Source organism: Nocardiopsis sp. JB363 (assembly GCF_900143625.1).
In the GTDB taxonomy this organism is placed as follows: Bacteria; Actinomycetota; Actinomycetes; order Streptosporangiales; family Streptosporangiaceae; genus Nocardiopsis.
This window is the reverse complement of record NZ_FRFF01000065.1, coordinates 1-57,333: the sequence shown is the minus strand read 5'-3', so window position 1 is coordinate 57,333 and position 57,333 is coordinate 1. Positions and strand designations below refer to the sequence as shown.

Sequence of the window (57,333 nt, the reverse complement as noted above, 5' to 3'; positions counted from 1 at the left end):
GCACCGACGCCGAACGGGTCCGTCGAACCCTCGAAGAGGTGCGGGGGATGCTCGAACACCGGGAGGAGGTGTTCCGGGAGCGCGGCATCGACTCGATGGAGCAGCTGCGCGCCATGCACGCCCGCGGTGAGGTGCCCGAGTTGGCCACCGCCGACATCGTCCTGTGCGTGGACGGCTTCGGTACCCTGCGCCGCGACTTCGAGGAGGTCGAGGGCATCGTCACCGAACTGCTGCAGCGCGGTGGCGGGTACGGCGTCCACATCGTCTCGGCGATGCTCCGCTGGAACGACGTACGGATGAACGCTCAGTCGAACTTCGGTCAGAAGGTGGAGCTTCGGCTCAACAACCCGACCGACTCGGCCATCGCCCGCAAACTCGCCGAAACCATCGGCGAGGGCGACAACGGCCGTGCCCTGACCCCCATGAAACTGTTCGCACAGACCGCTCTGCCCCGGTTCGACGGCGCTCCCTCCACCGAGAACCTGGGCGACGTGGTGGAGCGTGCCGTGCGCGCGATCGACCGTGCGTGGATGGGCACCCGCGCCCCCGAGGTCCGCGTACTACCGCACCGGCTTTCGGTGCTGTCCCTGCCGGACAAGGAGGCCGAGCCCAAGACCCTGCCGATCGGCCTGGACGAGCGCGCCATGGCTCCCGTGCGACTGGACCTGTTCGAACGGGACCAGAACCTGCTGGTCATCGGCGACAGCGAGTGCGGTAAGACCAACCTGCTGCGGATGATCGCCGAAGGGCTCGTGGAACGGTACACGCCCAAGGAGGTCGTGTTCGCGATCATGGACCCCCGGCGCAACCTGCGCGACGTCGTCCCTCCGGAGTACGTCGGCGGGTACGCGACCAACCCCCGTGTGTGCGGCGGCCTGGCGACCGGTGTGGCCAAGGAGATGGAGAACCGGATCCCCCAGGACGGGGAGGGCCAGGAGGTCGAACCGGGCGCCTTCGAAGGACCGCGCGTCGTCGTGCTCGCCGACGACTACGACGTGCTGACCACCGCGGGCCAGAAACCGCTGAGCCCGTTCGTGCCGTACGTGTCGAACGGGCGCGACATCGGTCTGCACTTCGTGATCGCCCGCCGCGCCGCGGGCGCGAGCCGTGGCATGTACGACTCGCTGCTCCAGGCCGTCCGGGAGGTGGGCAGCAGCACGCTGCTGATGTCGGGCGACCGCGGCGAGGGGCAGATCTTCCCACGCGTGTACGCCTCACCCCTGCCCACGGGCCGGGGCAAGTGGATGCCCCGCGGCGGTGCCACCCGCCTCATCCAGACCGCCCTCCTCGACCAGGACCGACCCGCCGATCACGCATGATCCCGAACCGATCACCGTCCGCGAGCATCCTCCTGAACCGGATGCGGTAGGCCATTTCGCACCAGGGCGAGTATTCGCCGAACACGCCCTAAGGAGGAAACGTGTCCGAGTGGAGTATCCAGACCGACACCGTCAGATCCGTTCTCACCACCGTGATGGGACACCTCGGTGACGGTGAGGCCACGGAAGGCCTGTCGGGGAACATCCTCGACATGGACACGGCTGTCCAGGGCGCCGCGAGCGAATGCGCCGACAGCATGCCGGTGAGCTCGGCCATCGGCATGTTCATGGAGCACTTCTCCCCCATCTGTGGACAGATGGTGCGGCGTACGTCGAGCGCTCTCTCGGGCTGCGCCGAGGCCACCGAGCACTACGTGACCGGGGACTACGAAATGGCCGCGGAGGCCCAATCCGCGCACCTGGACGCCCCCATCACCGAGGACGACCTTCCCCCCAACATCTGACCTCCGGGAATCCCCCTTGCCCCTCAACGACCCCTTCTTCGACGACCTGGAAGCGAGCGCCTGCTACGGCGACGGCGCCATCGAGCCCTCCCAGATCCTGATCCCGCAGATCGACGCCGACGCCTTGGACGAGTTCGCCAGGGACCTTCGCCGTGCCGGAAAGAACATCGGTACGGACGGAAACGACATCGTCGCCGACTGGGGCGGACTCGCTGACGCGTACGTCGCACCCGAGTCCGAGACCATGCTCTCCGCGGTCGACAGGGTCGCCACCGACGGCGACACCGTGGAGACCGGCACCGGCGGCCTGGGCTCCGCCCTGATCGATTTCGCCAACGAGGTCCGCACGTTCAAGAGCAAATTCCACGGTCTGCGCGGCGATGCCACGGCCATGCGCGCCCGGATCAACGAGGACGAGGACTGGAAAGACGACGAGGACCTCGTCCAGGAGCACGACGACCTTCTCGGCGAGGTCGCCAAAGCCCGTCAGGAGTGGGAAGAGGCGGAGATCGCGTGCGCCAACGAGATCACCGCCCTCTTCGACGGTCCCACCTTCACCCGGTACGACGAGATGGAAGGGGACGGCTACAGCGGCAACGAGATCCCCTACGGCTTCAGTGAGATCCCCGAAGGCATGGAGATGCCCTGGGGGACCGCCCAGAACGTCTCCAAGGGCTTCTCCTTGGACTCCTGGGACGGCGTGGCCGACATCGCCGTCGGCGCGGCTCAGGACGTCGGTGGCGCCACCGGGCTCTGGCACGACGGCAAGTGGGGCATGCCGGTCTTCGGGGAGCAGGGGCGTTCGAACTTCACCGGCTACATGGACGAGAACCTCGAAGGTCTCTCGCTCCTGACCGGCTTCTACGACCCCACCAAACCCGAGGGCGAGCGATGGGGAGTGGACAGCTTCGGCGAGTGGACGGACAACTTCCTTCCCGTCATCCGCGAGGTCGGACAGGGCATCGTCCCCACCGACGAGTGGGATGATCGCAAGGGATACGTGATCTCCCAGGCCGCCGTCAACATCGGGCTCATCGTCGCCGGCATCGCTATCTCCGCGACCGGTGTCGGTGCCCCCGTGGGTGTCCCCCTGCTCTTGGCGGGCCTGCGGACCGGCCTGCGAGCCACCAACAACGCCGGCACGATGGACATCCCCCGGTTCCACGACGACGTCGACTTCCACCTCCCAGGGGTCCCCCACCTGAACCTGTCCAGCGGCGGAGGCTCTGGAGGAGGCGGAGGTGGTGGTTTCTGGAGCAGTCTCCCCGGTGGAGCGTGGTTGGCAGATCTCATCAGGACACGCGACGCCTTGGACGGCATCGGTGACGGCGGTTCCTCCTCGCCGAGCGCCCCCGTCGATCGGTCACCCACCCCCGCGAGGCCGCAGGACGGCACCGACGGTGCGTCGTCGGACCGGTCCCGGTCCGACGACGAGGAGATCGACTCAGGGGTGTCGGCCTCCGAGGTCGAAACCGGCCTGCGTGATCTGGAGGACTACGTCCGCCGCCACGCGGAGGATCCCGACATGTTGTTGGAGGAGATCAACCGCCGCCAGGGCAACGAGATCGTCGACGCGCATCGGACGCCCGAGCTGGTGGGAGCCGGCAATGGTCCGTCCGCGTCGAGCAACTCCACCTTCACCAACAGCGCCGGTGGAAGCAGTGGTGGAAGCGGTGGTGGCATCGACACCCCTACTGCCGGTAGAGGCAACACCACGGAAAGCTCCTCGGGCGGCGGTAACGGCGGAGGCGGTTCCCACAGCGGCGGGGGCAACGGTCGAGGTGGCGGCAACGGGGGAGCAGGCTCCAACCAGGCGAGTGGCGATCTAGGCCCCCGAGGAAACTCCCCGAATACTCCGGTGAAACCCACCGAGATCAACCCGGGAGAAACAGGGTTCCCTGGCCCCACGGAACGCTTCGGCGATGCGTTCGATCCGAAGCCGAATAAAACGTACGTTCTACTCGATTCCGCTGGAAAGCCAGGAGACACCTACACCACCGACGCGAACGGAAAGATCATCGAGATCAAAACCGACGCGCAATCGAACTCAAAGCACCCGGAATTCCTCAATCCAAGGCCGGACGCCACCTACCGCGTCAAGGTCGGCAACGGCGAGTACATCTTCAAAACCGATTCCAACGGCAGGACCGTCTACGCGGAGGGGAACCTGGAACCTGGGAGACAGGCAAGAAATGGAGATGAACAAACCAAAGTAAACCAAATGGGAAAACGATACTTCGAAGTACTGAACGATCAACTAAGAGAAAAGTTCAAGGTAGACAACGGACGCCTTCCAGAAGCGCACGAGATTGAGCTTTGGGACATTGGAAAATGGAATGGCGGTCACATTTTTGGATCAAGCGAGTTCCTCGGCCCCGGGGAACGCTTGAACCAGGCCCCAATGCTGGATATTGTAAACCAAGAACGAAAGGTTCTCCCTGGAATCCAAGGAAGCTTCCGGAGAGCCGAGTGGACATGGCACGGGCTTCTCACCAATGACCAGGGAGCCCTAAAGAGAGGACTCGGCAAGAACTACGAGGCGCAAATGAAGGCCTGGGAGTCCCTTCTGGCATCAGGGCCCAACCCGCCCGATGTTAAGATCAAAGTTCATCTCACACAAGACCCGACCCTGAAATCAGTCAGGGATCCCAAAACAAATAAGGAAATCCCCCCTCCACCTTCCGAAGTCGTAGTAGAATGGTGGGTCAACGGAGCAAAACAAGAGCGTCTTGCGTACGAAAACCTTCCAGGCGGACCACCTTAGAAAGAGGATAAAAATGGCCCGGTACCCTATCGGCGGCATCAACCCCATCGAACAACAGGAATTCCTCAAAGAGATCGGAGGGGAAATCCTCGACTTCCAGCCAGACAAAGGAGAACAACTCATATATGAAAACAAGGCGGTAGCCGGATATGTAAGCGACAATCTTTCGGCAATGCATGCCGAAGGATATTCTGAGATGATCGACTGCCCTGTTTCTGTCCTTGCACTCTGCAAAAAACTACGCCATGGCATGTACCAGGAAGGCAAGGGCACCTGGTTCACGATGACGTACACCATCACCCGACCGAGCAGCTTCACCGTTGATTTCAACTACGACGAACAACCGAAGTTCCAGTTCGCCCCGGACCCCGAGCTCTACGTCGAAGATCTCAAGCGATTCCCCAGAGACCCCGAACACATCCCCGACTGGCTCCAGGAAAAGCTCCGCGAAGCCGAGCAGGAGTAACCCGACCGCCCCGGCACTCGGAGAACATCAGTGACGTACAACGTGGTCGCCCTGACCGAGGAACTTCCCCACGCGCGCTCGGTGATCCGCGGCCTCAAAAATGCTCACCCGGACTTCACCATCCGAGGTGCGAGCAAGGCTTCGGTGATACGCCTGCGAGACGAGGAGGGTCGTCCCTTCGTGTCCGTGGAGATGCCACAGGCGGTAGAGGCCACCACGGACGTGCGTCGACTACTCGGTGACGAGGCCGCCGACCACCTCACCCACAATGCCTGGTGGGTGGAGGTTCGCGCGCCTGCGAACAACCCCCGGGCAGCGGAGGCGGCCCACCGGTTCGCGGCGACCCTGGTCGAACATCACGGCGGGCAGGTGTGGCCCACCGAACCGCGGTGGAACTGGGCGATGGATCTGCCCACAGGCGAAGCCGACCATCCGTCCGCGTTGGTCGAGACCGAAAAGTCCCGAGTCGTTGCGGTCGACTCGCCGGTGGTCGGTCTCTCCGCGGCGATCGCGGACGCACTCGCCGCTGGGGCCCGGGACTCTCGTGGCCTCCAGGTACTCACCCCGGCCTCCGCTCACATCACGCACTCACTCCGCAAGGTACTGGCTGCTTCCGGCTGCCGTTGGGTGGTCGAAGGTCCCGGAAACGGCCACTACGACGGGCTCACCGGGATGCCACTGACCTGGGAAGACGACCTCGGTTTCCAGGCACGTCGGGATGGCGCCCCGCCCGCACTGGCCGAACAGCGAGGCGACCCCGGACTCGCCTTGGACCTGCACTTCATCCACCCTGCCGAAGCCGACCTGCGTCTGGGCGAGATGGTGGAGCATACGACCAAGCTCATGTGCGGAGAACCGCCTACCGCTTGGGGCACCAACGAACCCGCCCTGATGGCCTGGGACCCCGGCCGGCTTACCGACCTGTGCCGTGGCCGGGCACCGAACCCCACCCGTGTGGTCTTCTCGGGGCCCGGGTTCGCCGGCACGTTGAACGTGTCCCGCGTGGTCGAAGGGGTGAAGGAGAGCCTGAGCCTGGTCGCCGGCAACGCCGACCACACGGCATTGCCCGAGCTTCTGGCCGAGCTCCCGGACTCCTTCCAGAGCCTGACCACCCACAGAGTCCCCGGGGCCGCCGACACCCACTATCGACCGGTGCTCGGTGGCGCCTCCGCTCCGTTGGGATTGGCTCTAGGGCCGGAGGTGGTCGCTCAGGTGGGCCGGGCCAAGGCGATGGCGGCGCCCGTCGCCGCCGAAACGATCGGACCGCTGTGGTCCTCGGTCCTCTGGTACCCCCTTGGGGAAAGGGAACCACGGGAGCTATGGCGGCGTTTCCAGGGACTCATGGACCATTTGGGCCAGGGACCGACCTGAGGATGAAGCCCAACCGACACGCATCCGCCCCGGGAGGGCCTACCAGTGGCCCGGGTGGCGCGGGTTCGGTGGGAACGGGAAACGTGGTGCGGCGTACGGGTGGGGTCTGCCGTTGAGGAAGGCGTCCGCGTAGGGATCCGCTGGGAAGGGACCCCGGATCGGCATCCGCGCCACAGGGTGGGCCCGCCGGGGCCAGAGCGGTTCGGTCGGGCTTCCCGGCGCGTGGTTCGGCGCGGTGGGCTGTCGGGGTCCGGGGCGGGTGACCGCGTACGGGGCCGCCGGGATGCCGAAGGCCATCCCCGGAGCGAATCCTCCGTGCACGTGGTCGTTCATCGCATGCCTCCCCGTTCGGTCCGGCCTCGTGCGCGAGCACCCGTCAAGGAAAGCACGCGCCCTACCGCCTTCACCAGACTCGGAGACGAAGTCAGTCGGGCAGGTCGCCCAGACCGAAGTACGGGAGCGCGGCTTCCAGACCTTCGATCTCGACCGGAACCGTTCGGTGCTCCTCCCAGTCCTCCCTGGTCAGCCGGTAGCGAAGTTCCCGAACCCGTTCGCCCCGCACCTGGACGTAGTCGATGCCGTCCGGCCGGTACCCCAGCTTTCGCGATACCCCTTTGGACGCCGACGACGTCTCGAACATGCCCGTGATCGCGTCCAGCGCACCGAGCCCCTCGAACGCCAAGTGCAGGACGGCGGCGCGCATCTCGGTGCCGATCCCGCGGCCCTGAGCGCTCCGGGTCAGCCACGAACCGGTGCCCACCTGGCGCCGGATGGCGAAGTCCCTGCCCCGCATGTCCTGGATGCCGACCACGCGGCCCTCGAATTCGACGATCCCTTTGAAGGCCCACGCCTCGGGCGTCCAGGACCCCAGGGACCGCCAGTTGTGCTGGACCACGCCCTGGGCCAGCCGTTTCGGGGGCTGGTCGGTCCAGGGGAACATGAACGGCATGGTGGCCGGGTCGTGGACACCGGCGACGGCGGCCTCGGCCAGCTCCGCGAGGTCGGAGTCGGTCGGCATCCGCAACGTGAGTCGAGGCGTGGTCAGGCGTACCCCCATCGGGGGAAAGTGGTCGGCGATCATGCTCTGAGATTCTGCTGCCGCCGACCCTCGCTGTCACCTGGTTTTACTCGCTCAGCGCACGAGTTCGGCGACGAGTTCCGCCAGCGTCTCGCCTGCGGTGTCCGGGGCGGCCGTCACGTCACGGACCTCCCACCCGCGCATGCCGGCCAGGTGCGCCGGGTGGGCGTAGGCGGGGTCGGTGAGCAGGTATCCGCAGGGCGCGTCCGGCCAGTCCGGGACGGTGGGGAGGAGTTCGCTCCGATAGGCGTCGGGTTCTCCGGTCCGGGCGGGAAGGTCGGCCAACCCTTGAGTGCGGGCGATCTCGGCGCGGGTGGGGCTGCCGGGACGTGGCAGCGGGGCGTCCAGCAGCACGTAACTCCGGACGGGACGATGGGCGGCGCGTTGGGCGGCCCCCACCGCGCCGAGCAGCGGGCCGGTGTCGCCCTGGGCCACCAGGACCGTGGGCGCGTCCGTGGCGACCAGACGGTTGATCTCCAGGCTGGCGAGGGCCACGTAGCGGGCGGCGTGCGGTGGGGTGTCGTCGCCGGTCACCTCCGGCAGGACCGGTTGGTGTCCGATGTCGGTCAGGGCCTTCTCCGCACCGGTGAGGACGAACGGGGTACCGAGGGTCGGGGGTAGGAGGACGGCGATCAAGCGACGCCGCTCCCCCGGGTCTCTTCACGGACCCAGTCGAGGTACGAGGGGTTCCCACCGGTGACCGGCACGGCGACGATCTCGGGTACGTCGTAGGGGTGCGCCTCCACCAGGTGGGCGACCAGGTCGTCCAAGCGGTCGGCGGCGGTCTTGATCACGACCATCCACTCCTCGTCGGACCGCACCGCGCTCTCCCAGCGGTAGAAGCTGCGGACGGGCCCGCTCACCTGCGCGCAGGCGGCGAGACGATGTTCGACGACCGAGCCCGCCAGCCGCTCGGCCCCCTCTCGTCCGTCGACGGTGGTCTCCACCCTCACGACGTCTGTGTGCTCCGCCAAGGTCGCCTCCTTCGAGGTGGGATGCCGGATCCGCGGGCATCCACCGGGTGTTCTAGCGCCGCGTCAGCCGAGGTTCGCCCCGTCGCGACGCGGCACTAGGCTCACTGATCATGAGCGAACGTGATGAACTCCTGCGTCAGATCAACGATAAGGCGGTCGTGCGCGGGAAGGTGACCCTCTCCTCCGGCAAGGAGGCCGACTACTACGTCGACCTGCGCCGGATCACCCTGGACGGGGAGGCCGCGCCGCTGGTCGGTTCGGTCCTGCTGGACACCGTCGCGGACCTGGAGTTCGACGCGGTGGGCGGTCTGACCCTGGGCGCGGACCCGGTGGCCACCGCCATGGTGCACGCCGCGCACGCGCGGGGTCGCAGGTTGGACGCCTTCGTGGTGCGCAAGGCGGGCAAGGCCCACGGGTTGCAGCGTCGGATCGAGGGCCCCGACGTCACGGGGCGGCGGGTGCTGGCACTGGAGGACACCTCCACGACCGGCGGTTCGGTGATGACCGCGGTGGAGGCCCTGAGGGAAGCGGGCGCCGAGGTGGTGGCTGTCGCGCTGATCGTGGACCGTGGCGCGCGTGTCCGTCTGGAGGAGGAGGGCCTGGAGTACCGGCCCGTCTTCGAGGTGTCCGACCTGGACGTGTGATCTCGGGGGCGGGGCCGCGCGTGGCCCCGCCCGGAGCCCTTTGGAGGCCGAAGCCCTGAGAAGATCGAATACTCGGGGGATCAGGGGTTCAGGGTGAAGCCGTGGTCGGGGTCACGGTCGGAGACGTCCTGTTCGACGCCGTTGACGTAGACCTCGACGGCGCTCGGGTCACCGATGGTGACTTCGAGGCCCTGCGCGTTGTCCGGATAATGCACGGAGTTGCCCTGCTGAAGTTCCTGGTCCAGGAGCACGTCCCCGCCTGGGACCCGAACGAACACGTCGCTGGATTCGCCCACCACACGGATGTAGAGGGCGCCCATGTCGTCGGAGGCCACCGGCTCTGCGGCGGCTTCGGACGCGTTGGCGCTGACGCCCGTGCCTGTCCCTGGTAGCGAGCGGTACAAAAAGTACCCGCCGAGGGCCACCAGCGTGACCAATAGCAGGACGGCCCCGACGATGGCCATCACCTGGCCAACGCCTCGCGGATCGTTCCTATGCCTTCCCACGGCGACGAATGTAGCGCGTATCACGGCAAAAAGCGACAGCAGTCGCCTCGAAGCTCCTGCTTGCTCACATGAAACCCCAAAGCGGGATGTAACCCACCTCCTCGCGCACCCCTCCCACCGGGCATCCTTCGCTCCCCGTAAGCTGCGGGTACGTCGTCGACCCGGAGCATTTTGGTCTAGACCTTTCCAACGGCTCCGGGGATTCGGGATACTCGGACGACACCTGGTGGACGCTCGGACGCACGGCCCGACCTATGGGTCTCCCCGACGGACGGTCTTCCACCGGGCACCGCACGTGGGGTCCCGCCGGCACGCGCAGTCCAGCACCGGCGGACGCTCGCTCCAGGCCGAACCAGGGAGAGTCAAGCCATGCCCATCGCCAGCCCCGAGGTCTACACCGAGATGCTGAGCCGCGCGAAGTCCGAGGGCTTCGCCTACCCGGCGATCAACGTGACCTCCAGCCAGACGCTGCACGCTGCCCTGCGCGGCTTCGCCGAGGCGGAAAGCGACGGCATCGTCCAGATTTCCACCGGTGGTGCCGAGTTCCTCTCCGGTGCCTCGGTCAAAGACATGGTCACCGGCTCGGTCGCCTTCGCCGAGTTCGCGCGCGTCGTCGCCGAGAAGTACTCGGTGAACGTCGCCCTGCACACCGACCACTGCCCCAAGAACAAGCTCGACGGCTTCGTCCGTCCGCTGCTGGAGATCTCCAAGGAGCGTGTGGCCAAGGGCCAGGAGCCGCTGTTCCAGTCGCACATGTGGGACGGTTCCGCCGTGGAGCTGGAGGAGAACCTCCAGATCGCCGAGGAACTGCTCGCCGCTTCCAAGCAGGCCCGCACCATCCTGGAGATCGAGGTGGGTGTCGTCGGTGGTGAGGAGGACGGCATCGTCGGCGAGATCAACGAGAAGCTGTACAGCACCCCGGAGGACGCCCTGCGCACCGCCGAGGTCCTGGGCCTGGGCGAGAAGGGCTACTACATGACGGCCCTGACCTTCGGTAACGTGCACGGCTCCTACAAGCCCGGCTTCGTGAAGCTGCGCCCCGAGGTGCTGAAGAACGCCCAGGAGGCCATCGCCGCCAAGCACGGCAAGACCAACGCCTTCGACTTCGTGTTCCATGGTGGTTCCGGCTCCACCATGGAGGAGATCCACGAGGCCATCGGCTACGGCGTGGTGAAGATGAACGTCGACACCGACACCCAGTACGCCTACACCCGCCCGGTCGCCGACCACATCCTGAAGAACTACGACGGTGTGCTCAAGATCGACGGCGAGATCGGCGACAAGAAGGCGTACGACCCCCGCGCCTACGGCAAGGTCGCCGAGGCCGGCATGGCCGCGCGCGTCGTCGAGGCGGCCCAGCACCTGAAGTCCGCCGGCAACAAGATGAAGTAGGACCCCACGGCACCGCCCCTGATGGCGGTCCGCACCGGTGCCCGGTGACCGATGTCGGTCGCCGGGCACCGCTTTTCTGTGCCCTCTCGCCACCTGAACCTGGAATTCCCGGCGCGGAGAATTCGACGTCTCCTTTCACCACGCATCGACACAAAAGGAACAACGAACCACCACGAATCCCGGCCGGATGGTTACGCCCGATAGGATTTCGGGGATTCCACCGTCACACCTCCCCTGCGTGGAATGAGAAAACGTGAAAGATAGTGACCGTGGGCTCCGCATCGCCGCCATCGGCGCACTCGTGGCCGGCACCGTACTCGTCGGGTCATCGGTGGCCGGAACCGCCTGGGCCTCCTCTCCCGCCGAGAGCGTGGCCGAACGAGCGTCGGCGGCTTGCGGGCTGGGCGCCGACAACCCCAGCGCTTCGGGTGGCACCATCTCTGGAAGCGGGTCCCGGGCCGGCTGTGGCGGCACCGTGACCCTGACCGTCCAGGTACGCAAGCACCGTCCCGCCTGGCCCGACAAGGTCGTGGCCGAGACGAGCCAAACTGGTTTCTCCAACGGCTCCCTCACCGCCTCGGGCGGCTGCGATGGCAACGGCACCTACTTCACCGAGGCCAGGAGTTCGAGCGGGAACAAACTGTCATCCGGAAGGGTCAACAGGTGCTGACCGGAATTCGTTTCCCATTTCCTCTCCTTGCGAATGGGAACGGACGGGCCCATGCGGGTCACCCTTGAGGGCCTGGACTTCGGTTACCGAGGTCGCAAGAAGGTCCTGAACGACCTGAACTGGACCCTGGAACCAGGTGTCACCGGGCTCCTCGGACCAAACGGCGCGGGCAAGACCACCCTGCTGTCGCTCATCGTGACGTTGCTCCCCGTCCGCGGGGGACACCTCTTCATCGGGGAGCACGACCTGTCCACCACGGTCGGCCGGTCCCGGGCCCGACGAACGCTGGGGTTCGTACCCCAGCGTTTCTCCCTGGCCGGTGAGCTGACCGTGGCGGACACGGTCGCGTACGCGGCATGGGTGCACGGACTGGATCGGCGCGAGTGCGGGCCGGCGGCGCTACGGGCTCTGGAGTCCGTCGACCTGTCCGCGCTCGCCGACCGTCGCACACGCACCCTGTCCGGTGGTCAGCGTCAGCGCGTCGGCATCGCCGCGGCCCTGGCCCACGACCCTCGGGTCCTGGTCCTGGACGAGCCCACGGCCGGGCTCGACCCCGGGCAACGGCTCCGCGTGCGCGAGGTCGTGGCCGGGCTGGGCGAGGACCGGACCGTGCTGGTCTCCACGCATCTCATCGAGGACGTCGCACACCTGTGCTCCCGCGTCGGGGTCCTGGCGGGTGGACGGATCGAGTTCCACGGCACCTTCCCGGAACTGGAAGCCCTGATCGAGGACAGCACCGAGGGAAGCCCCTACGGCTCCGAGTTCGAACGGGCCTACGACCGGCTGATCGAACGAGTCGGGGAGAGCCCGTGACCACGCTCCGAAGCCGCGTGAAGACGTCCCCGCTCTTCTGGCCGCTCCCACCGCTCCTGCTCCTGGTCCCGGCCGGACTGATCCTCGCCCTGACCCTGGCGGGGACCTGGAGCGCGCTCTCCTGGAGAGCCCTGGACTGGGTCTACCTCTCCGGCCAGGTGGGGGCCCAGGCCCGCCTACCAGTCGTGGTGGCAGCCGGGGCCGCGGCGCTGGTGGCGGCCCGGTTCACCCGGGCGAGTCTGGTCTTCGCCCAACCCTGGCAGCCCCGCCTGGAACGGGACGTTCCACTGCGGCACGCGCTGGTGGTCACCGGCTGGTGTCTGGGCGCCTATCTGGTGGGCCTGATCCCACTGACCGTCGCGGTCGCCGCGCACGACGCGGGGGTGGTGGACCCCATGCCCGTTCTGGGCGCCCTGGCGGGTTTCGTGGCGCTCACCCTGCTCGGCTACCTGTGCGGGATCCTCGCGCGCGGGCTGTTCGGCGTTCCCGTGGCGATCGCCACCGTCTTCGTGCTCACCGCCCTACCGATGGTCGCCGACTCCTGGACGGCGACGTCCCTCCAGCTTCCGCTCGTGCCCTTCGTGGGCATGCGGGAGAGTGTCCTGCTCGGTTCCTACCGGCTGGGGTTCTTCCTTCTGCTGACGACCATCGCGGCATGGACGATCGCCCGGTTCCTCCGTGTCCCCCGGCGGTTCTCGGCCTCGCACGCGATGGGGGCCGTGGCCCTGGCCTCGGTCGCGTTCCTGCCCCACCTGTACACCTTCCCGCTCGTGGCCTACGCCCAGGGCGGAGACGAGATCTGCTCGGAGCGTGACGGGATCCGCTACTGCGTCCACGAAGGGCACGCGGAAGAACTCGACCCGATCATCGATCTGGCCGCCCCCGTCTTCGCCGCCTACGGGCGAGGCGACGCGGTCCCCGACCAGGTCCGCGACCACGCTCTGGCCACCGAGGACCGCGAAGTACTCGACGGTCCCGAGCACGGGGTGTTCTGGATGCGCGTCCATCCGGGGTGGGATCCGTACCAGCAGGTACCCGAGGACGCGGCCGCGTGGCTGGTGCCGGACCTGTTCGTGTGCGGCTCCGAGGGCGTGGCCCGTATGGACCGGGACGCGCAAGCGCGGGAACGGAGAGCGGCCGTGATAACGGGGTTTCAGGCCTGGCTCGCTTCGCGGGCGTTCGGGGGTGACACCTCCGAGGACGGTCCGTTCGCCGGCGCCGATCCCGACGAGGTCCGTGCGTGGATCGCCCGGGACGGGGAGCGTCTGGCCGCATGTGAGGTGGAACCGGAGGAACTGCCGTGGTGGCCGTGACGCTGCGCCCTTCCCTGCTTCCGATGCTCGGCGCGTCGCTCTCGGCCATCGTGGCGGCGGCGCTCGGTCTGGCCCTGTCCGGGGCCGTGGTTCCGGTCGCGGTGTTCGACTGGCCCAACGAGGAACAACGGGTCCCCATCGCCGAACTGTTGTGCGTGTGCGCGGCCACGGCGGGTGCCTGGGCGAACCGCCCACGCCTGTGGGAGTGGGAGCGGCTGGGCGGGACCCGGACACGGATCAGGGCGGCCGTGGTGGCCGCGCTCGGCGTACTGCTGTCCGCGACCGTGGCACCGGCCCTGTTGTCGACCACGGCGGAGGCCGAGAATCCGTGGCTCCTGGTGACGAACGTCCTGCTGGCGGTTTCGGCCGTGTACCTGCTGTCGCCCTTCCTGAGCGCGGTGCCGTCCGGGCTCTTCGTCCTCGTCGGGATCCTTCTGGGGGCGGCGGCCTGCAACATGGTTCCGGGGCTGTACCGGGTGGTCCCGTACGCATACGTGGGATCCGACGGTTGGCGGGCCCCGGATCTACTGTCCGGGGCGACCGTGCCGGCACTGGCGATCGGCCTGGCCTTGGCGGCGGTGGGGGCGCACGCGCTGACCCACGGTTCCACTCCCGGGGTTCGGCGGCGTGGAGGGGACTCCGCCTGACCCCGATGGCAGGATGGGACGTATGAACCTGCACCAGAACCTGTTGAACGAGCCGCCCGAGACCCGTCTGACCGACGACCCCGAGGCGCGCGACGCGTTGGCCGCCGCCGACGACCCCACCCCGGTCGCCGGGCGCTTCCCGTCCTACTCCGCCGCCTGGGCACGCCTGGCCGAGCTGGCCCTGGCCGACGGAAAGCCGGTGGCCGCCTACGCGTACGCCCGTACCGGCTACCACCGGGGCCTGGACCAGCTGCGCCGTTCCGGTTGGAAGGGGCACGGCCCGGTCCCGTGGGAGCACGAGCCCAACCGCGGTTTCCTGCGCGCGCTGCACTCTCTGGGCAAGGCGTCCGAGGAGATCGGCGACGCCGAGGAGGCCGAGCGCTGCGCGACCTTCCTGCGCGAGTCCAGCGCCGAGGCGGACAAGGCCCTCAACGGCTGAGAAGACCGGGGGAGAAGGGATCCGGTCCCTTCTCCCCCGACCCCTCCGACACCGCCGAACAGTGCGTCCCAGGCACCACGAGGCGCGCCTGACCAGGATCCACTGGTCGTGTACCCTCAATACGCAACGGCCCCTGTCGCTGCCTTGCGCCAGGGGTTGATCCATGTCCGGGGTGTGAAAAGCCCTGTTCAGGTGTCGAGCGAAGAGGTAGAGACCAATGCCGGCGATCACGCTCGTGGGTGCCCAATGGGGCGACGAGGGCAAGGGCAAGGCGACCGACCTGGTCGGTGAGCAGGTGGACTATGTGGTCCGCTACCAGGGTGGAAACAACGCCGGGCACACGGTGGTCATCGGGGATCAGAAGTACGCCCTGCACCTGTTGCCCTCCGGCATCCTCTCCCCCAACGTCGTACCCGTCATCGCCAACGGCGTCGTCATCGACCCGGGGGTGCTGTTCGAGGAGCTGCGCGGCCTACAGGAGCGGGACGTGGACACGTCCCGGCTGCTCATCTCGGCCAACGCGCACCTGATCATGCCCTACCACCGGGCCCTCGACAAGGTCAGCGAGCGCTTCCTCGGCAAGGGCAAGATCGGTACCACCGGCCGCGGCATTGGACCGGCCTACGCCGACAAGGTCTCCCGCCAGGGCGTGCGCGTCCAGGACATGTTCGACGCCAAGATCCTCCGCAAGAAGATCGAGCTCGCCCTCCACGACAAGAACCAGCTCCTCACCAAGGTGTACAACCGGCGCGCGTTGGAGGCCGAGCCGATCATCGAGGAGTACCTGGGTTACGCCGAGCAGCTGCGCCCCTACGTCGCCGACACCTCCCTGATCCTCAACAAGGCGCTGGACGAGGGCAAGACCGTCTACCTCGAAGGGTCCCAGGGCACCCTCCTGGACATCGACCACGGCACCTACCCGTTCGTCACGTCCTCCTCCCCCACCTCCGGTGGCGCCGCCGCGGGCGCGGGCATCGGCCCCAACCGCATCTCCAAGGTCGTCGGCATCCTGAAGGCCTACACCACCCGTGTCGGCTCCGGTCCGTTCCCGACCGAGCTCCACGACGAGCAGGGCGAGTGGCTGCGCACCCAGGGCGGCGAGTACGGCGTGACCACCGGCCGTAACCGTCGGTGCGGCTGGTTCGACGCCCCGATCGCCCGCTACGCCACCCGGGTCAACGGCGTCACGGACTTCTTCCTGACCAAGCTCGACGTCCTCACCGGCCTGGAGCGCATCCCCGTGTGCGTGGCCTACGACGTCGACGGGGTCCGTCACGACGAGATCCCGATGACGCAGACCGACTTCCACCACGCCACTCCGATCTACGAGTACTTCGACGGATGGACCGAGGACATCACGGCCGTCCGGGAATTCGACGAACTCCCCAAGAACGCGCAGTCGTACGTGCGTACTCTGGAGGCGATGGCGGGAGCTCCGATCTCCGCCATCGGTGTCGGCCCCGGGCGTGACGAGACCCTCGCGTTGCGCTCACTGGTCTGATCCGGCGACCACCGTCCTTCCTCCAGACAGAAGAAGAGGCCCCCTTCAGTGAAAGCCCTCGTTCTCGGCGGCGGAGGCCGCGAGCACGCACTCGTCCGTGCCCTGTCCCTTGACCCGGGTGTCACCAGCATCCACAGTGCCCCTGGCAACCCGGGCACCTCCGACCTTGCCGAGAACCACGTCATCAACGTGACCGACGCACTGGCCGTGACCGAACTCGCCGCGCGTATCCGCACGGAACTGGTCGTGATCGGTCCGGAGGCCCCGCTCGTGGCGGGTGTGGCCGACGCGCTGCGCGACCGTGGCATCCCGGTGTTCGGCCCCGATAAGGAGGCCGCCCGGCTGGAGGGTTCCAAGGCATTCGCCAAGGAGGTCATGGAAGCGGCCGGGGTGCCCACGGCCAAGGCCCGCGCGTGCCGCACCGCCGGTCAGGTCTCCGAGGCCCTCGACGAGTTCGGGGCGCCCTACGTGGTCAAGAACGACGGGTTGGCCGCCGGCAAGGGCGTCGTGGTGACCGAGGACCGGGCCCTGGCCGAACAACACGCCCGGGAGTGCGGTCGGGTCGTCATCGAGGAATACCTGGACGGTCCCGAGGTGTCGCTGTTCGTGCTCACCGACGGCGCGCACGCGCTGCCGTTGCTGCCCGCCCAGGACTTCAAGCGCGCCTACGACGGGGATCAGGGCCCCAACACCGGGGGGATGGGCTCCTACGCTCCGGTGCCCTGGGCCCCCGCCGGGCTGGTGGACGAGGTCATGGAGTCGGTCGTGCGGCCGACCGTGTCCGAGATGAACCGGCGTGGCCACCGCTACCAGGGTCTGCTCTATGTCGGCCTGGCCCTGACCGCGCGCGGCCCGCGCGTGGTGGAGTTCAACGCGCGCTTCGGCGACCCGGAGACCCAGGTCGTGCTGGACCGACTGGCGACCCCGATCGGCGCGGTCCTCCAGGCCACCGACACCGGTGGTCTGGGTTCGATCGGTTCGCTGCAGTGGAAGGCCGGCGCGGCGGTCTCCGTCGTGGTCGCGGCCGAGAGCTACCCGGGCGACCCTGTCAAGGGCGACCTCATCGGTGGTCTGGACGCCGCCAACGCCCTTGAGGGTGCCTACGTGCTGCACGCGGGCACCGCTTGGGAGGGGGTGCGCGACATCAAGTCCAACGGTGGTCGGGTGCTGAACGTGGTGGGCACCGGAACGGACCTGCGTCAGGCCCGCGAGCGCGCCTACCAGGCGGCGGGCCTGATCGAGTTGCGCGGATCCTTCTACCGCACCGACATCGCCGAGCGCGCCGCCGCCGAGCTCTAGGTCGTGTTCTCAGGGCCTCCGCCGGCGCTTCGGCCCGTGTCCACCGAACAGGATCCCGACCCCATGCGACGGGCCCTCGACGATCGTCGAGGGCCCGCGTTCGCCCGGTCGACCTCCCCGGGAGATCGCGCCACGACCCACCGAGGTCGGAACTTCCGGACGACGTGGTGGAACGCACTCTGTCCCGTCACCTGGAGATCTACGAACGCTTGACCGGCACGGAATCGCTCGGGTGACCCGAAACGCGAGGGTGATTCGTCCCACGCGGGCGCCGATCGGGACCGGAGAGCACGTATGGTGGGTCGAGTCGTGCGCGACGCCGGGGTAAACGGTGGGCCATGCGCACGAACCCTTGTCTCTCCCTCAGGCGTAACGCCTCTTTGGTCGTTTGGCGGGACTCTATCCGTGATCTGCGGGTATACCACGTTCTGGGCCGGCGTTCGCCGGTGCTTGCTATAGAGTCGTCGCGAACCCACCGGTTCACTGGCCGCGCAGGTCACACGCAAGTCGGTCGCAACGTTTCAGGGGAAACCCGCGTCTAAACCCACATAGGCGAACCCGCCAAGGGTGACCTTTTTTCACATCTGCCTCACGAAGGAGCACAGAGCATGGGCCAGGAGGTTCGTTACCGCGTCCGCGGCGGACGCCCCCTCAGTGGAACGGCGTTCATCCAAGGCGCGAAGAACGCCGTCCTGCCGATGATCGGGGCCGCCCTGTTGGCGTCCAAAGGACGTACCGTTCTGAGGAACGTCCCCGTCATCGAGGATGTGTACCGCGCGCTCGAACTCGCCGAACACGTGGGCGCCAAGGTCGCGTTCCACGAGGCCGAGCGCACCGTCGTGATCGACGCGTCCGGACTCAATGACCCCGAGAAGGCGGTCCTGCCCGCCGAGATCGCGGCCCGCTTCCGTGGCTCCGTGCTCTTCGTTCCCGCCCTGATGCACCGCACCGGCAGTGCGCGCATCGAGGGCGTCGGCGGCTGCAACCTCGGCAGTCGCAACCTCGACTTCCACTACCGCGGCTTCGCACGCCTGGGCGCGGAGGTCACCGAGGACCTTGAGCGCAACCACATCAACGTGGAGGCGAGCAAGCTCCGCGGCGGCCGGCTGTACCTGGACACTCCGTCCCACACCGGCACCGAGAACCTCATCATGGCGGCCGTGTTGGCCCCTGGCACCACCGTGATCGAGCACGCGGCCCTGGAGCCCGAGGTTCTGGACGTCATCGACTTCCTCAGCGCCATGGGCGCGAAGATCACCGGTGGCGGCACCGGCCTGATCACGGTCGAGGGCGTCAAGGAGCTCACCGCCGTCGAGCACACCATCATGGCCGACCGCATCGACGCCGGTGTGTTCGCGATGACCGTCGCCGCCACCGGTGGCGACGTCAGCCTGGTGGGCGCCAACCTGGACCACCTGGGTGTGGCCCGTTGGAAGCTGGAGCAGATGGGCGTGGGCTTCTCTCAGGAGGGCGCCGTCCTGCACGTCCAGAGGGACCCGGCCGTGCCGCTGCGTCCGATCAACGCGGTGACCTCGCCGTTCCCGGGCTTCGCGACGGACCTGCAGTCGCCGCTGATGGCCCTGGCCACCCTGGCCGAGGGTGAGAGCTACATCCACGAGGCCATCTACGACGGTCGCTTCGCGCTGGCGGACGAGCTCAACAAGATGGGCGCCAAGATCGAGGTCGAGGGCACTCGCGCCATCGTGCACGGTTCCACGAACCTGCGCGGTGCCGAGGTGATCGCCCACGACCTGCGGACCGGTGCCGCTCTGGTTCTCGCCGGACTGGTCGCCGAAGGTGAGACAATCGTTGCGTCCGGCTATCTGGTGGACCGCGGTCACTCTCAGTTCGCGCAGCGACTCGCCGCGCTAGGCGGAGACGTGGAGCGCGTTACCGGCTCGTAAAGAGTCGTTCGCACAGTTCAAGCCGGGGTGGGGGGCTTCCCTCCACCCGGGCTTTCGGCGTTGATATGGAAAACGATCTTCTTTGGCCCCGCACAATGGGTACGATCTCGGCAAGCATGCCGTGACAGAGATCGGGTCGGGAAACCAGTGGGCGCACATAGTGAAGAGCGTGGAATGGTAGCGGGGAGCAACCCGAGGTGAGTGCCCAGCGTACTGGCGATTTGACGATCGGCGTCATAGGGCCCCATGAGGTGGTCGAACGGGTCATGCTCATGGGACCTGGGTCAACAGGACCTCTCAACGCCAGACTCATCGCCGCCGCGTATCGAGATGAGCAAGAGGCGACGGACAAGGTCGTCAGGCTGGGGTCGGCGATCGATGCCTATCTGTTCGCCAGCCCGGTCCCCTACGAGTTCGCGAGGAAGGCAGGCGTGTTGACCATGCCCGCGACCTTCGTGCCACTCGGTGGGGCGAGCCTGCACGAAGCCTTGCTCCGAGCGACCTTGGACGACCGCTACGACCCGACCAGAGCGAGTCTGGACGTGCTCAGCCGGGCCGACGTGGTGGAGGCCTACTCCGAGGTCGACCTGCCCGTGGACGGGATCCACGTGCACGAAGAACTGACCAACACCGCCCAACTCACCTCGTTCCACGAGGGGCTTTGGCGGCGCAAGGCCACCCGGATGGCGATCACCTGCGTACGCGGGGTCGCCGAACGGCTGGAGGCCATCGGGGTGCCGGTGATCCGGCTGCGGCCGACCAACGCCGGGGTGCGCAGCGCGCTGCAGACCGCCGGCCTGTTGGGCGCCCACCACCGTCTGGAGGAAGCCCAGCTGGGCGTCGTCGTGGTCGACGTGCCCACCCTTCGCGACTCCTCCCGACGGTCCACACCCCGTTACTGGCGTGAGGAACTGCGACTCTCCCTGCACCGACTGCTGTTGCAGGAGGCGCACCGCATCAACGCGACGGCCCACCGTCTGGACGACCACTCGTTCATGATCACGGCCACCCGCGGCTCCCTGGTCACCGCGACCGAGGGGTTCCGGCAGCCGCCGTTCGTCGAACGGATCAAGGCCGAGTTGGGCATCGCGATCGAGGTGGGCATCGGCATGGGCCGCACCACCCAGGACGCGGAATCGCACGCACGCGCGGCCCTCAACCGTGCCCAGGCCTCCCGACAGAGCTTCGCGGTGGACCGAGAGGGACGATCCCTGGTCCCGGCCCAGCGCGCGCCCGCACGGCACTCCTCCGAGCCGCTGCGCACCAAGGGTCGCGAGACCCTCATGCGCCTGTCGGAGAAGATCGCCGAGGAGGACGGGCCACTGGTCGTCGACGCGGAGAACGCCGGGCGCATGCTCGGGGTCACCTCCCGCACCGCGCGTCGGTTGCTGCGCACCCTGGTGGAGGAGGGCCTGGCCTGGCCCTTGCCGCCCAACCGCACCCTCCAGCCCGGCCGCCCGCGTCAGCTCTACCGTCTGATCGTGGAGAAGCTGGACAAGGACGCCGCCGGCAAGTAGTCGCGTGCGTTCGCACGTACCGCCCACGGGGGCGGGTTCCCGTTCGGGAGCCCGCCCCCGTTCGCTTGTGCCCTGGTGTGGAGGGTTCAGCGACGTTCGGCGTAGGTGGTGGCGACCGCCAGGAACGCGTCGTTCTCCTCCGGCGTGCCGATACTGACGCGAACACCTTCACCCTCGAAGGGGCGCACCGAGACACCGACCTCGGCGCAGGCCGCGGCGAATTCCAGGGTGTCCTCACCCGCACGCAGCCACACGAAGTTGGCCTCGGTCGGGGGCACGGTCCATCCGGAGGCCAACAAGGCCTCACGGACGCGCTCACGCTCCTTGACGGTGGTCGCCACGCGCTCCAAGAGCTCGTCCTCCGCGTCCAGGGAGGCGATACCCGCGGCCTGGGCCAGGTGGTTGACCGCGAAGGGCACGACGGTCTTGCGCACGGCGGCGATCACGTGCGGGTGGCCGACGAGGAACCCGAGACGGACGGCCGCCAGACCGTAGGCCTTGGAGAAGGTCCGCAGCACGGCGACGTTCGGTCGGTCGGCGTACAGGGTGACGCCGTCGGGGACCTCGGGGTCGCGCACGTACTCCCGGTAGGCCTCGTCCAGAACCACCAGGACGTGGTCGGGCACTCGGTCGAGGAAGTCGATGAGCTCCCGTTCCCGGACCGTGGTGCCGGTCGGGTTGTTCGGGTTGCACACCAGCACCATGCGGGTGTCCTCGGTGATCGCGTCCAACAGGGCTTCGAGGTCGTGGGTCTCGTCCCTGAGGGGCACTCGGACCGACGTGACGCCGGACAGCTCCGCCAGCAGCGGGTAGGCCTCGAAGGAACGCCAGGCGTAGACGACCTCCGCTCCCGGCTCGCCGACGGCTTCCAGGAGCTGCTGGAGCAGTCCGACGGATCCGGCGCCGAGGGCGACGTGCTCCTCGGGTACGTCCAGGTGGGCCGCGAGACGGGTGACGAGCTCGGTCGCGCCCGGGTCCGGATAGCGGTTCAGGTCCGCGGCGGCCCGCGTGATGGCCTCACGCACGGACGGGAGCGGGCCGTAGGGGCTCTCGTTGGAGGACAGCTTGATGGAGCGCCCGTCGGGACCGACGACCTTGCGGCCGGGCTTGTAGGCGGGAATGGACTCCAGTACCGCCCGCAGATATGGCGATTTCGACTCCGACACCATTGTCCTTCCTCAATACTTTGTGCTAGCCCCGAGACACTCTCAGCAATGAATGTCCGGGTTGGCCACCGCTCCAAGCGGAAATATCGCACAAACCAGGAGAAATCACCATGCGTTTGCGTCAATTCACCGGCACGACCGTGGCCTTTTCGGCGGTGGTCCTCCTGGCCGCCTGTGGCGGTCAGGAGCAGGAACAGGGCGACGTCCCCGGCACGGAGGCCTCGGCGGCACTGCACGAGGCCCAGCCGATGAGCGTCCGGGACGCGACCCTGATCTCCGAGAGCAGCGAGAGCGGCACCTACTCCGAGCTTGTCACAGTGCAGTACTCCGAGGAGGTACGGGCCTCTACCGAGCTGGACAAACCCGAGTGCCTGGACGCCGCCAACCGATGGGCCGACCTGGACGCGGTACGCGACGCGCCCGCGTCCGTGGCCGCCTACGAGTGGGAACAGGGCTCCGTCTCGCACATCCTCGTCGAACTCGACGAGGAGTCCGCCACCGAGGCCCTGGAGACCCGACCGCCGGAGAGCTGCTCGGAGTACACCGCCACCTACGAGGACGGCAGTAGCTCCGACTACGGGGTCAGCGACCTGGAACTCCCACAGTTCGGTGACGAATCCCGTTCCTTCGCCATCCAGGTCACCGACGACGGCGGAGAGAACAACATGTACACCGTGATGTACCGCAACGGCGCGCTGCTCGGCACCACTTCGATCATGGGACCGGGCGACCCCGAGGAGTACGAGCAGATGCTCGTGGACTTCACCGAGGCCGCCGTCGACCGTCAGGGACAGATGCTGGGCTGACCGGGAACCGGGCGCGAGACCCGATCAGACCTGGATCCGCTCCGCCTCGGGGTCGCCGGGCTGCCCCCGCCCGGCCGCGCCCGAAGACTCCTTGGCCGGAGTGACCGGTCCGGTGCCACCACGCCCCTCGGCCTCGTCCCTCTTGGCCGCCTGCCGCGGCCGGGGCAGCCTGCGCGGCGGCCCCTGGAGGTCGAGGGTGGTGACCGCACCGAAGGTGGCGATCACCGCACCGCTCTCACGTTCCACGAGCGCCGCGCGCACCCTGGTCCGGCGCGGCCCACCGACGCGCACCGCGTAGACCACGTCCACCCGGCGACCGTGGCGCATCCCGTCGTAGCGCAGGAAGCGCCAGCAGCCGTGCCGCCAGGTGTCCTCGGGTTCGGTGGAGAGCATCACCTTGGTGTTGGTCCGCCAGACGTCGCTGCGGCGCAACCGGCGCAGACTTCGTCGAGGGGAGTCCTCCCGCAGCGCGCACGGCTCCCTACCGAGCGTCCGGGTGAGGGCTTCACGCAGCTCGGGGCTGAGGACCGCCAACAGGAGCAGTTCCACCCCGAGCACGGCGCCGTGGAGCAGGGTGGGCGTGGCCGCCACCTCCCAGCCGCTCGGGGTCAGACCGATGGTGGCGACCGCCGCCACCGCGAGCAGGGAGGCGCGGGTGAGCGTGCGCCACCCGATCGGTTCGCGGCTCAGACCGCCGAAGCAGCCACAGCCCGCCTCCGGATCGCGCCGCCGCACCACCAACAGCACACCGACGGACACGGCGAAGAGCAGCACCGTGAGCACCCGCGCCGCCTCGCCGAGCGGTCCGGTGAGGGTCAACAACGCCACCGCCAGGACCACCTCCACCAGACAGGTGAGGAGCGTGACGGGACGGCGCCACCGTTGCGGCACCAACACCGCGACGCCCGTGCCCTCCGAACGCGGGGCGGCCTTGCCCACCGCTCCCATCAGCAGCAGCGCCGCCAGCAGTGGCAGCTGGACCTCGCGGACCGCTGCGAGGATCTCCGGGAACATCGATTCACCCCTCCTGTTTCGCGACGGTCATGGTCGCGTTGAAGCAGCCGGCCTCCAGCCGCCCGCCCAGGGCGACGAAGGAGATCATGGTGAGGGAGGCGATCCGCCCCGCCGCGTGCGTCCCGCAGGAAGGGCACAGGTCACAGAACCAGCTGTCGGCGGCGGCGCAGTCGAGCACGGGCACGACCGCCGTATCCCGGGTGCAGTCGTTGCGCATCCGGAGGGTGGCGCCGGTCGACAGCAACGGCAGCGGGAGGCAGGGGGTGCGCCGGTCGCACCGCCCCTCGTCGTCGTCTCGGTCCAGGGACGGATAGGCGGCACCGTGCGCGTGGGCTCGTGGATCCAGGTGGGCGGAGCGCCCCCAGGCCGGGTCGTACCAGGTGGCGATGCCCTCGACAGTGGTGGAGTGGTCGCGGGTGAGCGGCCTGCGCGGGGTCGAGTCCAGCGGGTAGGGCGGCTGTGTGGTGGTCGGGCGCGCGGCCCACACCGCACCGCCGTGCCAGACACCGACGGCGTCGAACAGGTAGCCGGGCTCCAACCGCGGATGGCGGACGGAGATGCGTCCGGACGTGCGGTAGGGCAGGACCACCGTGAGCCGCGGCCGACCGTGACCTGGATCGATCGTGAGTGTGTCGTCCTCGCGGTCGACGATGACCCCGGTGGCGCGAGCCGCCTGCGCCCAGACCCGGTCGGCGATCAGTCTCCCGTCGTGCGAACACAGCACCACGGCGTCGTCACCGGGCCGCAGTTCGGCGGGTCGGACCTCACCGCCACGCCAGAAGGTGGTGGACCCTTCGAAGAGGAAGCGCTCCTCACCGTTCGGGGTGGCCAGGCAGAGCATGTACGAAGTGGCGTCCACGACCACGCCGCGGACGACGCGATGGTGGACGGGGGTGGGTTCGGGTGCGGCCTCGGAGCCGAGCAGCGCCGACGTGAACCGCCGACGCTCCCGATCCCTGTCCATGATCACTGACATGTCCTTCACGCCCCCTGCCGCCCGACTCGTCCATTCGTGACCCATTGTGACCCCCGGACGCGCGATCGTCCGTTCACACGCCGGAACGCACTCGATCGTGTCGGCGACATGTCATGCGAAGACACGTCGATCCGTGTCGCTTTCGCGCGGTTTGTCGGCACGTGGCGCCGACCTGCCTGGGTGTTTGCGTTCACTATGTGACAGTTGTGAACCAAGGGCGGCCACTGTGAATCAAGGGCGGCCGCACGTCGCCGTGTACACAGCGTTGCCGCACGACGAGAGTCGGCGCTACCCGTAAAGGTCGGTGGTCCACGTGACGGGAACGACCCGGACCCCGAGGTCCGACGAGTTCAGTCGCTACGTGTCCGAACGCGGTCCCGCGCTGTTGCGCATGGCCCGCTCCCTCACCAACAGCCACGCCGACGCCGAGGACCTCCTCCAGGCCGCGCTGGTCAAGACCTTTCTCGCCTGGGAGCGTATCGCCAACCCCCGCGCCCGCGACGGATACGTCCGCCGAGCCATGGTCAACGCGCAGATCTCCGAGTGGCGTCGCAAGCACCTGGACGTCTACCCCACCGACGAGATCCCCGAACAGCGCGTGGACGACCCGACCTGGCGCAGCGACCTCGCCGACGTCGTGGGACGCGCCATCGAACGTCTCCCCGAACGTCAGCGCGCCACGGTGGTCCTGCGCTACTACGACGACCTCACCGAAGCGCAGATCGCCGAACGCATGGGCGTCACCATCGGGACGGTGAAGAGCACACTGTCCCGGTCCGTGGAGAAGCTGCGCCGCGACGCCGACCTCATCATCGAACGCACCACCACCTGACCCCACCCTCGGGTTCCCGCTCGGCCCACCGGCCCCGACCGGGCCACCAGGTTTCCCTACGGCCTGAAGAGCGTCGTCCCTTCTCGGACACGGCCCCACCGGCTTCGGGAGCCCACCCCACGACTTCGTGCGGGACCGTTTCGTACAGGGATTCGGATCGCGACTTTCCCCCGAATTCCGCCGCGCCGCCCGCTCGTCCTTCTCCATCGCATCCCGGAGACGCATCGGACCCCCGTACGATCCGGACGGTCCACAACCTCCCGAGGCTCCCCCGAACGGTGGTCGGCCGAAGCATCATCGGCCCGTCCGATCCGCCCGACCTCCAGGAGGAACCCCCGTGAGTACACGTCACGCCCCCGACACGCCGGCCCCGGAGGAGGGTCTCGACCTGCCCGAGCTCACCCCGCCCCGGTGGAACCGGCACGGCGGCACCATGCTCGACGCGTCCTGGCTCCGGATCGCCCGCCACATGCCCACGCTCCTCGCCCGGGCCGCCTCCCTGGCCTGGCTCAGCGGCCCCCGCGACGTCGTCACGACCGTCCTGTTCAACCTCGGTTCCGGCGCCGCCACCGCTTGGGCCCTGGTCACCACCACGGCGGTCCTCGGCGAGCTCTTCGCACAGGTCCCCACCCCCGAACGGGTGATCTCCGCACTCCCCTCCCTGGGTCTGCTCGCTCTGGCACTCCTCCTCCGTGGCGGTTGCGGAGCCCTCGCCGGACGCGCCCAGGCCCGCCTGGAACCCAAGGTCGTACTGACCGCCGAACGACGCCTGCTGCGCGACGCCACCTCCGTGGAGCTGCGGGCCTTCGACGACAGCGAGTTCCACGACCACCTGTTCCGCTCCCACACCCGCGGCTGTGACGAGGCGGGCGCCCTGGTCCGGCAGTCCGTCGACCTCCTGACCGGGTTGGTGGGCATCGTCGCCGCGGCCGGGGTCCTGGCCACCCTGCACCCCGCCCTGGTTCCGCTCCTGCTGCTCGCCCTGGTCCCTCAGTGGTGGGGCGCCGCGGCCTCCGCCCGCATGCGCTACCGGATGATCCTGGCGTTCACCGAGGGGCGACGCCGCAAGCACATGCTCGAACAGCTCATGACCGCTCGGGAGAGCGCCGCCGAGGTCCGTTCCTTCACCATGGAGCGTCGGCTGCTCTCCGAGTTCGATCAGATCGCCCGCCGCGAGCTGGACATCCACCTGGGATTGGCCACCCGTCAGGCCGCCGTCCGCTTGGCCGGTGACACCGCGAGCGGCCTCGTCACCGCCGGGGTGTTCGCCGCGCTGGCCCTCTTGCTGGTCAAGGGGGCCGTACCGATCGCCGTCGCCGGGGCCGCCGTCGTCGCCGTCCGCGTGGCGCAGGGAGCGCTGAGCAACACCCTGCACGCGGTGACCCGCGTGTACGAGTCGGGTCTGTACTTCTCCGACTTCGTGGCCTTCCAGCGGGAGGCCGCGGCCCGACTGCCGCGTCCTGGACCGCGGCCCGCCCCGGAGGGGTTCGACCGGATCGAACTGCGCGACGTGACCTTCGGATACCCCTCGGGTGAAGGGCCCGCCCTGGAGGACGTGAGCCTGACCCTCCAGCGTGGGCGGACGATCGCCCTGGTGGGCGAGAACGGGTCCGGCAAGAGCACCCTCGCCAAACTGCTCTCCGGCCTGTACACGCCCCAGAAGGGCAGCGTGCGCTGGGACGACACCGACCTGTCCGAGGTGGACGGGGTGAGCCTGCGCGCACGGATCTCCGTGATCGCCCAGGACCACACGCACTGGCCGTTGACCGCGCGCGGCAACACCGTGATGAGCAGCCCGGAGGACACCGAACGCCTCAGGCGCGCCGCCGAGGCCGCCCAGGCCGACCGTGTGGTGGCCGATTTCGAGCACGGTTGGGGAACCCTGCTGGACAAGCGCTTCGCCCACGGGGTGGAGCCGTCCGGCGGTCAGTGGCAGAGGCTCGCGGCGGCCCGTTCGTTCTACCGGGGTGACGACGGCGACGAGGTGCCCCTGCTCATCGCCGACGAACCCACCGCCGCCATGGACGCCCGCGCCGAGCACGGGTTCTTCACCTCCGTCCACGCGCACGCCCGCCGCACCGGGGCCACGGTCGTGTTGATCACACATCGCCTCGCCTCGGTGCGCATGGCCGACCAGATCGTCGTCCTCGAACGCGGCCGCGTGATCGCCCAGGGCACCCACACCGAACTCGTCTCCGCAGGTGGCCTGTACCGGGAACTGTGGGAACTCCAGGCCGACGCCTACCGCGTCCCCGAGGTCCCGCGTCAGCGTCGACCCTGAGTCCGCAGGGGAGGTCGGACGTCCCCGACCTCCCCGACCGGATCCGCCCGGGAGATTCGTTTTGCGCCCGGACCCCGCGCTCTGTAGGCTGGTCGCAGCCAGGAGGATTCGCCTAGAGGCCTAGGGCGCCGCACTGCTAATGCGGTTGGGGGGCAACCCCCTCATGGGTTCAAATCCCATATCCTCCGCACATGACCTGGGGTTTCTCTCTTCCTCTGCACGAGAGAAGCCCCAGGTTTCTTCATGCCCAGGGTCTGCCGACACAGGATCCCTGTCCGGTACGCGCGCCGACCGCTTACCGTCCCGAATCTGGACGCTGAACTGCGAGGACGAACCCTCCGAGCATCTTGAGGAAGCGTGAGCGCGGCGGACCCGCGCAGGCCTGTGTACGGACTTGAACAGGGGCTCCCCGTACCCTCCACAGGTGATGGCACGGGGATGTGCCGGCGCCCGCGGTGACTCTGTCCCGACGGAGGCGAAGCCTGCCCCTGTCGATGATCCCGATCCCACCGGATCTGTTGGCGGGGCGTGGAGTGCCGAGTGGTTGTGTGACCAGCGCTTCGGGTGGCCTCAGGCCGATCTCTCGGAAATGGAGTGGTAAGCACGTTCCCGGCCTTCGAGGGTGTCCGTGACCATGGCTCCGAGGCTGTTGTGGATATGGGTGCGCACCAGCCCGGCCGCGGCAGCACCGTCGCCAACGATGACGAGCTCCAGGATCCTGTGGTGCTGGTTCAGGTCTATCGTGCGTGGCTCGGCACCCGCGGGCAGTTCCAGGCCGATCCTCCGGTACCGGTCCGCTTTGTCCCACAGGTCATCCAGAAGCCTGATCATCACGTTGTTGTGGGAAGCAGCGTAGATCGCCCGGTGAAAGGCCCGATGTGCCGCAATGGCTTCCTCACCCCAGGTGCGGGTGACCGGAAGGAGTTCGTCGGCCGCCGCCTTCATGGTGGCGATCTCCCGTTCCGTCCGACGTAGGGCGGCGAGCTCGGTGGCGGAGGGTTCCAGCGAGAAACGGACCTCCAGCAGTTCACGCGCTTCGGAGGCGCTCATGGGCGCCACGCGAACATCTCGGTGGGCGTCCATCACGACCCAGTCCTCGCTGGCCAGCCGTCTCACCGCCTCACGCAGAGGGGTGATGCTCATCCCCATCTCCTCCGCCAGTTCGTACTGCGACAAACGTGATCCCGGGGCGAGCTCACCGGAGGTGATACGACGGCGCAGCTCGGTGTAGGCCAGACCGCCCTTGCTGGAGAAGACGTTCGCGCTGGTCATCATGACCTCTCTCACAGAATTTCTGCCCACGGGCTTGTGCCCCTCGTCGCAGCCAGCATAGGCTCCACATAACTTATAAGGGTCTTATAAGACCTAATTCCGCAGGAAGAGTGCTATGAGAATCGTTTCCGCCCACGTGGGAACCATCCCGATCAGCTCGTCGATGCGCAACGCGTACATCGACTTCAGCAAGATGGACTGCACGGTCCTGGCACTGGTCAGTGACGTACTGGTCGACGGCAAGCCCCTGGTGGGTTACGGCTTCAACTCCAACGGCCGGTACAACGCCACGGCCATCCTGAACGAGCGAATGCTGCCGCGACTGCGGAACGCCGCGGCGGAGGAGCTGCTGGACGAGAACGGCGAGCTCTCTCCCATCAAGGCGTGGGATGTCATGATGCGCAACGAGAAGCCCGGCGGCCACGGTGAACGCTCCGTTGCCGTCGGCGTGGTGGACATGGCGCTGCACGACCTTGCCGCCAAGGCCGCAGGTGTACCGCTGTACCGGTGGATCTCCGACCACTACGGTGACGGCGACCCGGACAAGGACGTCTTCGTCTACGCCGCCGGCGGCTACTACGCGCCTGGCAAGACCCTGGAAGACCTGCAGGACGAGATGCGCGGCTTCCTCGACTCCGGGTACGAGATCGTCAAGATGAAGATCGGCGGCGCCGACCTGGCCGAGGACCTCGATCGCATCGAGGCGGTCATCGACGTTCTGGACGGCGACGGGTCGCGTCTGATGGTGGACGCCAACGGTAAGTTCGACCTACAGACCGCGCTGGACTACGGCCGGGCCATCGACCGGTACGGCCTCTTCTGGTACGAGGAAGTCGGCGACCCACTGGATTACGGTCTGAACGCGACGCTGTCGGAGAACTACCGTAATCCCATTGCGACCGGCGAGAACCTGTTCTCCTTGCAGGACGCCCGGAACCTGATTCGCTACGGCGGGATGCGCCCGGACCGCGACTTCATCCAGGTCGACCCGGCACTGAGCTACGGGCTGACGGAGTACCGCCGAGTCCTGGACATGCTCGCCCAGCACGGCTGGTCCTCCCGCCGGTGCATTCCGCACGGCGGGCACCAGTTCTCGCTGCACATCGCCGCGGCTCTCAAGCTCGGTGGCAACGAGTCCTATCCCGGCGAGTTCCAGCCCACAGGCGGCTTCACCGACGACGCGGTCGTCACCCGCAGTCGTGTGGCACCGGGTGACCTTCCGGGCATCGGGCTCGAAGGCAAGGCGGAGTTCTACGACGTCCTCCGGGGCCTGCACGCCTGACCGCCCGAGATCGGTGGCTCCCGGGCCGGCCGTGGCTACGGGAGCCGCCGTCTTCGGCATCACGTACGACCGCTCCGAGGCAGCGCGCACCATCATCTGAACAACGAGTGCCACCAAAGGAACGCCTCCACAACAAAAATGGGCTCTTCCCCCTTGCGAATTACATACGATCCCATTTTCCTTCATGGCCGGCGTCGAACCTGATGCCACCAAAGCCGCTTCCCCCAGCAAGCCGAGCCGAGCAAAAGACCAAGAAGGCATGAAATGGCAAACTCTTATCTGCATTCCATATGGGGAAACCTGTGGGCATCACACCGAGAGATCAAAGAGCTCCTGACCTTCTCCCAGCGTAGGAAGTCGCCACGCGCGGAAATGGTGACATCGAACAGGGACGGTGCCGGCGGTCCCGCTGAGTCCCACGACGGTCTTGAGAACTCGGAATCGACCTCGGAAGCGGATGAAGAGTCCACCGGCCCCGGCCCCGGGTACACACCCGCACGCCTCATCGGCCTGGTGCTCGGCCCGTTGCTGTTCGTGGCAACGCTCGTGTTCTTCGACCCCGAAGGTCTCTCGCCGGAGGGGAAGGCGGTCCTCGCCACCACTCTCTGGGTCGCGACCTGGTGGATCACCGAGGCGATACCCATCCCGGTCACGTCTTTGCTCCCGGTCGCGCTCCTACCGCTGAGCGGCGCCTTGGACGGGGATTCCGTAGTCGCGGCGTACGGCAACGACATCATCTTCCTGTTCCTCGGAGGGTTCTCCATCGCGATCGCGATGGAGAAATGGAATCTTCATCAACGCATCGCCCTCTCGATCGTCTCGATCATCGGCACGAGTCCGCGTCGTATCATCCTCGGCTTCATGGTCGCGGCAGGGTTCCTGTCGATGTGGGTCTCCAACACCGCTGCCACCATGATGATGATCCCCGTCGGGCTGGCGGTCGTATATCAGGCCGCCCGTTCACTGCGGGGTGGAGAATACGCCGAAGATCTGCCGAAGTTCGAGAAGTCCATGGTGTTCGGCATCGGTTACGCGGCCACCATCGGCGGCCTCGGTACGCTCATCGGTACACCACCGCTCGCCATTCTCGCGGCAACGGTCGGGGAGATTTTCGACGAGAGCATCTCGTTCGGTGGATGGATGGTGTTCGGACTTCCGATCGTCGTCATCCTCCTCGCCTTCGCTTGGTTCTACCTGACGAACATCGTCTTCAAGGTCAGGTTCAAGCACCTTCCCGGCGGCAAGGAGATCATCCGGGGGGAGAAGCGGGCTCTCGGCAGAATGTCCACTGAGGAAAAGGCCGTACTCTGCGTGTTCCTCGGAGCGGCGTTCATGTGGGTGACTCGATCCTTCATCTGGGAAGACCTTCTCCCAGGCATCAGCGACGGCGTCATCGCGATCGTCGCGACGGTGATCCTGTTCACATTGCCGACTCGCAACAAAAGGGAGCAGCGGATCCTCCGATGGGAGGACTCGAAGAAGATCCCCTGGGGTATCCTCCTGCTCTTCGGTGGCGGACTGGCCATTGCTGCCGGGTTCGTCGAAACCGGCCTCTCTTCCTGGATCGGCGAGCAGCTGCGCATGCTCGACGGGGTCAACGTGATCCTGGTCATCATCATCGCGACCACGCTCGTGCTCTTCCTGACGGAGATCACCTCGAACGCCGCGACGGCAACCATGATTCTTCCGGTCATGGCCGCTTTCGCGATTTCTCTTAATATTCACCCGTACGCGTTGATGGTCCCCTGCGCGATGGCCGCGAACTGCGCGTTCATGCTTCCGGTGGGCACCCCTCCGAACGCGATCATGTTCGGCACCGGAAAGGTGACGATCATGGGAATGGTCAAAACCGGGTTCTGGCTGAATATTATCGCCCTGATCCTCATCGTAGTAGGAGTGCTCAACATGCTGCCCCTGATGTGGGGAATCGACCTCATGACCATTCCTCCCGGGTTCCAGTGACCAGCTCGTCCTGGGAACGATGAGCACTTGACCACATGGCGGGGACGTCGAGCGTCCACCGGGCCGTTCCGTCGCCGAGGGGCCCTGCCGCGTCCGGCCCGCCCTTCGTCCGAGGATCCACGCCGTCCTTGGAAGCGGCCTATCGGATCGGGCCGTCGAACGGCACGAGAACATGACGACCGTGCTATCGTTTCCGCCCTGACCTGGGGTTTCTCTCTTCCTCTGCACGAGAGAAGCCCCAGGTCTTTTTTGTTGGTCCCCTGTGGCCCATGGGCCCTGGAACGTGCCGACGCGAGACGGCACCGACCGCTCGGCCGACGTGCGACGCATGCCGGTCCGAGGCGCCTCCGCGAGGAGCTCCACGCTCGACGCGTCGAAGGGATCGGGCAAAGAAGCGGTGCGACCTCGGCCACGTCACGTTTGGGACACCGGACCCGTGGCCAGGCCGAGAGGGAGTGCCGTTTTCGAAGGGGGAAACCATGGCCGAACAGACACCGTCGTTGCGCGTCTTCGCCTCACCGAGCCGTTATGTCCAAGGTCGAGACGCGATGGCCGAGCTCGGTTCCTTGGTGGGTGCGCTGGGGAAGACGCCGTTGGTCCTGACCGACGACGTGGTACGCGATCTGACCGGGGAGACCCTGGAGCGTTCCTTCGAACGGGCGAAGGTCCCCCTCATCTTCGAACGGTTCGGCGGGATACCCACCAAGGCCGAGTCGGAACGGGTCGCCGAGGTCATCCGCCAGGGCGGACACGACATCATCGTCGGGTTGGGCGGCGGCGCCGCGATCGACGCGGCCAAGGGCGCCGGTGCCAACGCCGGGGTCCCGTGGGCGAGCGCGGCGACGGTGGCCTCCACCGACGCCCCCACCTCGGCCCTGTCCGTGGTCTACACCGAGAAGGGTTCCTTCGAGTCCTACCGGTTCTATGACCGCAACCCGGCTCTGGTGGTGGTCGACACCCAACTCGTGGCGCAAGCTCCCACGAAGTTCCTCGCGGCGGGTATCGGGGACGCTCTGGCCACCTGGATCGAGGCCCGCGCTCTTCGGGGTACCGACGCGGCCAACATGGTGGAGGGTCGCCCCACCCAGGCCGGGACCGCCTTGGCCCGGTTGTCCTGGGACATCCTGTGGGAATCCGCGCTGCCCGCGTTGGACGCCGTGGACCGGAACCTGGTGACCCCCGACGTCGAAGCGGTCGTCGAGGCGGCCACCCTCCTGTCCGGACTGGGCTTCGAGTCCGGAGGGCTCGCGGCCGCGCACGCGGTGCACGACGGCCTCACGGCGGTCGACGAGACCCACCACCTGGCACACGGGGAGAAGGTGAACATCGGCTCCCTCACCCAGCTGTTGTTGGAGGGCGCCGCCACCGCCGAGGTGGAGGAGTTCGCAGAGTTCACCGCACGGGTGGGGCTTCCCACCACACTCACCGAGGCGGGCCTGGGCGACGCCGACGATGCGGTGTTGGACCGGGTGGTGGAGGCCGCCATGGCGCCGGAGGAGACCATTCACAGGTTGCCCTTCTCCCCCTCGCACCGGGACGTGCGGGACGCGCTCCGCGCGGTGGAGGGACTCGGCCGACGGGTCCGTGAACGCGCGGGGCTGGGAGAACCGCGGCGACCCTAGGACGGTCGAGCCGGTTGGGTCGGAAGGGTCGCTCCGGGAAGCGTGGCAGACTGAGGAGTTCGGTCGACGTTGGGAAACGACCCAACCGACACACCCACAGCACACGAGAAACGGGCCCATGGACAACCTGGAAATCATCGAAAGCGCCTCCGATCCCGCGGTCCGAAGGATCATCGATGTCACCAAGGGTTCCAGGTCCAACATCAAGACGACCCTGATCGAGGACCCCGAGCCCCTTGTCCAGTGCCTCAAGGCCGGTGTGGAGTTCGCCGAGATCTACGGGATCGAGACCCAGCCTCCGCCCGCGGAACTGCTGGACCTGTGCCGGGAGCGGAACATCCCGGTCCGGCTGTTCGCCACCTCGGTCGTCAACCAGGTCTTCAAGGGTGAGCGCAAGCCCAAGACGTTCGGTATCGCTCGGGTGCCGCGGCCGTCGCGGTTCAGCGACCTCGCCAAGCGCAGCGGCGACGTCGTCGTGCTCGACGGGGTGAAGATCGTCGGCAACATCGGTGCCATCACCCGTTCAGCGCTGGCGCTGGGCGCTTCCGGGATCGTGCTCGTCGACAGCGACCTCACCAGCGTCGCCGACCGGCGGCTGATCCGGTCCAGCCGTGGCTACGTCTTCTCCATGCCCATCGTCCTGGCCACCCGCGAGGAGGCCATCTCCTTCATCCGCGAGGAGGCCATCCCGATGGTGGTGCTCGACTCCAACGGCGAGGTCCCGCTCAAGTCCCTGGGGGACAACCCGGAGCGGCTCGCGCTGCTGTTCGGCAGTGAGAAGGGCGGAGCGTCGGAGCTGTTCGAGGAGGCGGCCTCCGCGTCGATCTCCATCCCGATGGTCAGCTCCACCGAGTCCCTCAACGTGTCGGTGTCGGTCGGTATCGTGCTGCACGAGCGGACCGGCCCGAACTTCAAGGCCTATGGGACCGACAAGCGATAGGTGAAGGGGCCGCCCCGAGATCAGGGGCGGCCCTCCTGTCTACTTCAGACCCTTGCGGGCCAGCAGCGGCTCCATGCCGGGCTCACGGCCCAGGAAGTCGGTGACGGCCTCCATCGGGTCGACGCTGCCGCCCACGGCCAGCACCTTCTCGCGGAAACGGTCGCCGTTCTCCCGGAGCAGCCCGCCGTTGGCCTTGAACCACTCCACGCTCTCGGCGTCCAGCACCTCGCTCCACACGTAGGAGTAGTAGCCGGCGCTGTAGTCGTTGGAGAACACGTGCATGAAGTACGAGGTCCGGTACCGGGGACGGACCAGCGGGTGCAGGGCGCCCACCTTCTCCAGTGCCTTGTTCTCGAAGACCTGGGCGTGCTCCACCGTCGTCCCGGGCTCGATGCGGTGCCACGACCAGTCCAGCAGCGCGGCGGCCAAGTACTCGAAGGTCGAGAAGCCCTGGTTGAACTTCTCCGCCGCGGTGAGCCGCTCCACCAGTTCGACCGGGACGGGCTCACCCGTCTCGTGGTGCTTGGCGTAGTTCGCGAGGATCTCCGGCCAGGTCGCCCACATCTCGTTGACCTGGGACGGGAACTCCACGAAGTCGCGCGGCACGCTCGTGCCCTCGACCCGCGGGTAGCGCACCGCCGACAGTAGCCCGTGCAGGGCGTGGCCGAATTCGTGGAAGGCGGTCTCCACCTCGTCGAAGGTGAGCAGGGTGGCCCCCGACATCGGCTTGGTGATGTTGAGGTTGTTCACCACCACGGGCCGCTCGTCCATCAGGTAGGACTGGTCGACGAGATTGTGCATCCACGCCCCGCCGCGTTTGGTCGGCCGAGCGTAGGGGTCGAGCAGGAACAGGCCGAGCGCGGTGCCGTCGCCGTCGAAGACCTCCCACACCCGTGTGTCGGGGTGGTATCCGCTCAGGTCGGAACGTTCGGTGAAGGTGACGCCGTACAGGCGCGTGGCCGCGTACAGGACCCCGTCCTCGATCACCCGGCCCAGCTCGAAGTAGGGGCGCAGGGCGTTCTCGTCGAAGTCGTAGCGGGCCTTACGGACCTGCTCCGCGTAGTACGGCCAGTCCCACGGCTCGATGTCGTGACCGGCGTGCTCGGCCAGTTCGGCGGCCTCACGCTCGACGTTGCGTCGCGCAGGCCCCACCAGCTGACCGAGACGTTCCTCGACCGCGTCGACGGTCTTGGCGGTCTGGTCCGCGACCTTGTAGGCGGCGTGGTCGGGGTAACCGCGCAGTCCGGCCTGTTCGGCGCGGATCGCCGCGACGCGCTTGGCGATCTCCAGGTTCGCCGGGGCGCGCTCCACGCTGAGGTTGTAGAGCTTCTCGCGGGTGGCGCGGTCGTTCAACCGGGCCAGGGCCGGCTGCACGGTCGTGTTGAGCAGCGGCAGCACGTACTCGCCATCGTTCTCGATGGCTTGGAGCCAGGCCTCGTCGAGCCCGTCGAGGTCGGAGACGTCCTGGGTGACCAGGGCGGACTCCGTGGAGGCCCGGACCAGGTCGCGGGCGAACTCCGTACCGAGCTCGGCGATCTCGGTGTTGAGGTCGCGCATGCGTGCCTGCTCGGCGTCGTCCAGGTCGGCGCCCGCCTGGACGAAGTCGAGCCGGTACCGCTCCAGGAGTCTGGACTCCTCGGGGTCGGTGGTGGTGACCCGCTTGATGCGGTCCCAGAGCCCCCGGTCCAGCAGGATGGCGTCCTGGTGCTGGGTGGCGCGGGGGGCGAGTTCGGCCTCCAGTTCCTGGATGGCGTCGGTGGCGTCGGAACCGGCGAGGGTGTGCAGGACGGTCTCGACCCGTTGCAGGGTGCGTCCCGAGCGTTCCAGGGCGGCGATGGTGTTCTCGAAGGTGGGCTCCTCCGGGTCGGCGACGATCGCCGCCACCTCGGCGAGGTGCTCGGCCACGCCCTGGTCGAAGGCGGGCCGGTAGTGCTCTTCGCGGATCCTCGCGAAGTCCGGGAGCCCGTAGGGCAGTGTGCTGGGTGACAGAAAAGGGTTGTCGGTCAAGGGTTCGTGCTCCTCGTTCATCGGCGCCGGATCACGGCATCGGGGACGTCCGTGCTGTTCTACCGTGCGTCCCGCCGCATGTCACACGCCCACCCTCCGTTCGTGAGGGTCTCGCCCTCACGAACGGTGTCTCAGGGTGCGGTCTATTCGCCGGTGATGATGTGCGGCTCCGGCGCGGCGTCGGCGTCGGCGTCGAACGGCAGCTCGACGATCGGGACGTACCGTCCGATGGCCTCGCCCGCGCTCTCCGGGCTGTAGCTGAGCTTGCCGCCGCCCACCTTGATCTGATTGTTGCGGGTGTTGAGCAGCATGAGCCGGGCCTGGACCGACTCGGCGTTCGGCGCCACCTGCTCGTTGCCCTGTTCGTTGGTCATCCGGATGGCCGCGGCGGCCACCGCGACCGCGTCGTGGTTGACGAGGGCGTACCCGTTGGCGAGCCGTTCGCGGTCGATGTCCTCCTCGCCGAAGTGGTCCAGGTAGGCGTCGTGGAAGGCCGGGTAACCCTCCGGAACACCGGAGGAACCGGCGGGCGCGTCGTTCCAGCGCGGGTCGACGCCGGTGGCGTACACCAACGTGATGTCCTGTTCCTCGATGAGCCGCATCTCCTCCTCCTGGTTGAGCATGCTCATCCCGGTGGAGACGAAGAGGATCCGCATCGGGCGGTCGCAGACGCTGTACTTGAGGCTGTCCAGGAACGCGTCCAGATCGGGTGCGCGGCCGGCGAAGAGGATGGTGTCGGCGTCGGTCGCGCACACGTTGCCGGACACGTCGGAGAACAGGCCGGCGGGTGGGGTGTCACCGACGGTGGTGCCCCTGTAGGTCTGGACGGAACGCCCCTCGGTGTACGCGCTCAGGTGTTCGTCGTAGGCACTCTTCAGGGTGGAGACGAACAGATCGGGTTCGGTCTGGTCGTGCACGATGACGGCGCGGGCGGTGCCGTCGAGACCTTCCAGGTAGGTCTTCAGCGCCTTGACGTATTCGTTGTTGCTGGGCGCCACCCGGATCACCCCGGGCAAGGCCGGATTCTCCGCGTCGCCGGCGTCGTCGATCCCCTCCGGGCCGTGCGCGAGTCCGTCGGCGGTGACCGCGGAGGAGATCATGGGGATGTCGTGCTCGTGGAGTTCCTCGGCGACGTCCCTGGTCGACTCGATGCTGACCCCCATGCCGGTGACGGCGACGAGGCGGCGTTCCTCGTCCTGCGACATGGCGACCAGGTCGTCCACGACCGGTTCCCAGGACCCCTGCCGGCCGCCCATGTTCGCCAGGACCAACTGGATCTGGGGGGTGGGGTCACCGTAGGCGCGGGTGTCGTTCGCGCGGATCTGCGCGGTGTAGGCGCCCTCCAAGGCTCCGCGCATCCGGGTCGGGTCCATCGGGCCGACCTCCTCGAAGCTGAGGGTGCCGAGGAAGGCGACGCGGACGATGGGCCCGTCGAGGGCGTCGATGCGCTCGTTCTCGGCACGGATGAGATCGGTGACGTGCGCGAACTCGTCGGCGAATTCGAAGGAGCCGTCCGTAATGCCGATGCACTCGCCCTGGATTTCCCGGACACCGCTGCCCGGCCCTCCGCAGGTGAAGCGGTCCCCCAAGGTGAGGGCGGTGGCCAGGACCGCGAGGACCAACACCGCCGCACCACCCAGGAGTAGGAGCCTCTTTCTGTTCCCGCCGCCTACGTCGGCCGGGTCGGCCATCTTCGGTCACCTCTTCTGTTCGGCGGTTCACCAACGACTTATGATGCGCGTTCTCAGGCGATATATGAGGATGGCGACCATTCGTGACGCAGGCGTTATACGAATTCGGCCCTGTTCATCACCGAAAATCACCAGGATCACCATTCGGTTCGGGACGGAAATGGGGACCTCGTACTCGAAGTGCACGACAGCCCCCTCACCCCTCTCTCGGACATCTCCCGCACCCCGAGCGCGACCCGAACGTGATCCGGGCCCCGGCCTCTGATTCGATGGGGAACCCCCACCCCCAGGAGGCCCGTTTGGCCCAGACGACGCGAGTCCCCGGCCCTTGGGGAAGCCTGCCCCTCCCCCGTTCCGCGCTTCCTCCCACCGGCGTCCCCGACCTTCGCGGGCCCGGGCGCTTCGTGTGGTGGCTCATCTCCTGTCAGCCCTGGCGGGTACTGCGCGGCGCCCTCTACGGCACCCTGTGGATGGGTGTCCTGATGGTCCCGCCGTACCTGCTGTCCCGCGCCATCGACGACGGCCTTCGGGCCGAGAACCCCCGCGCCCTCTTCCTGTGGGTGGCGATGCTGGTCGCGGTGACCCTCCTCAACGCGGCCCTGTCGGTCCTGCGGCACCGCACGATGTCACTGGTGCGCATGGACGCCGCGCACCGGACGATGCGCGTGGTGACCCGGCACTCGACCGTGTTGGGGGCGTCCCTGGCCCGGAGGGTCTCCTCGGGTGAGCTCTCCACCGTCCAGGCCGCCGACGTCCTGCTCATCGCGCACATCCTCACCATGACCGGGCCCGGGGTGGGTTCGGTCATCGCGTACGTGGGGGTCGCGATCCTGCTCTTCACCATGTCGCCGCCCTTGGCCGCGATCGTGGTGTTCGGCGTCCCGGTGCTGGCGTTGGTGGTCGGTCCCCTTCTCGGTCGGCTGCACGGGCGGCAGAGGACCTACCGAGAACACCAGGGCGCGGCCACCGCGCTGGCCGCCGACATCGTGTCCGGGCTGCGGGTTCTGTGCGGGATCGGCGGCAAGGAGCACTTCGCCCGCCGTTACGAGGAACGGTCCGGGGCCCTGCTCGGGCAGGGCTACCGGGTCAGCGAGACCACCAGCTGGTTCCACGCCGTGAGCGCCTGTCTGCCCGTGGTGTTCCTGGGTGTGGTGACCTGGGTGGCCGCGCGTCTGGCGGTGCTCGACCAGATCACCGTGGGCGAGACCGTGGCGGTCTACGCGTACGTGGCCGTCCTCATCCTGCCGACCTTCTTCCTGATCGAGGGCGCCACCGGGATCACCCAGGGGTTGGTCTCGGTCCGACGAGTGCTTCGGGTCCTCCACATGGAGCCGCCGTCGGCCGGGAGCGGGGTGAACCGGGCGGGGCCCGCACCCGGATCCGAGCTGGACGATCCGGCCTCGGGGGTGACGGTCGTGCCCTGCACGACCACGGCCCTGGTGGCCGCGTCCCCGAAGGAGGCCGCCGCCGTCGCGGACCGGTTGTGCCGCTACATCGACTCGGAGGTCATCTGGGGCGGAGCCCCGTTGCGCGACGTGGAGCTCACCGAGGTCCGCGAACGCCTGCTGCTCAGCGACAACGGGGCCTACCTGTTCGCGGGCCCGCTGCGCGAGGCCTTGGACCCGCACGGCGGCCGTACCGACGCGGAGCTGAGCGAGGCACTGCGCGTGGCCGCGGCCACCGACGTCCTCGACGCGATGCCCGACGGCCTGGACTCATGGGTGGAGCCCCAGGGGCGCAACCTCTCCGGAGGGCAGCGCCAGCGGGTCCGACTCGCACGGGCACTGCTCGCCGACGCCGAGGTCCTGGTGCTGGTGGAACCCACCTCGGCGGTGGACTCGCACACCGAGGCGGCGATCGCCGAACGCCTCCACGAAGCACGCTCCGGGCGTACCACCGTAGTCGTGGGCACCTCGCCACTGCTGTTGGACCGCGCGGACCGGGTCGTCCTCCTCGTGGACGGGAAGGTGGCCGCCGTCGGCACGCACGGGGAGCTGGCCCAGACCAGGGGCGACTACCGGGCCCTGGTTCTGCGCGGTGCCGACGAGGAGGCCGGGACATGAGCGAACGACTTCCGGTCGCCGACCGGACCCAGGTACGCCGCGACACCACCGAGCTGCTGCGCACCGAACGCGGACGGGTCACCCGGTTGGTGGTCCTGACGCTGCTCGCCGGAGCGGCGGGGCTGGTCGGCCCCTACCTGCTGGGTCGGATCATCGACATGGTGGAGGACGGCACCGCCACCCTGGCCGCCGTGGACCTGATGGCCGTCGGTGTGGTGGTGGCGGCCTGCGCCCAACTCGTACTCACCCGGTACGCGCGCCGTTCCACCTACCGGTTCGGCGAACACGTCCTGCGGCGGCTCCGCGAGGACTTCGTGGGCCGGGCGTTGTCCCTGCCCACCCGGGTGGTGGAACGTTCGGGCACGGGCGACCTCACCACCCGGGCCTCGGCGGACGTGGCAACAGTGGGAGAGACACTGCGCGGGGCCCTCCCCGACATCGCGCTGCACACGTTCCAGCTCGTGGTGCTGTTCGGCGCGATCTTCTGGATCAGCCCGCTGTTGGGGTTGTGCGTTGTGGTCTCGATCCCGTTGGTGGTACCGGTGGTCCGCTGGTACCTGCGACGGTCCCGGCAGGCCTACCTGGCGGAGGGTTCGACCCTGTCCGGGGCGTTGGAGAACGTGTCCGCCACCGCCGAGGGCGGTCGCACGGTGGAGGGTCTGGGCATCCAGGGGGACCGGATCGAAATGACCGACCGGGACGTGGGTCTGCTGTACCGGGCACGGCGCGGCACCCTGCGTCTGCGCACGGTCCTGTTCCCCTTCGCCGAGGGCGGTTTCATGATGCCGAGCGCCATCGCCCTGTTGGTGGGCGGTGTGCTGTATCTCAACGGTGGGATCGCACTGGGCGCTCTGGTGACCTGTCTGCTCTACATCGAGCAGGCGGTGAACCCGATGATCCGGTTGACCCAGTGGGTGGAGCAGATCCAGCGGGCCACCGCGTCCTTCGCCCGTCTGCGCGGGATGCAGCGACTGCCGGAGGAGTCCACCACGCCCGGCCCGGTGCCGGAGGGCGACGGGATCACACTGGTGGATGTGCGCTACGCGTACGTACCCGGTCATGACGTACTGCGCGGCATCGATCTGGAGATCCGCCCCGGTGAGCGGATCGCGGTGGTGGGTCCTTCTGGGGCGGGCAAGACCACCATCGGGCGGTTGCTGTCCGGCGCGGACGTGCCCGGTTCGGGCCGGGTACTGGTCGGTGGGGTGCCCGTCGGTGCCCTTTCACCCGGGGTGCTGCGCGAACGCGTCGTCCTGGTCGACCAGGAACACCACGTGTTCACGGGTTCGTTGCGGGAGAACATCGCGATCGCCGCCCCGGATGCCGATGACACTCGGCTGCTCGCGGCCTTGGCGGCCGTGGACGCCGGCTGGGTCCGGGACCTGCCCGAGGGGTTGGACACCGCGGTGGGTTCGGGCGGCGTGGATCTGGACCCGGCCCGCGCCCAGCAGGTGGCACTGGCCCGGGTGGTGCTGCTCGACCCGCACACGGTGGTGCTCGACGAGGCCACCTCACTCCTGGATCCGAGAACGGCCCGAGCGGCGGAACGGTCCCTGGCCGCGGTGTTGGAGGGTCGGACGGTGATCGCGATCGCACACCGACTGCACACGGCGCACGACGCGGACCGGGTGGCGGTGGTGGAGGGCGGTCGGATCACCGAGATCGGACCGCACGACGAACTCATCGCCGCCGGTGGTGCGTACGCGGCTCTGTGGGCCTCCTGGCACGGCACCGACTGAGGATCCGAGGACGCGCTCGGGCCGGACGTCGCTTCCCGGCCCGGGCGGCGGGTGCTCGTGCTCACTCCTGCGGGCTGAGGAACTCCAGCCGGTTGCCGTTGTTGTCGAAAACGTGGAAACGTCGATAGCCGGGGAAGGCGTCATCCCAGGTCACCTCGTGTCCGGCCGCGGTGATCCGCTCGGCGAGGGTGTCGATCTCACGCACGAGGATGCCGGGGTGCGCCTTGCGCTGCGGGATGAATCCCTTCTCGACTCCCAGGTGGATCTCCAGGGCGTCGGCGCGCACCCACAGGCCTCCGCGGGCCGCCAGAACCGGGGGCTTGGGGATCTCGACGAAGCCGAGGACGCCCACGTAGAAAGCACGGCAGCCCTGCTCACCACCCGGGGGGAGGGCGATCTGGACATGGTGGAGACCGAAGCCGAGCGCGGTGGAGGTGTCGGGGGCCGTCATACGTTCCTCTCGGTTCGGTCCAGGGTTCCGTCGCCCGCGCCGTTGGGTCCGAGCAGCCCGTGCACCTCGCCTTCGGGGATATCGAGGGTGACTCCGCGCAGGGCGGCCAGGTCCGCACCCCCTTTTCGCCGGTAGACACGTCTGAGGTCGGTGATCTCCAGGGCACTCACGTGCGTCCTCCGGGGGGGGGTCGAGGCGAAACCGTATTTACCTTGATGTCGAGATACCTAGGGGAACGCTACCCCCGAGCCGATTCCCCCGGCAAGGGCGAGGGCCGCTCGAAGATGTGCTCCAGGCCGTCACGCTCGTCCCACTGCTCACCGACCCGTTCGAAGCCGAAACCGGCGATGGTGGCGAGCGAACCGGCGTTGTCCGGGCTGATCGAGGCACAGACCGTCACCACCTCCGGCGACGCGTCGGCCCGCCGCAGCAGCTCCGCCACCGTCGCACGTGCGTAACCCCGACGCCGCAGCTCCGGCACGACGGAATATCCGATCTCCACACTCCTGCGCTCATCCGGTGGCCCGTGGAAACCCGCGTGACCGACCGCCCTGCCGTCGTCGGCGTCGACCACGACGTTGGTCAACCAACCGGCACGCGCCGGCACCGCACGCAACTGGTCCAGGCGGTAACCGCTGAGCCAGCGCATCTCCTCCTCGGCGAAGTGCGGGCCCAGTTCCGCGCCCACCAACTTCCCGGCGGTCGAGGTGTCCCCCTCCTTCAGGGCGACCAGGACGGGTTCGGTCATCTCCACCAGGCGCACCCGAGGAGCGCCGGTCGGTACGGTCCCAGCATTCGTGTTCGTCACCCACGCATCCTCGCCTCCTCCGGCGAACGGCTCAACGTGTTTTGCCGAACGCGCCATGTGTTGGATGGTCGTCGACCTCGGGGACGATGGACATGCCCCGCACCGACCAGCCCACAAGGAGCCCCCGTGCCCGACGTCGACGATCCACGCTGTGCTTGGGCCCGGAACACCTCCGAGCTCATGACCGCCTACCACGACGGCGAATGGGGGCGACCCTCGCACGAGGACCACTACCTGTTCGAGATGCTCGTGCTGGAAGGTGCGCAGGCCGGTCTGTCCTGGGCCACGGTGCTGAACAAGCGCGAGAACTATCGGCGGGCGATGGACGGTTTCGACTTCGATCGGATCGCCGACTACAGGCAGACCGAAACGGACCGCCTGCTGTCGGACCCGGGGATCATCCGCAACCGCCTCAAGGTCGGTTCGGCGGTACGCAACGCACAGGCCTTCCTACGGGTGCGCGAGGAGTTCGGAAGCTTCGACGCCTACCTGTGGGACCGAGTGGACGGCACCCCGGTGGTGGGCCACTGGACCACACCCGAGGAGGTTCCGGTGACCACCCCGCTCGCCGACCGGCTGAGCCGCGACCTCAAGCGGCGCGGGTTCACCTTCGTCGGCGGCACCATCACCTACTCCTATCTCCAGGCCACCGGGGTGGTCGAGGATCACCTGGTGGGTTGTCCGGCCAAACCCTGACCGCCGCCCTCGTGGCGCACACCCCCGCCCCATAGGAGCCCCACAGGATGGGCCTTGGAACGCCCCGTGACCTAGCGTGAGCGACATGACGATCCCTCCTTCCACCCATGGCGCGATGGCCATCATCACCAACGGCGCCGGACGGTATCTGATGCACCTGCGCGACGACATCCCCGGCATCGCCTGGCCCGGCCACTGGAGCACTCTGGGCGGTGGTTGCGAGGAAGGGGAGGCCCCGCGCGAGGCCATCGTCCGCGAACTCCAGGAGGAGGCCGGTCTCACCGTCGAAGGACTCACCGAGTTCTGCGATGCCCCCGACGTCAACGGCTCCGGGCAGTACCTCACCTTCTTCTCCGCCATCTGGGAGGGCGACCCCCGCGCCCTGACCCTCACCGAAGGTCAAGAACTCGACTGGGTCGCTCCCGAACGGTGGGACGCCCTCCTCATCCCCGGCTTCGTCCTCGAAATCCTCCACCGACACCGCACCACCACCTCCTGACCCCACGAGGTCCGCCCTACCGGCCTCGACCTGAGCTGTTCACCCGGACAGGGGCGTCCGCACCGGCTCCGCTTCCACCGGTGGTCGATCGCGTTCCACCACCCACCGGCGCCCGGCCCCGACCTGTGCGAGGAAGGCATGGTCGTGGCCGACCACCAACAGCGCGCCCCGGTAGACGTTCAACGCCCGCACCAATTGCTCCCGGCTCTCCAGGTCGAGGTTGTTGGTGGGCTCGTCCAGGATCAACAGCCGTGGTGGTTCGTCGGCCAGCAGGATGCGGGCCAGAGCCACCCGGAAGCGCTCACCACCGGACAGGTCCGCGACCCTCTGCTCCACCCGATCTCCGCGAAGCAGGAATCGGGCCAACCCGGCACGCAAGTCCTGGACCCCGGCGGAAGGTGCGGCGACGCGCAGGTTGTCGAGCACGCTCAGCCCCTCGTCCAGGTTGTCCAGTCGTTGGGGCAGGTAACCGACCCGATCGATCACGTGAGCGACCCGGACCGGAGAAGTGTGGCCGCTTGGTTCCGGCCGATCCCCACCGACCGCGGCGACGATCGCGCGCAGCAGGGTCGTCTTCCCGGAACCGTTCGGACCGGTGATCGCCACCCGTTCGGGACCGCGTAGGTACAACCGCCCGTTCGCCACGGTCGGAGGCGTCCCTCTCCCGCCGCACGTCGACTCTGGTGGGCGGGTGGCCCCCTCCCCCGGTGTCCACGTGTCCAGTCGGAGAACGTCCTGTCCGGCCGGGACCTCGGTGTGCGGCAGGTCGATCCGGATGGCGGGATCGTCGCGCATCGTGTCCTCCGCCACGTCGAGCCCTTCACGTGCCTCGGTGAGCCTGTCCTCCAGCAGGATGCGGTGCTTGCCCGCCGAGACCTGTGCTTCGCGCTTGCGCTGGTTCATGATGACCCGAGGTTCGCGTTTGGTGTCGTACTTCTTCTGTCCGAAGCGGACCCGTCGGGCCAGCTTGATCTGGGCTTCGGCCAGCTGACGCTTCTCCCTACGCACCTCGGCCTCGGCGGCCCGCACGGTCCGTCGCGCGGCCTCCTGTTCGACGGCGAGTTGTTCGGTGTAGTCGCAGAAATTCCCTCCCCAGGTGCGCAGACCTCCGTCACGGAGCTCGGCGATCTGGTCGACCAGTTCCAGGAGCTCCGTGTCGTGGCTGACCACGATGAGCACCCCTGGCCAGTGTTCGACCGCCCGGTAGAGGCGCTCCCGAGCCGACCGATCGAGGTTGTTGGTGGGCTCGTCCAGCAGGGTGATGGCGGGTCGGCGCAGGGCTATTCCGGCCAGAGCGGTCAGGACGGTCTCTCCTCCGGAAAGGGTGGCGACCCGTCGATCCAGCGGAGAACCCGCGGCTCCCACCGGTTCCTTCTGCTCACCCGACCACCCTTCCTCGCCCGAAGAAGCCGGGTACTCCATGTCCCCGACGCCCCCGGGAGCCCCGGCGCGACCCCCATGACCACCGTGTCCTTCTGCTCTCCTGTCTCCGATGGAAGCCCCCGACGCGGTGCGGCCGCGCCGGTTCTTGAGCGGGCCGGTGGAGACCCATGGGCAGCCGGCCGGTGGGGCGAGGTCGACACCGAAGCGGTTCAGGTGGGCCAGAGCCCGTTCCTCGATGTCCCAGTCGTCGCCGACCTCGGCGAAATCGACCTCGGTGGCCCGTCCTGCCTCGATGACGTGCAGGGCTGCGCGCACCCGATCGATCCCGAGCAGTTCGGCGACGGTCGCCCCGGTGGCCAGGGGCAGCGACTGGGCCAGGTATCCCACGTCCCCGTCGACCGCGACGGTCCCGGAGGTCGGGGTGAGGTGTCCGGCGACCAGTCGGAGCAAGGTGGACTTGCCCGATCCGTTCCGGCCGATCAGCCCGGTGCGCCCGCCTCCGAAGGCGGCGTCCAGACCGGCGAGCGCGATGGTGCCGTCAGGCCAGGAGTAGGTGAGCCGGTCGCAGATGACGGCGCATGTCATGGGGCCTCCCGAAGTGGGTGGAGATGGGCTGTGGACGTGCGGTCCTCGAACGTGGGCCCATGGTGATCTCCTCCTCGGGTGGACGAACGCGACGATGGTCGCATTAGCAGGATGACACGCGGCGAGGGTAAATGCAACTAGAGTCGCGGTATGAGTTCCACTGACAGCGATCCGGGAAGCGCCCGCCCCGGAGGCAGGACCGCGCGCAACACCGCGGCGGTCATGCGGGCCACCCTCGACGAATTGGGCGAACAGGGATACCAACGCATCAGCGTCGACCGCATCGCCTCCCGCTCCGGGGTCCACAAGGCCACGGTCTACCGGCGCTGGGGCGGCGTGGAGGGACTCCTCGCACAAGCGCTGGACTGGGCGTCCGGGTGGCACTGGGAACCCGTCCGCACCGGGTCGCTGTACACCGACCTGATCTCCCTGAACGAAGAGGTCGCCGCCGGTTTCGCCGTGGCTCCGGAGCGGAGAATCTCGTACGCGACGATCGCGGCGGCCTTCGACTCCGATACGGCCGCCGAAGCGCTGCGCGCCTACATGGCCGACCGTCACCGGCGTTCTTCGGTGCTCGTGGCCGAGGCGGTCGCCCGGGGCGAGGCCCCCGAGGGGTCCGACATCGAGGAGGTGGTTCGAGCATCGGTCGCACCGATCTACCACCGGCTCCTGGTCTGCCGTGAACCCGTCACCGAGAGGCACATCCATCAGGCCGCCAGGATCACCGCCGACGCCGCTGCCGCCGGAGCCTTCCTCATCGAGGACCACCCCGACCACAACCCACTCTGACCTGTAGCGACAGAAAAACCTCGGAATTCCTTAGCGCATAAGGAATCATCCGAGGAGGTCACGCGTTCCCTGTTCCGTACACCGTACTGTACGAAGTACGAACCAGGAGAGGGACTCATGGCACCCACGCGGAAAGCGATCAGCGCACGAGGACTCGGCCGTAGGTTCAAGGACGAATGGGCCCTGCGCGGCTTCGACCTGGAGGTCGAACCCGGCACCGTGCACGGACTCCTCGGACCCAACGGCGCCGGCAAGTCCACCGCCGTGCGCGTGCTCACCACCCTGCTCCGCCACCACGAGGGCACCGCCGAGGTCGCCGGGTACGACGTGGCCACCCAGGGCTCCGAGGTCCGCTACCGGATCGGTCTGGTGGGCCAGAACGCCGCCGTCGACGAGATCCTCAGCGGCCGCCAGAACCTGAGGCTCTTCGGCTGCCTCTACCACCTGGGAGGTCGTGCGGCCGCCCGCCGGGCCGACGAACTCTTGGAGCGCTTCGGGCTGTCCGACAGCGGCGACCGCCCGGTCGGAACCTACTCCGGTGGCATGCGCCGCAGGCTCGACCTGGCCGCCGGGATGATCCTGGCGCCGCCGGTGATGTTCCTCGACGAACCCACCGTCGGGCTCGACCCGCGCGGTCGCGAGGAGGTGTGGTCGGCGGTGCGCGACCTCGTCGACGACGGCACCACCGTCCTGCTCACCACCCAGTACCTGGAGGAGGCCGACCGGCTGGCCCGGACGATCTCGGTGATCGACACCGGTCGAGTGATCGCCGAGGGCACCCCCACCGAACTCAAGACCCGGATCGGTGGGGACCGCATCGACGTGGTCCTGACCGACGGGACGGCCCTGGACCGTGCCGCCGCACTGGTCGCGGAGGCCACCGGACACCCCGTGGACGTGGACCTCGAAGGACGCCGGCTCAGCGCCGAGGTGGACGACCGCGTGGCCGCCTTGACCCGCTCGGTCCGTGTCCTGGACGAAGAGGCGGTCGGAGTGGCCGACGTCCTGTTGCGCCGCCCCACCCTCGACGAGGTTTTTCTCCACCTGACCGACAGCGGAGAACACTCTCCGAACACCACGACGGAGGTCGCCCGATGAGCGTCACCCGAACGCACCCCTCGACCAGCGAAACCCCCGTACCCGTCCGGCCGCGAGGCCCGCTGTCCCGAGCACGTTGGGCCGTCACGGACGGCTGGACGGTGGCCGGACGCGACCTCGTCCACTGGACGCGTCAGCCCTGGGAGATCGGTTTCGGCCTGCTGTTCCCGGTGCTCATGGTGTTGATGTTCGTATATCTGCTCGGCGGGTCCATGTCGGTGCCCGACGGCGGGGACTACACCGAGTACCTGATGCCCGGCATGTTCGCCATGGCCATGGTGTTCGGTCTGGGGGAAACGGTCACCGCCGTGACCATGGACGCCGCCCGCGGGGTCACCGACCGGTTCCGTTCGCTGCCCATGGCGTCCTCCGCGGTGGTCGTGGGCCGCTGCCTGGCGGACATGCTGCGCTCGACCCTGGCACTGACCGTCCTGGTCGGGTTCGGGATGCTCGTCGGTTGGCGCTGGCACGGCACCTTTACCGAGGCCCTGGCCGGTTTCGGGCTGCTGCTCCTGCTCCGTTTCGCTTTGGTGTGGATCGGTGTCTACGTAGGTCTCCTCGCCCGGGGACAGGGTGCCGTCAGCGTCATCCAGACCCTGGAATTCCCGATCGGTTTCCTGTCGAACACGTTCGTGGCCACGGCGACGATGCCCCTGTGGTTGGGGACCATCGCCGATTGGAACCCGATGTCGTCCACGGTCGCGGCGGTACGCGGACTGTTCGGCAACCCGGTGGCGGGCGGGGACACCTGGATCACGCAGAACGCGCCGCTGATGGCGGTCGTCTGGCCCCTGCTTCTCGTGGCCGTGTTCGCTCCGCTGTGCGTGCACAAGTACCGCAACCTGAGCGGCTGAGTCCACGGGGCCGTGGACCCGCCCCCTCCCGCCCTCCCTCGTCCGCTTCGGCCCGGTCCCGTCCGGCCCCTTCTCTCCCGTTCCCGCCGCGGGACGGCCAGAGAGAACCCGCGGACGTACACTGGCCGGTACGCCCTACGGGCCAGGATCAGGACCAGGACGGACCCATGCCCCCGCAGCACAGTAAGAGCGGTGACCCCGCGCGCAGCCTGTCCCTCCTATGGCGCACCCAGGAGCCGACCAGCCGTGGTCGGGGGAAACCGGGGCTCAACGTCGACCGGATCGTGGTGGCGGCCACCCGACTCGCCGATTCCGAAGGCATCGCGGCGCTGTCCATGCGCAGGGTCGCCGACGCGCTCGGTGTGGGCACGATGTCGCTGTACACCTACGTCCCGGGCAAGGGCGAACTCCTCGACCTCATGGTCGACGCCGCCTACGGTGACCTGGACACGGACGACCGCTCCGGTGCCTGGCGCGAGAGGTTGCGGCGGATCGCGTTCGCCAACCGGGCCCTGTACGTACGCCACCCATGGATGCTGCAGGTGATCACCACACGCCTGTTGGGGCCCAACCTCATCGCGAAATACGACCACGAGCTCTCCGCGGTGGACGGTCTGAACCTGAGCGAGGTCGAGATGGACTCCACCGTCAACCTGGTCAACGGCTACGTGGAGAGCACCGTCCGACAGACCCTGGGCGCCGAGCAGGTGGCCCGGGATTCCGGTATGGACGACGAGCAGTGGTGGCGGACCTACGACCCCTTGTTGGCGGCGCTGGCCGACGACACGAGGTTTCCGACCGCCTCACGGGTGGGCACCGCCGTCGGCCGGGCACACCAGGCGGTCTACGATCCCGACCACGAGTTCTCCTTCGGTCTGGAGCGGGTCCTGGACGGGGTACGCGCGCTGGTGGACTCCCGCGCTCCGGCCGACGACTGAGCGTGGATCGGGCCCTCAGGCCAGTTCGTCCTCCATGGCGGCGTTCAGCTCCTCCACGTTCATCGCGCCGGGAACGGTGGTGTGCGTGCCGTCGGATCGCAGGAAGACGAAAGAGGGCGGGCTGATCACCTCGAAGCCACCCCAGACGGTGCCGAACTCGTCGACCAGGTTGGTCATGTCGTCGATCCCGTGGGCGGCCTCGAAGAGGAGGGCGGCTTCCTCGTCCGAACGACCGACGACGCCGTGGAAGTCGATGTCCTCGTGCGCCCGGTCGGCGGCCGAGACCACCGAGGCCTGACCCACGCATTCCTCGCAGTCCGCGGTCCAGAACCACAGGACGGCGTCGGACTCGGCCAGGGACTCACCCTCGAACTCGGCACCGTCGGTGGTCGTGGCGGTGAAACTCAGAGCCCTGTGGACCTCGGGGGTCGTCTCGGCATCGGACTCGATCGTGTCCACGGTGTCCTCGGGTTCGGATCCGCAGGCCGAGAGTGCCAGGGTCAACGCGGCGGTCGTCAGGGTCACGCGGTTCATGGTCGCGCCCATGTCTGCACCTCGATGTGGAATTGGGGGGTGGTCACAGGGTCACGTGGTTGTGACGCATGTGAATGCAGTGCAGTATGCCCGCTACGGAGCGTTCAGGCATCCCCTTCACGAGACTTCTCCACTTTCATGCCCCCATGTCCGGCATCAAGGTCCGTTTCCCGCCGAGACATGACACCGCCGACCGTCGGCTTCCGAGCGACGATCGGCGGTGTGCGGTCTGCGGTATCGAGGTTCAGGAACGCAGCGCGGCGGCCTCTCGGGCCAGGGCCATGATGTCGTCCCAGCGGGCCCCGGCGACCAGGTCGGTCGGGGTCAACCAGCTCCCGCCCACACAGCCCACGTTCGGCAGGGCGAGGTAGTCCGGCGCGCTCTGGAGGGTGATCCCACCGGTCGGGCAGAAGCGTACCTGCGGCAGCGGACCGCCCAGGGACTTCAGGAACCGCGCTCCGCCCGACGCCTCCGCCGGGAAGAACTTCAGCGCGGTCAGCCCCAGATCCAACAGGGTCATCGCCTCCGAGACCGTGGCCACCCCCGGCAGCGTGGGCAGCCCGGTGTCCGTCATGGCACGGGCCAGGTCAGGGGTGCACCCCGGGCTGACCAGGAACCGTGCCCCCGCCTTCGTGGCCGCTTCGGCCTGCTCCGCGGTGACCACCGTGCCGGCACCCACCGCGGCCTCGGGCACCTCCTTGGCGATGCGCTCGATCGCGTCCAGCGCGGCCGGAGTCCGCAAGGTGATCTCGATGCCGGGCAGACCGCCCGCCACCAGCGCGCGAGCCACGGGCACGGCGTCCTCTGCGTTCTCCAACACCACCACCGGCATGACCGGGGCGAGGGCGAACAGGTCCTCACCGGAGCGGGGGACGGTCGTCATGTGCTTCTCCAAGCTGATTCGGTACGAGTGGGGTCGTGCGGGTCCACGGTGCCGGGGTTCCTCGGTGTCCGGATTCCTCAGTGACCGAAGATTCCGGCACCGGACTCGGCCGGACCGACCGCTCCGCGCAGAGCCGCGAAGAGCTCACGCCCGGTGCCCGCCGACGAGTCGACGGAGGGACGCGCGTCCTCCCGGCCCTCCAGGTCGGCCAGGACCTCCAGTGTGCCGCGCACCGCGTCCAGACGGATGAGGTCGCCGTCCTGGACCCTGGCCAGCGGACCGCCCGCTTCCGCCTCCGGGGAGACGTGGATGGCGGCCGGCACCTTCCCGGAGGCCCCGGACATGCGCCCGTCGGTCACCAACGCCACCTTCTGGCCCCGGTCCTGCAGGACCGCGAGCGGCGGGGTGAGCTTGTGCAGCTCGGGCATCCCGTTGGCACGCGGACCCTGGAAACGCACCACCGCGACGAAGTCACCGGTCAGCTCACCCGTGGTGAAGGCCTCCTGCAGTTCCGCCTGGTCGGCGAAGACCTTGGCCGGGGCCTCGATCACGCGCCGTTCGGGGGCGACCGCCGACACCTTGATGACGGCGCGGCCGAGATTACCGGAGAGCATGCGCAGACCACCGTCGGGGGCGAAGGGGTCGCCCGCGCCGCGCAACACCGTCTTGTCGGCGCTGTCCTTCGGGCCGTCCACCCAGGTCAAGCCGGATTCGTCCAGTCGGGGCACCTGACGGTAGCGGTCCAGTCCAGGGCCGGCGATGGTGCGAACGTCCTCGTGGAGCAGTCCCGCGTCGATCAGGCTCCCGATGAGGAAGGCCATGCCGCCCACCTCGTGGAACCGGTTCACGTCGGCGGCGCCGTTGGGGTACATGCGGGTGAGCAGCGGCACCACCTCGGACAGGTCCGCGAAGTCGTCCCAGGTGAGCTGGATGCCGGCCGCGCGGGCGATCGCCACGAGGTGGAGCGTGTGGTTGCTGGAACCACCGGTGGCCAGCAACGCGACCACCGCGTTGACGATGGCCTTCTCGTCGACCTGCTCACCGAGCGGGGTGTGCGCCTCCCCCAGCGCGGTGTGGGCGAGCACGCGCCGTCCCGCTTCCTCGGTCAGGGCCTCCCGGAGCGGGGTGCCCGGCTGCTCGAAGCTGGCGCCGGGCAGGTGCAGGCCCATGACCTCCATGAGCATCTGGTTGGAGTTGGCGGTGCCGTAGAAGGTGCACGTGCCGGGCGAATGGTAGGCGGCGGACTCGGCCTGGAGCAGCTCCTTGCGGTCCACCTGACCCTCCGCGAACTTCTGGCGGACCCGGGCCTTCTCCTTGTTGGGCAGTCCCGAGGCCATGGGTCCGGCGGGCACGAACGCCACCGGCAGGTGCCCGAAGGACAGTGCGCCGATGAGCAGGCCGGGCACGATCTTGTCGCACACGCCGAGCATGAGCGCCCCGTCGAACATGTCATGCGACAACGCCACCGCGGTGGCCATCGCGATCACGTCCCGGCTGAACAGGGACAGCTCCATGCCCGCACGACCCTGGGTGATGCCGTCGCACATGGCGGGCACACCGCCCGCGAACTGGGCGACACCGCCGGCCTCGGACACCGCGGCCTTGATGATCGCGGGGTAGGACTCCAAGGGCTGGTGCGCGGACAACATGTCGTTGTAGGCGGAGACGATCGCCAGGTTGGGGGTCACGTTCCCGGACAGGGCGAGCTTGTCACCGACCCCGCAGGCGGCGAACCCGTGGGCCAGGTTGGCGCAGCCCAGGGAGGAACGGGTCGGCCCCTTGCTCACGGCCTCCCGAATCTGCTTCAGGTAGGCCGAACGGGTGTCGACGCTGCGTTCGGCGAGGCGGCGGGTCACCTCGGCGACGACAGGATGAATGTCGGGGTGCGCGGTCATCGGGGTCTCTCCTCTTCGTGCCACTTACGGCCGGTACGGCCGATGAGCCGGTCGGCGCCCGCGGGGCCGGCGCTTCCGGCGGGGTAGGGCTCGGGGACGACGCCGAGGTCGTCCCAAGCCTGGATGATCGGGTCCACCCATCGCCATGCGGCCTCGACCTCGTCGCGGCGCATGAAGAGGGTGGAGTCCCCTGCCAACACGTCCATCAGGAGCCGCTCGTAGGCCTCGGGTGAGCGGGTGGCGAAAGTGTCGGCGAAGCTGAGTTCGAGCGGGACGGGCCGCAGCCGCAGCGCTCCGGCGCCGGGTGTCTTGGCCAACATGGTCAGGTGTATGCCTTCGTCCGGCTGGAGCCGGATGACGAGGGAGCCGGCATCGGTGGCCGCGCCGGCGCCGGGGAAGATCGTGTGCGGCACGTCCCGGAACCGGATCACGATCTCCGAATCGGCGTTCGACATGCGTTTGCCGGTGCGCAGGTAGAAGGGGACCCCGGCCCATCGCCAGTTCGCCACCTCGGCACGCAGGGCCACGAAGGTCTCGGTGTCGCTGGTGGGCGGGCCTCCCGCCTCGTCCAGGTAGCCGAGGACCTCTTCTCCTTGGACCTTGCCGCGTGTGTACTGGCCGCGCACGGTGTGCTGAGCGACCCGGTCCCCTTGCACGGGCTTCAAGGACTGCAGGACCTTGAGCTTCTCGTCGCGGACGGCGTCGCGGTCATAACTGGACGGCGGTTCCATGGCGGTGAGACAGAGCAGTTGCAGCAGGTGGTTCTGGACCATGTCGCGCATGGCGCCGGAGGAGTCGTAGTAACCGCGGCGACCGCCCACACCGACGGTTTCGGCCACGGTGATCTGCACGTGGTCGATCCACTGGGAGTTCCACAGGGGTTCGAGGAAGACGTTGGCGAACCGCAGCACGAGCAGGTTCTGCACGGTCTCCTTCCCCAGGTAGTGGTCGATCCGGTAGATGCGGGACTCGTCGAAGACCGCTCCGACCTCGTCGTTGACGGCCTGGGAGGAGACGAGGTCGCGACCCAGCGGCTTCTCCATGACCACGCGGGAACCCGGGGTGACCAGGTCGGCGTCGCGCAGGCCGAGGCAGATGGCGCCCGAGATCATCGGCGGAACCGCGAGGTAGAAGACCCGGTCACGACCGGAGACGAGTGCGCGAGTCAGATCCGTCCAGCCCGACGAGTCACCACCGACGTCCACCGTGACGTGCCGGAGGCGGTCGAGGAAGCGGCGCATGACCTCGGGTTCGACCACCTGAACGGCGTTGTGGCCGCGTACCGCGGAGGCCGCCTTGCCTCGCAGGTCGGCGTCGGTCAGTCCGTCCTTGGAGACGGCGATGACGCGTGTCCCGTCGTCCAGGTGACCATCACGGTCCAAGAGGTAGAGGGAGGGGAGGAGTTTACGCATCGACAGATCGCCGGTTCCACCGAAGACCACCAGGTCGGTGGGGCGGCGGGTCACGGGCTGCTGCATTCGGTCGGCTCCTGCGGGAGGGAGGAAGGAGAGGTGCGATCGGGGGGCGGGAGGGACACGACGTCTTCCAGTGCGGGGTGCGAAACGTCGTGGCTTGGGGTCTTATGACCCTGTTTCGACCCTAATCCCACTATGGTAAAAAACCAAGCACACTTCAGAACATTAATTTACATAAGCGCACGGCCTTCACGGCGGCCGACCGAGTGAATGGTTGAATGAGGGGCATGGTCAGAACCCCCGGACGCCTGTCCTCCACCGCGACCAGCGGCCACATCCTGGAGATGATCCGCACGGGAAGCGCCACCAGCAGGTCGGAGATCGCCCGCGCGACCGGTCTCTCGCGTCCGTCCGTCGCCCTACGGATCACCGAACTGATCGAGGGCGGCCTGGTCACGGAGGGCACCCGCGCCGCCTCCAGCGGCGGTCGGCCGCCCACACTGCTGGAGTTCAACGCCTCTCACGGCCTCGTGCTCACCGGGGCCCTGGGCATGGCCCGCAGCCAGGCCGCCGTGTGCGATCTCGCCGGGCGGGTACTGATCCGCACCCCCGGGTCCCCCGACATGGAACGAGGCCCTGACAGCACCGTGCCCTGGCTGCTGGACACCTGGAGCGAACAGATCGCGTCTCTCGAACGGTCGCCCGACGACGTCCGCGGTGTGGGGATCGGGCTGCCCGGCACCGTGGAGTTCCACGCCGGCCGGGCCGATGACCGACCCGTCCTGAGCAAGTGGGCCGGAGTGGCCCTGGCCCCGCTCGTGGCCGAACACTTCCCGGTCCCGGTCATGGTGGACAACGACGTGAACGTGATGGCCCTGGGCGAACACATCTCGGGCGGCCACGGCCGGACCGACGACATGGTGTTCGTCAAGGTCTCCACGGGGATCGGCGCGGGTCTGGTCTCCGGCGGCAACCTCCTGCGCGGGGCACTCGGGGCCGCCGGAGAGATCGGGCACATCCCCGTGCGCGACGGCGGCGGCTTGCCGTGCCGCTGCGGCAACACCGACTGTTTGGAAGCGGTGGCCGGCGGTCGGCGTCTGTTGACGCTCGCGGCGGAGGAGGGGCAGGAGGTCTCGGGTCTACAGGAACTGGTGACGCTGGCTCGGGAGGGCGACCCGGTGGCCGTCACCCTGGTGCGCGACGCGGGGCGACGGCTGGGCGGGGCCCTCGCGGGGGCCGTCAACCTGTTGAACCCGGAGGTGATCGTACTCGGTGGCGACCTCTCCGAGGCCTACGACCACCTGGTCGCGGGGGTGCGCGAGGTGGTCTTCCAACAGTGCACCGCGCTGTCCACCCGCCGGCTGCGCATCGTGCCGAGCACTCTGTGGGACGACGCCGGGGTGCGCGGGTGCGCGGCCATGGTCACCGAGGAGGTCCTTTCACCCGACTCCGTGAACAAGCTGCTCGCGGGCTAGCACTCGGGCCGAGTCACGGGCGGAGCCGCGGTCCGAGCCACGGGCCGAGCCGCGGTTCGAGCCACGGGCCGGTCGTCCACAGCCTGTGGACCGTCGTGTTCGACCACCACCTCCTCGGGTAAACGATGACCGAGAGCATTTCGACCACGACCCCACCGACCGCCCTGATCTGCGCGGTCGCCTACTCTCGTGTTCCCGTCATGTCATGACACTTGACAAGAAGTACCGAACTACCGAATAGTCACGCACCCGAGCACCTCCCCGCACCCTGCCTGTTTTCAAAACCAAACGATGCC

51 protein-coding genes and 1 tRNA gene (1 of these 52 only partly in view) are annotated in these 57,333 nt (G+C 68.2%); 33 read left to right on the top strand and 19 right to left on the bottom strand.

Annotation, left to right across the window (positions count from 1 at the left end; genetic code table 11):
- From eccCa to BQ8420_RS10230, 5 genes are all read left to right on the top strand, one after another.
- Positions 1–1,319 carry the final stretch of a type VII secretion protein EccCa gene (gene eccCa / locus BQ8420_RS10250; RefSeq protein ID WP_087097731.1) on the top strand. 2,686 nt of this gene lie to the left of the window's left edge, so only the last 1,319 of its 4,005 coding nucleotides appear in the window; its start codon lies beyond the left edge, outside the window; its stop codon occupies positions 1,317–1,319.
- A gap of 101 nt (positions 1,320–1,420) precedes the next feature.
- On the top strand, positions 1,421–1,783 hold the full coding sequence (locus tag BQ8420_RS10245; RefSeq protein ID WP_087097730.1) for a DUF6507 family protein: 363 nt from the start codon (positions 1,421–1,423) through the stop codon (positions 1,781–1,783).
- A 124-nt stretch (positions 1,784–1,907) separates the two neighbouring features.
- Positions 1,908–4,547 carry a hypothetical protein gene (locus BQ8420_RS10240; protein ID WP_143847183.1) on the top strand — a complete coding sequence of 880 codons (2,640 nt, stop codon included), beginning with the start codon at positions 1,908–1,910 and terminating at the stop codon, positions 4,545–4,547.
- Entirely contained in the window at positions 4,513–5,013 is a 501-nt protein-coding gene (locus BQ8420_RS32660) for a hypothetical protein (RefSeq protein WP_235006042.1), read from the top strand. The genes BQ8420_RS10240 and BQ8420_RS32660 overlap by 35 nt, the downstream gene beginning before the upstream one ends.
- Positions 5,014–5,043: 30 nt before the next feature.
- On the top strand, positions 5,044–6,384 hold the full coding sequence (locus BQ8420_RS10230) for a DUF6177 family protein (RefSeq protein WP_087097724.1): 1,341 nt from the start codon (positions 5,044–5,046) through the stop codon (positions 6,382–6,384).
- A 39-nt stretch (positions 6,385–6,423) separates the two neighbouring features.
- On the opposite strand, the gene BQ8420_RS32655 is transcribed toward BQ8420_RS10230, so the two are convergent.
- From BQ8420_RS32655 to cutA, 4 genes are all read right to left on the bottom strand, one after another.
- Positions 6,424–6,717, bottom strand: a complete 294-nt coding sequence (locus BQ8420_RS32655) for a hypothetical protein (RefSeq protein ID WP_087097722.1) — start codon at positions 6,715–6,717, stop codon at positions 6,424–6,426.
- 91 nt (positions 6,718–6,808) lie between these two features.
- Positions 6,809–7,465 carry a GNAT family N-acetyltransferase gene (locus tag BQ8420_RS10220; RefSeq protein WP_087097720.1) on the bottom strand — a complete coding sequence of 219 codons (657 nt, stop codon included), beginning with the start codon at positions 7,463–7,465 and terminating at the stop codon, positions 6,809–6,811.
- A gap of 51 nt (positions 7,466–7,516) precedes the next feature.
- Positions 7,517–8,098, bottom strand: coding sequence for a hypothetical protein (locus BQ8420_RS10215; protein WP_087097719.1), 582 nt, complete (start codon positions 8,096–8,098; stop codon positions 7,517–7,519).
- Positions 8,095–8,436: a divalent-cation tolerance protein CutA gene (gene cutA / locus BQ8420_RS10210; RefSeq protein ID WP_087097717.1), complete on the bottom strand. Its 342-nt coding sequence runs from the start codon at positions 8,434–8,436 to the stop codon at positions 8,095–8,097. Before cutA ends, BQ8420_RS10215 begins: the two co-directional genes overlap by 4 nt.
- Positions 8,437–8,546: 110 nt before the next feature.
- On the opposite strand from cutA, the gene pyrE reads away from it, so the two are divergent.
- Entirely contained in the window at positions 8,547–9,080 is a 534-nt protein-coding gene (gene pyrE, locus BQ8420_RS10205; RefSeq protein WP_087097715.1) for an orotate phosphoribosyltransferase, read from the top strand.
- Positions 9,081–9,160: 80 nt separating this feature from the next.
- On the opposite strand, the gene BQ8420_RS10200 is transcribed toward pyrE, so the two are convergent.
- The gene (locus BQ8420_RS10200) at positions 9,161–9,544 is read right to left on the bottom strand and encodes a RodZ domain-containing protein (RefSeq protein ID WP_087097713.1); all 384 of its coding nucleotides are present in this window, start codon (positions 9,542–9,544) and stop codon (positions 9,161–9,163) included.
- Between the two features lie 411 nt (positions 9,545–9,955).
- Here BQ8420_RS10200 and fbaA point away from each other — a divergent pair, with 411 nt between their 5' ends.
- From fbaA to BQ8420_RS10150, 10 genes are all read left to right on the top strand, one after another.
- A complete protein-coding gene (gene fbaA / locus BQ8420_RS10195; protein WP_087097711.1) occupies positions 9,956–10,978 on the top strand; it encodes a class II fructose-bisphosphate aldolase in 1,023 nt (340 codons plus the stop codon).
- Positions 10,979–11,231: 253 nt separating this feature from the next.
- Positions 11,232–11,648: a hypothetical protein gene (locus BQ8420_RS10190; protein ID WP_235006041.1), complete on the top strand. Its 417-nt coding sequence runs from the start codon at positions 11,232–11,234 to the stop codon at positions 11,646–11,648.
- A 51-nt stretch (positions 11,649–11,699) separates the two neighbouring features.
- Positions 11,700–12,461 carry an ATP-binding cassette domain-containing protein gene (locus BQ8420_RS10185; protein WP_087097709.1) on the top strand — a complete coding sequence of 254 codons (762 nt, stop codon included), beginning with the start codon at positions 11,700–11,702 and terminating at the stop codon, positions 12,459–12,461.
- On the top strand, positions 12,458–13,774 hold the full coding sequence (locus BQ8420_RS10180) for an ABC transporter permease (RefSeq protein ID WP_235006040.1): 1,317 nt from the start codon (positions 12,458–12,460) through the stop codon (positions 13,772–13,774). The genes BQ8420_RS10185 and BQ8420_RS10180 overlap by 4 nt, the downstream gene beginning before the upstream one ends.
- Complete coding sequence (locus tag BQ8420_RS10175) at positions 13,762–14,421, top strand: hypothetical protein (RefSeq protein WP_235006038.1); 660 nt, start codon at positions 13,762–13,764, stop codon at positions 14,419–14,421. The genes BQ8420_RS10180 and BQ8420_RS10175 overlap by 13 nt, the downstream gene beginning before the upstream one ends.
- Positions 14,422–14,443: 22 nt before the next feature.
- Positions 14,444–14,860, top strand: coding sequence for a DUF3151 domain-containing protein (locus BQ8420_RS10170; RefSeq protein WP_087097707.1), 417 nt, complete (start codon positions 14,444–14,446; stop codon positions 14,858–14,860).
- A gap of 217 nt (positions 14,861–15,077) precedes the next feature.
- Positions 15,078–16,361, top strand: coding sequence for an adenylosuccinate synthase (locus BQ8420_RS10165; protein ID WP_087097705.1), 1,284 nt, complete (start codon positions 15,078–15,080; stop codon positions 16,359–16,361).
- A gap of 48 nt (positions 16,362–16,409) precedes the next feature.
- The gene (gene purD / locus BQ8420_RS10160) at positions 16,410–17,660 is read left to right on the top strand and encodes a phosphoribosylamine--glycine ligase (RefSeq protein WP_087097703.1); all 1,251 of its coding nucleotides are present in this window, start codon (positions 16,410–16,412) and stop codon (positions 17,658–17,660) included.
- A gap of 608 nt (positions 17,661–18,268) precedes the next feature.
- Positions 18,269–19,564 (top strand): UDP-N-acetylglucosamine 1-carboxyvinyltransferase, encoded by a 1,296-nt coding sequence (murA, locus tag BQ8420_RS10155; protein ID WP_087097701.1) that lies wholly within the window; start codon positions 18,269–18,271, stop codon positions 19,562–19,564.
- A gap of 266 nt (positions 19,565–19,830) precedes the next feature.
- The gene (locus tag BQ8420_RS10150) at positions 19,831–21,081 is read left to right on the top strand and encodes a transcriptional regulator (RefSeq protein ID WP_235006037.1); all 1,251 of its coding nucleotides are present in this window, start codon (positions 19,831–19,833) and stop codon (positions 21,079–21,081) included.
- A gap of 86 nt (positions 21,082–21,167) precedes the next feature.
- Here the strand turns inward: BQ8420_RS10150 and hisC are convergent, their stop codons facing one another.
- On the bottom strand, positions 21,168–22,250 hold the full coding sequence (hisC, locus tag BQ8420_RS10145) for a histidinol-phosphate transaminase (protein ID WP_087097697.1): 1,083 nt from the start codon (positions 22,248–22,250) through the stop codon (positions 21,168–21,170).
- Between the two features lie 107 nt (positions 22,251–22,357).
- Between hisC and BQ8420_RS10140 the strand changes: the two genes are divergently transcribed.
- Entirely contained in the window at positions 22,358–23,053 is a 696-nt protein-coding gene (locus tag BQ8420_RS10140) for a hypothetical protein (RefSeq protein WP_087097695.1), read from the top strand.
- Positions 23,054–23,077: 24 nt separating this feature from the next.
- Here the strand turns inward: BQ8420_RS10140 and BQ8420_RS10135 are convergent, their stop codons facing one another.
- Complete coding sequence (locus BQ8420_RS10135; protein WP_087097693.1) at positions 23,078–24,067, bottom strand: MauE/DoxX family redox-associated membrane protein; 990 nt, start codon at positions 24,065–24,067, stop codon at positions 23,078–23,080.
- 4 nt (positions 24,068–24,071) lie between these two features.
- Complete coding sequence (locus BQ8420_RS10130; RefSeq protein ID WP_087097750.1) at positions 24,072–25,043, bottom strand: hypothetical protein; 972 nt, start codon at positions 25,041–25,043, stop codon at positions 24,072–24,074.
- Between the two features lie 304 nt (positions 25,044–25,347).
- On the opposite strand from BQ8420_RS10130, the gene BQ8420_RS10125 reads away from it, so the two are divergent.
- From BQ8420_RS10125 to BQ8420_RS10115, 3 genes are all read left to right on the top strand, one after another.
- Positions 25,348–25,875, top strand: a complete 528-nt coding sequence (locus BQ8420_RS10125; protein ID WP_087097691.1) for a SigE family RNA polymerase sigma factor — start codon at positions 25,348–25,350, stop codon at positions 25,873–25,875.
- 337 nt (positions 25,876–26,212) lie between these two features.
- The gene (locus BQ8420_RS10120) at positions 26,213–28,156 is read left to right on the top strand and encodes an ABC transporter ATP-binding protein (protein WP_087097689.1); all 1,944 of its coding nucleotides are present in this window, start codon (positions 26,213–26,215) and stop codon (positions 28,154–28,156) included.
- A gap of 101 nt (positions 28,157–28,257) precedes the next feature.
- A tRNA-Ser gene (locus tag BQ8420_RS10115) sits at positions 28,258–28,344 on the top strand.
- A 382-nt stretch (positions 28,345–28,726) separates the two neighbouring features.
- On the opposite strand, the gene BQ8420_RS10110 is transcribed toward BQ8420_RS10115, so the two are convergent.
- Complete coding sequence (locus BQ8420_RS10110; RefSeq protein WP_087097748.1) at positions 28,727–29,428, bottom strand: GntR family transcriptional regulator; 702 nt, start codon at positions 29,426–29,428, stop codon at positions 28,727–28,729.
- A 115-nt stretch (positions 29,429–29,543) separates the two neighbouring features.
- Between BQ8420_RS10110 and BQ8420_RS10105 the strand changes: the two genes are divergently transcribed.
- The 4 genes from BQ8420_RS10105 (at position 29,544) to nshR (ending at position 35,234) form a co-directional block, all read left to right on the top strand.
- A complete protein-coding gene (locus tag BQ8420_RS10105) occupies positions 29,544–30,710 on the top strand; it encodes an enolase C-terminal domain-like protein (RefSeq protein WP_087097687.1) in 1,167 nt (388 codons plus the stop codon).
- A gap of 264 nt (positions 30,711–30,974) precedes the next feature.
- Positions 30,975–32,672 carry an SLC13 family permease gene (locus BQ8420_RS10100; protein WP_087097685.1) on the top strand — a complete coding sequence of 566 codons (1,698 nt, stop codon included), beginning with the start codon at positions 30,975–30,977 and terminating at the stop codon, positions 32,670–32,672.
- Positions 32,673–33,151: 479 nt separating this feature from the next.
- Positions 33,152–34,294, top strand: a complete 1,143-nt coding sequence (locus tag BQ8420_RS10095) for a glycerol dehydrogenase (protein ID WP_087097683.1) — start codon at positions 33,152–33,154, stop codon at positions 34,292–34,294.
- A 118-nt stretch (positions 34,295–34,412) separates the two neighbouring features.
- Positions 34,413–35,234, top strand: a complete 822-nt coding sequence (gene nshR / locus BQ8420_RS10090) for an NshR/TsnR family 23S rRNA methyltransferase (protein WP_087097681.1) — start codon at positions 34,413–34,415, stop codon at positions 35,232–35,234.
- A 39-nt stretch (positions 35,235–35,273) separates the two neighbouring features.
- Here nshR and BQ8420_RS10085 read toward each other — a convergent pair whose 3' ends face one another.
- On the bottom strand, positions 35,274–37,241 hold the full coding sequence (locus BQ8420_RS10085; protein ID WP_087097746.1) for a M3 family metallopeptidase: 1,968 nt from the start codon (positions 37,239–37,241) through the stop codon (positions 35,274–35,276).
- Between the two features lie 143 nt (positions 37,242–37,384).
- Positions 37,385–38,932: an ABC transporter substrate-binding protein gene (locus BQ8420_RS10080; protein WP_087097679.1), complete on the bottom strand. Its 1,548-nt coding sequence runs from the start codon at positions 38,930–38,932 to the stop codon at positions 37,385–37,387.
- A 299-nt stretch (positions 38,933–39,231) separates the two neighbouring features.
- Between BQ8420_RS10080 and BQ8420_RS10075 the strand changes: the two genes are divergently transcribed.
- Both BQ8420_RS10075 and BQ8420_RS10070 read left to right on the top strand, forming a co-directional pair.
- Positions 39,232–40,995, top strand: coding sequence for an ABC transporter ATP-binding protein (locus tag BQ8420_RS10075; RefSeq protein WP_235006036.1), 1,764 nt, complete (start codon positions 39,232–39,234; stop codon positions 40,993–40,995).
- On the top strand, positions 40,992–42,734 hold the full coding sequence (locus tag BQ8420_RS10070) for an ABC transporter ATP-binding protein (RefSeq protein WP_087097677.1): 1,743 nt from the start codon (positions 40,992–40,994) through the stop codon (positions 42,732–42,734). Before BQ8420_RS10075 ends, BQ8420_RS10070 begins: the two co-directional genes overlap by 4 nt.
- Positions 42,735–42,795: 61 nt before the next feature.
- Here BQ8420_RS10070 and BQ8420_RS10065 read toward each other — a convergent pair whose 3' ends face one another.
- From BQ8420_RS10065 to BQ8420_RS10060, 3 genes are all read right to left on the bottom strand, one after another.
- Positions 42,796–43,185, bottom strand: coding sequence for a glyoxalase (locus tag BQ8420_RS10065; RefSeq protein ID WP_087097675.1), 390 nt, complete (start codon positions 43,183–43,185; stop codon positions 42,796–42,798).
- Positions 43,182–43,355, bottom strand: a complete 174-nt coding sequence (locus BQ8420_RS31360) for a hypothetical protein (RefSeq protein ID WP_200815879.1) — start codon at positions 43,353–43,355, stop codon at positions 43,182–43,184. The genes BQ8420_RS10065 and BQ8420_RS31360 overlap by 4 nt, the downstream gene beginning before the upstream one ends.
- Positions 43,356–43,423: 68 nt before the next feature.
- Positions 43,424–43,993: a GNAT family N-acetyltransferase gene (locus BQ8420_RS10060; protein ID WP_235006035.1), complete on the bottom strand. Its 570-nt coding sequence runs from the start codon at positions 43,991–43,993 to the stop codon at positions 43,424–43,426.
- 126 nt (positions 43,994–44,119) lie between these two features.
- Between BQ8420_RS10060 and BQ8420_RS10055 the strand changes: the two genes are divergently transcribed.
- Both BQ8420_RS10055 and BQ8420_RS10050 read left to right on the top strand, forming a co-directional pair.
- On the top strand, positions 44,120–44,689 hold the full coding sequence (locus BQ8420_RS10055; protein WP_087097671.1) for a DNA-3-methyladenine glycosylase I: 570 nt from the start codon (positions 44,120–44,122) through the stop codon (positions 44,687–44,689).
- A gap of 85 nt (positions 44,690–44,774) precedes the next feature.
- Complete coding sequence (locus BQ8420_RS10050) at positions 44,775–45,188, top strand: NUDIX domain-containing protein (RefSeq protein ID WP_235006034.1); 414 nt, start codon at positions 44,775–44,777, stop codon at positions 45,186–45,188.
- 39 nt (positions 45,189–45,227) lie between these two features.
- Here BQ8420_RS10050 and BQ8420_RS10045 read toward each other — a convergent pair whose 3' ends face one another.
- Positions 45,228–47,156 carry an ABC-F family ATP-binding cassette domain-containing protein gene (locus BQ8420_RS10045; protein ID WP_087097669.1) on the bottom strand — a complete coding sequence of 643 codons (1,929 nt, stop codon included), beginning with the start codon at positions 47,154–47,156 and terminating at the stop codon, positions 45,228–45,230.
- A gap of 150 nt (positions 47,157–47,306) precedes the next feature.
- Here BQ8420_RS10045 and BQ8420_RS10040 point away from each other — a divergent pair, with 150 nt between their 5' ends.
- The 4 genes from BQ8420_RS10040 (at position 47,307) to BQ8420_RS10025 (ending at position 50,835) form a co-directional block, all read left to right on the top strand.
- Positions 47,307–47,945, top strand: coding sequence for a TetR/AcrR family transcriptional regulator (locus tag BQ8420_RS10040; RefSeq protein WP_087097667.1), 639 nt, complete (start codon positions 47,307–47,309; stop codon positions 47,943–47,945).
- A gap of 117 nt (positions 47,946–48,062) precedes the next feature.
- Positions 48,063–49,043 (top strand): ATP-binding cassette domain-containing protein, encoded by a 981-nt coding sequence (locus BQ8420_RS10035; RefSeq protein ID WP_087097664.1) that lies wholly within the window; start codon positions 48,063–48,065, stop codon positions 49,041–49,043.
- Positions 49,040–49,897, top strand: coding sequence for an ABC transporter permease (locus tag BQ8420_RS10030; protein ID WP_087097662.1), 858 nt, complete (start codon positions 49,040–49,042; stop codon positions 49,895–49,897). Before BQ8420_RS10035 ends, BQ8420_RS10030 begins: the two co-directional genes overlap by 4 nt.
- A 167-nt stretch (positions 49,898–50,064) precedes the next feature.
- Positions 50,065–50,835, top strand: a complete 771-nt coding sequence (locus BQ8420_RS10025) for a TetR/AcrR family transcriptional regulator (protein ID WP_087097659.1) — start codon at positions 50,065–50,067, stop codon at positions 50,833–50,835.
- A gap of 15 nt (positions 50,836–50,850) precedes the next feature.
- Here BQ8420_RS10025 and BQ8420_RS10020 read toward each other — a convergent pair whose 3' ends face one another.
- The 4 genes from BQ8420_RS10020 to zwf all read right to left on the bottom strand — a co-directional run bounded on the left by BQ8420_RS10020 (position 50,851) and on the right by zwf (position 55,625).
- Positions 50,851–51,381 carry a thioredoxin family protein gene (locus tag BQ8420_RS10020; RefSeq protein ID WP_087097657.1) on the bottom strand — a complete coding sequence of 177 codons (531 nt, stop codon included), beginning with the start codon at positions 51,379–51,381 and terminating at the stop codon, positions 50,851–50,853.
- A gap of 232 nt (positions 51,382–51,613) precedes the next feature.
- Positions 51,614–52,252, bottom strand: a complete 639-nt coding sequence (locus tag BQ8420_RS10015) for a bifunctional 4-hydroxy-2-oxoglutarate aldolase/2-dehydro-3-deoxy-phosphogluconate aldolase (RefSeq protein ID WP_087097655.1) — start codon at positions 52,250–52,252, stop codon at positions 51,614–51,616.
- Positions 52,253–52,329: 77 nt separating this feature from the next.
- The gene (gene edd, locus BQ8420_RS10010; protein WP_087097653.1) at positions 52,330–54,147 is read right to left on the bottom strand and encodes a phosphogluconate dehydratase; all 1,818 of its coding nucleotides are present in this window, start codon (positions 54,145–54,147) and stop codon (positions 52,330–52,332) included.
- Positions 54,144–55,625: a glucose-6-phosphate dehydrogenase gene (gene zwf / locus BQ8420_RS10005; protein ID WP_087097651.1), complete on the bottom strand. Its 1,482-nt coding sequence runs from the start codon at positions 55,623–55,625 to the stop codon at positions 54,144–54,146. Before zwf ends, edd begins: the two co-directional genes overlap by 4 nt.
- Positions 55,626–55,849: 224 nt before the next feature.
- Between zwf and BQ8420_RS10000 the strand changes: the two genes are divergently transcribed.
- Positions 55,850–57,037, top strand: a complete 1,188-nt coding sequence (locus BQ8420_RS10000) for an ROK family transcriptional regulator (protein WP_087097649.1) — start codon at positions 55,850–55,852, stop codon at positions 57,035–57,037.
- Positions 57,038–57,333: the final 296 nt, after the last annotated feature.

What these genes read in the sequence shown, in the direction of transcription:
- BQ8420_RS10015 (WP_087097655.1), bottom strand. Translation starts at nt 52,252, where the DNA reads ATGACGACCGTCCCCCGCTCCGGTGAGGACCTGTTCGCCCTCGCCCCG.
- BQ8420_RS10000 (WP_087097649.1), top strand. Translation starts at nt 55,850, where the DNA reads ATGGTCAGAACCCCCGGACGCCTGTCCTCCACCGCGACCAGCGGCCAC.
- zwf (WP_087097651.1), bottom strand. Translation starts at nt 55,625, where the DNA reads ATGCAGCAGCCCGTGACCCGCCGCCCCACCGACCTGGTGGTCTTCGGT.
- BQ8420_RS10105 (WP_087097687.1), top strand. Translation starts at nt 29,544, where the DNA reads ATGAGAATCGTTTCCGCCCACGTGGGAACCATCCCGATCAGCTCGTCG.
- BQ8420_RS10140 (WP_087097695.1), top strand. Translation starts at nt 22,358, where the DNA reads ATGCGTTTGCGTCAATTCACCGGCACGACCGTGGCCTTTTCGGCGGTG.
- BQ8420_RS10045 (WP_087097669.1), bottom strand. Translation starts at nt 47,156, where the DNA reads ATGACATGCGCCGTCATCTGCGACCGGCTCACCTACTCCTGGCCTGAC.
- BQ8420_RS10150 (WP_235006037.1), top strand. Translation starts at nt 19,831, where the DNA reads ATGCTCATGGGACCTGGGTCAACAGGACCTCTCAACGCCAGACTCATC.
- BQ8420_RS10050 (WP_235006034.1), top strand. Translation starts at nt 44,775, where the DNA reads ATGACGATCCCTCCTTCCACCCATGGCGCGATGGCCATCATCACCAAC.
- BQ8420_RS10020 (WP_087097657.1), bottom strand. Translation starts at nt 51,381, where the DNA reads ATGGGCGCGACCATGAACCGCGTGACCCTGACGACCGCCGCGTTGACC.
- BQ8420_RS10220 (WP_087097720.1), bottom strand. Translation starts at nt 7,465, where the DNA reads ATGATCGCCGACCACTTTCCCCCGATGGGGGTACGCCTGACCACGCCT.
- murA (WP_087097701.1), top strand. Translation starts at nt 18,269, where the DNA reads ATGGGCCAGGAGGTTCGTTACCGCGTCCGCGGCGGACGCCCCCTCAGT.
- BQ8420_RS10025 (WP_087097659.1), top strand. Translation starts at nt 50,065, where the DNA reads ATGCCCCCGCAGCACAGTAAGAGCGGTGACCCCGCGCGCAGCCTGTCC.
- BQ8420_RS32655 (WP_087097722.1), bottom strand. Translation starts at nt 6,717, where the DNA reads ATGAACGACCACGTGCACGGAGGATTCGCTCCGGGGATGGCCTTCGGC.
- hisC (WP_087097697.1), bottom strand. Translation starts at nt 22,250, where the DNA reads ATGGTGTCGGAGTCGAAATCGCCATATCTGCGGGCGGTACTGGAGTCC.
- BQ8420_RS10095 (WP_087097683.1), top strand. Translation starts at nt 33,152, where the DNA reads ATGGCCGAACAGACACCGTCGTTGCGCGTCTTCGCCTCACCGAGCCGT.
- BQ8420_RS10080 (WP_087097679.1), bottom strand. Translation starts at nt 38,932, where the DNA reads ATGGCCGACCCGGCCGACGTAGGCGGCGGGAACAGAAAGAGGCTCCTA.
- BQ8420_RS10130 (WP_087097750.1), bottom strand. Translation starts at nt 25,043, where the DNA reads ATGTCAGTGATCATGGACAGGGATCGGGAGCGTCGGCGGTTCACGTCG.
- BQ8420_RS10030 (WP_087097662.1), top strand. Translation starts at nt 49,040, where the DNA reads ATGAGCGTCACCCGAACGCACCCCTCGACCAGCGAAACCCCCGTACCC.
- BQ8420_RS10040 (WP_087097667.1), top strand. Translation starts at nt 47,307, where the DNA reads ATGAGTTCCACTGACAGCGATCCGGGAAGCGCCCGCCCCGGAGGCAGG.
- BQ8420_RS10070 (WP_087097677.1), top strand. Translation starts at nt 40,992, where the DNA reads ATGAGCGAACGACTTCCGGTCGCCGACCGGACCCAGGTACGCCGCGAC.
- edd (WP_087097653.1), bottom strand. Translation starts at nt 54,147, where the DNA reads ATGACCGCGCACCCCGACATTCATCCTGTCGTCGCCGAGGTGACCCGC.
- BQ8420_RS10200 (WP_087097713.1), bottom strand. Translation starts at nt 9,544, where the DNA reads ATGGCCATCGTCGGGGCCGTCCTGCTATTGGTCACGCTGGTGGCCCTC.
- BQ8420_RS10165 (WP_087097705.1), top strand. Translation starts at nt 15,078, where the DNA reads ATGCCGGCGATCACGCTCGTGGGTGCCCAATGGGGCGACGAGGGCAAG.
- BQ8420_RS10110 (WP_087097748.1), bottom strand. Translation starts at nt 29,428, where the DNA reads ATGACCAGCGCGAACGTCTTCTCCAGCAAGGGCGGTCTGGCCTACACC.
- BQ8420_RS10100 (WP_087097685.1), top strand. Translation starts at nt 30,975, where the DNA reads ATGGCAAACTCTTATCTGCATTCCATATGGGGAAACCTGTGGGCATCA.
- BQ8420_RS10035 (WP_087097664.1), top strand. Translation starts at nt 48,063, where the DNA reads ATGGCACCCACGCGGAAAGCGATCAGCGCACGAGGACTCGGCCGTAGG.
- nshR (WP_087097681.1), top strand. Translation starts at nt 34,413, where the DNA reads ATGGACAACCTGGAAATCATCGAAAGCGCCTCCGATCCCGCGGTCCGA.
- BQ8420_RS10185 (WP_087097709.1), top strand. Translation starts at nt 11,700, where the DNA reads ATGCGGGTCACCCTTGAGGGCCTGGACTTCGGTTACCGAGGTCGCAAG.
- BQ8420_RS10065 (WP_087097675.1), bottom strand. Translation starts at nt 43,185, where the DNA reads ATGACGGCCCCCGACACCTCCACCGCGCTCGGCTTCGGTCTCCACCAT.
- BQ8420_RS10135 (WP_087097693.1), bottom strand. Translation starts at nt 24,067, where the DNA reads ATGTTCCCGGAGATCCTCGCAGCGGTCCGCGAGGTCCAGCTGCCACTG.
- BQ8420_RS10170 (WP_087097707.1), top strand. Translation starts at nt 14,444, where the DNA reads ATGAACCTGCACCAGAACCTGTTGAACGAGCCGCCCGAGACCCGTCTG.
- pyrE (WP_087097715.1), top strand. Translation starts at nt 8,547, where the DNA reads ATGAGCGAACGTGATGAACTCCTGCGTCAGATCAACGATAAGGCGGTC.
- fbaA (WP_087097711.1), top strand. Translation starts at nt 9,956, where the DNA reads ATGCCCATCGCCAGCCCCGAGGTCTACACCGAGATGCTGAGCCGCGCG.